This is a genomic window from Arthrobacter ulcerisalmonis (assembly GCF_900609065.1).
Classification (GTDB): domain Bacteria; phylum Actinomycetota; class Actinomycetes; order Actinomycetales; family Micrococcaceae; genus Arthrobacter; species Arthrobacter ulcerisalmonis.
Window position 1 is genome coordinate 1 of record NZ_UXAU01000031.1, and the last position, 53389, is coordinate 53389.

The window sequence follows — 53389 nt, forward strand, 5'->3', positions numbered from 1 at the left end:
CAACCAAACTCAACGGTCTAAGCCCGGTCCAATACCGGGCCCAAGCCACCGCAGCCTAGAATCCCAATAAACCAGTCCAACAAACGGGGACCAGTTCAAGATCTCCGGGAGGGTTGTTAAACAAAACAACCTCCGGTCTGCGTTACCGCAAACCGGAGGTTGTTTTCCCATTGGTGCACCCCCCGGGACTTGAACCCGGAACCCATTGATTAAGAGTCAATTGCTCTGCCAATTGAGCTAGAGGTGCATCTTTTTGCTGTGATCTTCGGTGGATTTTTCTTCCCCGTTGATCTCCGCAACGACATGAAACTCTACACGAACTTTTGATTCATGTGAAATCGGCTGGTCAGTCTCGGATGGTGCCGTCGAGCTGACCGCAGAACTCCCAGAAAGTCAGCGTTTTTGGGGGAATCGGCCAGCCTGTTTCAGGGCGGAAACCTCGAAAAGCCTGCACTGCAGCGCCCAGGCCCCTGTGAAATGAACCACAGTGACACCGGGCGGCAACCCAAGGGGCCTGTCGAAAGACTAGAGGCGCTGACGACGCGGTGCTCGGAAACCGGCGGCTTCGGCATGGGCTGCAGACTCGAACCAAACGCCGGCAACAGTTGACTCGTAGTCGGCGTGATCATCCTCGAAATAGACCATGGTGGTGGCGTCACCCTTGACGGTGAAGTCAGCTGGGCCGCTGCCGTCGGCCCGCGCGGCGGCTGACCCGGAACCGTACGGCTCATCAGCAGCAAGGTGTCCAGGCGCAGCCAGGGCGGAGGCGGGTGCGCTGGTCTCGGCACCGTGAGACTCAGTCGGTGCGATGCTGGCGGAGTTCGACTCCACAGCGGAGTCGCCCTCTTCCCCAGCGGCCGACTCCGCGCCCGGCAACGTGGCGGCGTGGGTGTCCGTGTACTCCGAGTGGTGCGCAGGCGCTGCCGACTCCGTCACGTGGCTGGGCTCGGACCACTGGGTTTCCCATTCTCCCGCGCCGCCTGCAACTGGCGCCTCGGTTGCAGGGATCACGACGCCGGCCGGGGTGGTCTCGGCCGTTTCCGGGGTATCGGCCGGAGCGACTATCGGAGTGGAGGCGGTGGTGCCTTCGGTCTCCTGGCCGGCTCCACTGTTCGGAAGTGGTTCGACGTCGGCGGGGCCAGCAGGTGGCTCGGAACCGATGGCGGAATCCGCAGCGGAATCGGCCGGCAGTGCCGCGGGCACGGTCACCCCAGAAGCAACGGAATCAGCGGCGATGGGCGACTCAGCCGTCTCGGCAGTCTCGGCAGTCTCCACGGGAGTGGCGGGAGCGTTTGTCGTCAGTCCGTCGGCTGACGCGGACTCCGGTTCGGCACTTGGCTGAGCGTCGGCGTCGGTCGCGGTGGCGGCAGCGGAAACGGTCTGCGGTTCAGCAGCAGGCGCCGGTTCGGCACTTGGCTGAACGTCGGCGTCGGACGCGGCAGCAGTCTCGCCGGAGGCGGCGGCCGAGGCGGTCGTGGCAATCGGATCTTCGGCGGTGGTGGGGCCAGCCGGCTCAGAAGCCTTGCCAAAACCAGCTGCGGTGGCGATGCCGGTGGTCCCCGCGGCAACGGCCGAGGCGGCGGCGCTCCCACCGGACAGGGCCCCATCGGCGCGGGTGGGCATAGTTCCGGCGGAACTGGCCCCACTGGACTTTCTACGGTTGAGAAGCCACCACACCAGGCCCGCCACAACAACTATCACTATGATCCAGATAAGAATGTCCATGATGATTCCTTTACTCCGTGCGGGTGCTGCTTTCTCCTGACGCTACGTGGGGGGCTTGCCGCTGTCCACATTGTTCACGCGGTGTTTCCCGGCCTCACCACCGGGATGCTGCATCCAGAACCAGGCTGAGGTCTAGGCTGAAGCCCAAGCGGTACAACGGTCGGATGGATCGGCGCCGCACCCACAGACCTGCGATGACGATGAAGAAGGGCTGTCCCTATGAGCAACCTGGAGACTGTCCCGGACGAGGTCGTTTGCACGGGAAGCTCCTGCGGAGAATCGATCGAGTTCCTGGCTCCCAGGGACGTGCCTCTGGGCGGGCCACGGTCCTTGTCGGTCCGGCGAACCTTGCCGCAGAAGCAGCGCAGCCTTATTGGGGCCTGGTGCTTCCTGGACCATTACGGCCCAGATCCCGTCCCCGACACCGGCGGCATGAGGGTGGCCCGTCATCCGCACACGGGGCTGGCGACGGTGAGTTGGCTCTTCACCGGCGAGATCGCTCACCGAGACTCCGCTGGTTTCGAGGCGATCGTCCGGCCCGGGGAAGTCAATCTTATGGTGGCCGGGCGCGGGATCTCGCACCAGGAATTTTCGACGCCGGACACCACAGTCCTGCACGGCGCGCAACTTTGGTACGCGTTGCCCGCGGAGACCCGCCACATGGCGCCCACCTTCCAGCACTTCGCGCCTCAACCCAGCCATGGCGACGGCAGCGAACTGCGAGTCTTCATTGGTACGTTGGCTGGATCGTCGTCGCCCATCACGACCTATACGCCGCCGCTGCTTGGGGCCGAAGCCGTCTTCCAGGCCGGGGGGAAGCTGGAACTGGACCTCGATCCGAGCTTTGAACACGGGATACTGGTCGACGCCGGTGATGTCCGCCTCGACGGGAGTGACCTGAGCGTGAATCATTTGCATTACCTGCCACCTGGCCGCACTTCCGTGACGCTGACCGCAGGCAGCGCACCCGGGCGGGTACTGATCCTCGGTGGCACACCGCTGGGCGAACAGATCGTCATGTGGTGGAACTTCGTGGGCCGCAGCCATGAGGAAGTGACCGCGTACCGTGCCGCCTGGCAGGCCGAGATCGACGCCGAGCCCGCAGACCCACCTGCGGATGAAACCTATCCAGACGGTGCACCGTATCCGCGGTTCGGCCCGTTTCCCGCAGGCCAACCGGCCCCCTTGCCCGCTCCTGTCCTGCCCAACGTCCGGCTCCGACCCCGCGGCTGAGCACGCTCCGCTGGGGAGTCGATGAACAGCTCACCGGTGACCTTCAAGAAATGATTGACAAGTCAACTAACCAATGCTAAGTTTCATGCATATGCATGAATGTGCGCATCGCGCAGCACATCAACCAAGGAGAACTAAATGAGCACCGAACTTTCCGCTGGCACCTGGACCCTTGACGCCGCCCACTCAGAGGTTGGCTTTGTTGTCCGCCACGCTGGCATCAGCAAGGTCCGAGGCAAGTTCACGCAGGCCGAGGCCACCCTGGTAGTAGGGGAGGGCGTGACCGGGTCCTCCGTTGAGGCCACCGTGCAGACCGCTTCTTTCGATTCCAATGATGCAAACCGCGATGGCCACGTCAAGAGCGCCGACTTCTTCGACGTCGAGCAGTTCCCGGTCATGACCTTCAAGTCCACCGGAGCGGAGGGCGGCGCCGAGGAGTTCAAGCTCACCGGTGACCTCACCATTAAAGAGACCACCCTGCCCGTGACCTTCGATGTTGAGTTCGGCGGCATGGCTGTTGACCCCTTCGGCGCCACCCGCGCCGGCTTCTCCGCCACCACCCAGATCTCGCGCAAGGCCTTCGGCATCACCTGGAATGCAGCGCTGGAAGCTGGTGGCGTGCTGGTTGGCGACAAGGTAACCATCAACGTTGACGCCGCGTTCGTGTTGCCTGCCTAGTCAACCGAAACTTCCCCAAGGTGCCGCGAACAGTAATATTCGCGGCACCTTGTTGTTTAAGCCGGCCAGCATGACGGCACGGCTGCCGGGGCGATCCTCGGTAGCCGTGCCGTAGCCTTCTGGCATGGACTTCAAGCGGCTGCAGATTCTTCGCGAGGTGGCCGATAGGACCACCGTCGGTGCGGCCGCCGACGCCCTGGGCGTCACGCCGTCGGCCGTTTCCCAACAGTTGCGGACCCTGCAGGAAGAGCTGGGCGTGGTGCTGGTGGAGAAATCCGGCAGGGGAGTGCGGCTGACGGAGGCGGGCAGGGCCATGGCCACGGCTGCCGCCGAGGTGTCGACGGCGATGGCCCGGGCCGAGGCAACCGTGGACACGTATCGGCGCGGCTGGCAGGCGCATGTTCGGGTGGCGTTCTTCCCTAGCGCCGCAGAGATGTTCCTGCCAGGACTCCTGCACCGCGTCCGCGCCGTCGAAGGCCTTCGCCTCGAAGCGTGTTTTGAAGATCCTGCCGTTGCCGGATTCGCGGGCCTGGCTGCGGACTACGATCTGGTCCTGGCGCACAGCGTCGATGGCCCTGAGGTATTTGCCCGTGACGGCCTGGTGGTGGTACCGCTCCTGGATGAGCCCCTGGATGTTGCCATTCCGGCGGGCCATCCGTTGGCAGCGAAGACCAAGATCACGGCGCGGGACGTGGTGGGCCAGCCGTGGATTGGCGTGCCGGACGGGTTCCCGTTCGACGCCGTGCTGAAGCAGGTTGAGAAGCGCGCAGGCGTGGCTGCCCTAAGAGTGCAGCTTTTTCCGGATCTGCGTGTTTTGGAAGCGCTTGTCAGCGCCGGGCACGGGCTGACGCTGTTGCCGCGGTACACGGCAGCCGGAAACGAGTGACGCGGATTCGTGCTGCGGCCGCTGGTGGGCGTTCCGGCGAGGCGCAGCATCGTGGCGCTGGTGCGGTCCGACGTTGCCGAGCGGACTACCATCCGGGACGTCCTGGACATGCTCGCCGCCGAGGCGGTGGAGGTCGCTGCCGGCCGCACGGGACGGCAGGAAACCGTACAGCTACCCCGGAATGACCAGTAACATCTCAATATGTAAGACGCCAGTCCACTATTCGGTCGAAATATTCGGGAAATTGCGGTCAAACGCGTGCCGACTGTCGTTGGGCCGCCGCGGGGAGTCATAGACTTTCTCTCATGAGTGAGGACACCCAGATCGAAACACCAGCAACAATTGATATCAAGCCCCGAAGCCGCGTCGTCACTGACGGCATTCATGCCGCCCCCGCGCGTGGCATGTTCCGTGCCGTCGGCATGGGCGACGACGACTTCGCCAAGCCGCAGGTCGGCGTCGCGAGTTCCTGGAACGAAATTACGCCCTGCAACCTTTCCCTGAACCGGCTGGCTCAAGGCGCCAAGGAAGGCGTGCACGCTGGCGGCGGATTCCCCATGCAGTTCGGCACCATCTCCGTCTCCGACGGCATCTCGATGGGCCACGAAGGCATGCACTTCTCCCTGGTGTCCCGTGAAGTGATCGCGGACTCCGTGGAAACCGTGATGCAGGCTGAGCGCATTGACGGCTCCGTCCTCCTGGCCGGCTGCGACAAGTCACTGCCCGGCATGCTGATGGCAGCGGCCCGCCTGGACCTCGCCAGCGTTTTCCTTTACGCCGGCTCGATCATGCCCGGCTGGGTCAAGCTCGAAGACGGCTCGGAGAAGGAAGTCACACTCATTGACGCCTTCGAAGCCGTGGGCGCCTGCGCTGCCGGCAAGATGAGCCTGGAAGACCTCACCCGCATCGAAAAGGCCATCTGTCCCGGCGAAGGTGCCTGTGGCGGCATGTACACCGCAAACACCATGGCCTGCATTGGCGAAGCCCTGGGCATGTCCCTGCCCGGTTCCGCCGCACCGCCTTCGGCCGACCGCCGTCGTGATGAATTTGCCCGCAAGTCCGGCGAAGCAGTGGTCAACCTGCTCCGGAAGGGCATCACGGCCCGCGACATCATGACCAAGAAGGCCTTCGAGAACGCCATCGCCGTGACCATGGCCTTCGGTGGTTCCACCAACGCCGTCCTGCACCTGCTGGCCATCGCCCGCGAGGCTGAGGTTGACCTGACCCTGGCCGACTTCAACCGCATCGGCGACAAGATCCCGCACCTGGGTGACCTCAAGCCGTTCGGCCGCTACGTGATGACCGACGTCGACAAGATCGGCGGCGTGCCGGTCATCATGAAGGCACTGCTCGACGCCGGTCTGCTGCACGGCGATTGCCTCACCGTCACCGGCAAAACCGTTGCCGAGAACCTTGAAGCGATCAACCCGCCGGATGTTGACGGCAAGATCCTCCGGGCGCTCGACAACCCGATCCACAAGACCGGTGGCATCACCATCCTGCACGGCACCATGGCTCCCGAGGGCGCCGTGGTCAAGAGTGCCGGCTTTGATGCTGACATCTTCGAAGGCACCGCCCGCGTGTTTGACCGCGAGCAAGGCGCCCTCAAGGCTCTGGATAACGGCGAAATCCACGCCGGTGACGTTGTCGTGATCCGTTACGAAGGCCCCAAGGGCGGACCGGGTATGCGCGAGATGCTCGCCATCACCGGCGCTATCAAGGGCGCTGGCCTGGGCAAGGACGTGCTCCTGCTGACAGACGGCCGCTTCTCCGGCGGAACCACCGGCCTGTGCATCGGACACGTCGCGCCTGAGGCTGTCGACGGCGGTCCCATCGCGTTCGTCAAGGACGGCGACCGGATCCGCGTGGACATCGCAGCCCGCAGCTTCGACCTGCTGGTCGAGGACGCAGAGCTTGAAGCCCGCAAGGTTGGTTGGGAGCCGCTCCCGGCCCGTTACACCAAGGGTGTTTTGTCCAAGTACGCCAAGCTGGTGCACAGCGCATCAACCGGCGCGTACTGCGGGTAACTCCCGTTTCGGCGCCGCTCTCCCAACTAGGTAGCGCTAACTGCAGTTTTGACCCCTCATAACCGCAGTTAGCGCTACCTAGTTGGGGAAGGTAGCCACTCCGTGGACAGGCAAGTCCACATGGTGAGACAAGGGGGGTCCTCGTTGACACTCTGTTCACCAGAGGGAACACTAAACGCATGACTTTCGTTACTGTCGGCATTGTCGTCGTCCTTACCAAGCGCGTGGCACCTTAGCCCTGGTAACGAACCGTCACGCGCAAACCCCTCGAAGAGCCACCAGGCTGAGGGGTTTTTTTATTTCCCGCAGTTTATTTTCCAGCAGTATCCATGCACCACAAAAGATCCACAAGGAAGAGTCCGATGAGCAAAGGATCGCCGATCAGCCCCTCGCTGATGGCTAACAAGTCCGCTGGAGCCGCCAAGGCTCCGGAACGCGCCGACCGGACGGCAGAAACCGCCGCCGTCGTCGCAGACCTTGCTGCTATCTCTCCTGTCCTTGGGCCGAACAACGTTGTACCCCCAACGGTGATGACCGGCTCGCAAGCTATTGTCCGCTCGCTCGAAGAACTCGGCGTCGACGATATTTTCGGTTTGCCCGGTGGCGCGATCCTGCCCACCTACGACCCCTTGATGGCTTCCAACATGAACCACGTGCTGGTCCGTCACGAACAGGGAGCCGGCCACGCCGCGCAAGGCTACGCCATGGTTACCGGACGGGTGGGTGTCTGCATTGCCACCTCCGGCCCCGGTGCCACCAACCTCGTTACCGCCATCATGGACGCCCACATGGATTCCGTGCCGCTGGTGGCCATCACCGGCCAGGTGTCCAGTTCGGTGATTGGCACCGACGCCTTCCAGGAAGCTGACATTGTGGGCATCACCATGCCCATCACCAAGCACTCCTTCCTGGTGACCGACCCCAACGACATCCCGCACGTCATGGCCGAGGCCTTCCACCTCGCGTCCACCGGCCGGCCGGGCCCCGTTCTGGTGGACGTGGCAAAAGACGCCCAAGTTGGCCAGATGACCTTCTCCTGGCCACCCAAGATCGACCTCCCCGGCTACCGTCCCGTGACCCGCGGACACAACAAGCAGGTCCGCGAAGCAGCAAAGTTGATCGCTGCCTCGTTGAAGCCGGTGCTCTATGTCGGCGGCGGTGTGATCAAGGCGCACGCCTCAGCTGAGTTGCTGGCCCTCGCGGAAGCCACTGGCGCCCCCGTGGTGACCACGCTGATGGCCAAGGGTGCCTTCCCGGATTCACACCCGCAGCACATGGGTATGCCCGGCATGCACGGAACGGTGTCGGCCGTCACGGCGCTGCAGCAATCCGACCTGTTGATCACCCTCGGTGCCCGCTTCGATGACCGCGTCACCGGCGTGCTGAAGACCTTTGCGCCCAACGCCAAGATCATCCACGCCGATATTGATCCGGCGGAAATCTCCAAAAACCGGACCGCTGACGTGCCGATCGTGGGTTCCGTCAAGGAGATCATCCCTGAACTGACCGACGCCGTCCGCACCCAGTTCGACACAGTTGGCGCTCCGGACCTCACCACCTGGTGGGCGTTCTTAAACAACCTCAAGGACACCTACCAGCTGGGTTGGACCGAGCCGGAGGACGGGCTGGTCGCCCCGCAGCGGGTCATCGAACGCATCGGCGCGCTCACCGGACCGGAGGGTGTCTACGTTGCAGGTGTTGGCCAGCACCAGATGTGGGCTGCCCAGTTCATCAAGTACGAGCGCCCGCACGCCTGGCTGAACTCCGGCGGCGCCGGCACCATGGGGTACGCCGTGCCGGCAGCCATGGGCGCCAAGGTGGGCAACCCGGACCGGGTGGTCTGGGCCATCGACGGTGACGGCTGCTTCCAGATGACCAACCAGGAGTTGGCCACCTGCGCGTTGAACAAAATCCCCATCAAGGTTGCTGTCATCAACAACTCCTCGCTGGGTATGGTCCGCCAATGGCAGACCCTGTTCTACGAAGGCCGTTACTCCAACACCGACCTCAACACCGGTCACGACACCGTCCGCATCCCGGACTTCGTTAAGCTGGGGGAGGCCTACGGTTGCGCGTCGTTCCGCTGCGAACGTGCCGAAGATATCGACGCCACTATCCAGAAGGCCCTGGAAATCAACGACCGCCCCGTGGTGATCGACTTCGTGGTGAGCCCCAACGCGATGGTGTGGCCCATGGTCCCCGCCGGCGTGAGCAACGACCAGATCCAGATCGCCCGCAACATGACCCCGGACTGGGAAGAGGAAGACTGACATGACCCGCCACACACTGTCCGTGCTGGTCGAAGACAAGCCCGGCGTTCTGACCCGCGTGGCCAGCCTCTTCGCCCGCCGCGCCTTCAATATCAACTCCCTGGCCGTTGGCCCCACCGAAGTTTCGGGCATCTCCCGGATGACGGTAGTGGTCGACGCCGACGGTGAGCTCATCGAACAGGTCACCAAGCAGCTCAACAAGCTGATCAACGTGATCAAGATCGTCGAACTCACCGCTGAATCTTCCGTACAGCGCGACCACATCCTGGTCAAGGTACGTGCGGATGCCGCGACACGCCTGCAGGTCACCCAAGCTGCAGACCTGTTCCGCGCCTCAGTGGTGGACGTTTCCACCGACTCCGTCGTCATTGAGGCCACCGGTCACCCCGAAAAGCTCTCCGCACTGCTCTCCGTGCTGGAGCCCTTTGGCATTCGCGAAATTGTGCAGTCCGGCACCCTGGCCGTTGGACGGGGATCCCGCTCCATGAGTGACCGGGCGTTGCGTTCAGCCTAGGCACCTGCCTGAGGTTGGGCCCGCCCGCAACCGCAGCACCACTTACCACCACCGATTTACCACACCACTCAAGAGGAGTTACGCAAGTGACTGAAATGTTCTACGACGACGATGCAGACCTGTCAATCATCCAGGGCCGCAAGGTTGCCATTGTTGGCTACGGCTCGCAGGGTCACGCCCACGCACTTAACCTGCGGGATTCCGGCGTCGAGGTTGTCATTGCCCTCAAGGAGGGCTCCAAGTCGATCGCCAAGGCCGAAGAAGCCGGCTTCACCGTCAAGAACGTTGCCGACGCCGCCGAATGGGCCGACGTCATCATGATCCTGGCACCGGACCAGCACCAGCGCGCCATCTACAACGACTTCGTCAAGGACAAGCTGACCGCGGGCAAGGCCCTGGCGTTCGCCCACGGCTTCAACATCCGCTTCGGCTACATCCAGGCACCTGAGGGTGTTGACGTCATCCTGATCGCCCCGAAGGCGCCGGGTCACACTGTGCGCCGCGAATTCGAAGCCGGCCGTGGCATCCCGGACATCATTGCTGTGGAGCAGGACGCCTCGGGCGCTGCCTGGGACCTCGCCAAGAGCTACGCCAAGGCGATCGGTGGTACCCGCGCCGGTGTCATCAAGACCACCTTCACCGAAGAGACCGAAACCGACCTGTTCGGCGAGCAGTCAGTCCTGTGCGGCGGCGTCTCCCAGCTGGTCCAGTACGGTTTCGAAACCTTGACCGAAGCTGGCTACCAGCCGCAGATCGCCTACTTCGAGGTACTCCACGAGCTCAAGCTCATCGTTGACCTCATGTGGGAAGGCGGCATCGCCAAGCAGCGTTGGAGCGTCTCCGACACCGCAGAATACGGCGACTACGTCTCCGGCCCGCGCGTCATCACCCCCGAGGTGAAGGAGAACATGAAGGCAGTTCTCGCCGACATTCAGTCCGGCGCGTTTGCTACCCGGTTCATCGAAGACCAGGACAACGGCGGTGTGGAGTTCAAGGCACTGCGCGCAAAGGGCGAACAGCACCCCATCGAAGGCGTGGGCCGCGAACTGCGCGCCCTCTTCGCCTGGCAGCAGCAGGACGAGGACTACGTGGACGGCTCCGTAGCCCGCTAGCACCCACCCGCGTCCCAGCTACGCGAAGTACCACCGAAGCATCATCGGCGAGGCCGGGCCCACACTTAACAATGTGAGTCCGGCCTTTCCGTCGGCCTAGACTTGTCCCATTCCAAGGACTGCAACGCAGAGGATTCCCCCGTGTCAAAACCCGTAGTACTGCTCGCCGAAGAACTTTCCCCCGCCACCGTTGACGCACTCGGCCCGGATTTCGAGATCCGCCAGACGGACGGCGCTGACCGTGCGCAGCTGCTCGAGGCAATTGTCGACGTCGATGCCATCCTGGTGCGCTCGGCCACCCAAGTGGATGCCGAGGCCATCGCGGCAGCGAAGAACCTGAAGGTCATCGCCCGCGCAGGCGTGGGCCTGGACAACGTGGACATCAAGGCCGCGACCCAGGCCGGTGTCATGGTGGTCAACGCCCCCACGTCGAACATCGTTTCCGCAGCTGAACTCACTGTGGGGCACATCCTCAGCCTGGCCCGCCACATTCCGCAGGCCAGCTCGGCCCTCAAGGACGGCGAGTGGAAGCGCTCCAAGTACACGGGCATCGAACTGTTTGAAAAGAAGGTCGGCATCATCGGGCTGGGCCGCATTGGCGCCCTGGTTGCTGCCCGACTGAAGGGTTTCGAGACCAAGATCCTGGCCTACGACCCCTACATCACCTCGGCCCGGGCCGCACAGCTCGGCGTCCAGCTGGTGACCCTTGATGAACTGCTGGCCCAGTCTGACTTCATCACCATCCACATGCCCAAGACGCCGGAGACGGTGGGCATGCTCGGTGCCGAAGCCTTCAAGAAGATGAAGACCTCCGCGTACGTGATCAACGTGGCCCGCGGCGGTCTGGTGGACGAGGAAGCCCTGTACACCGCACTGCAGGATGGCGAGATTGCCGGTGCCGGCGTCGACGTTTTCTCCAAAGAGCCCAGCACGGACCTGCCGTTCTTCAAACTCGACAACGTGGTGGTCACCCCGCACCTGGGCGCCTCCACCGACGAAGCCCAGGAAAAGGCCGGCGTCTCCGTCGCCAAGTCCGTCCGCCTGGCCCTGGCCGGCGAACTGGTACCCGACGCCGTCAACGTTGCTGGCGGCGTCATTGCCCCTGACGTTCGCCCCGGTATCCCGCTGATCGAGAACCTGGGCCGGATCTTCACGGCTCTGACCCACGGGTCCCTGACCCAGTTCGACGTCGAAGTTGCCGGCGAAATTTCCAGCCTGGACGTCAAGGTCCTGGAACTTGCAGCACTGAAGGGCATCTTCGCCGACGTGGTCACCGAGCAGGTCTCCTACGTCAACGCTCCCGTCATCGCCGAGCAGCGCGGCATCAACGTCCGCCTGATCACCACCACCGAGACGGAGTCCTACCGGAACCTGCTGACCCTGCGTGGCGCCCTGAGCGACGGCACCCAGATCTCTGTTGCCGGGACGCTGACCGGCCCCAAGCAGATCCCCAAGCTGGTGGGCGTCAACGGCTTCGAGGTGGAGATCCCCATCAGCGAGCACTTGGTGGTGGTGGCGTACGCCGACCGTCCAGGCGTGATCGGCACCATCGGCCACATCCTGGGCATGAATAACATCAACATCGCCGGCATGCAGGTGGCTCGTCAGGATGAGGATGGCCAGGTTATGGCGTTGCTCACCATTGACAGCTCCGTCCCGCAGCAGGTCCTGGACGCCATCAAGTCCGGAATCGGCGCTGACATGGTGCGGGAAGTAAACCTGGAGGACTAGGAAACGCCGACGGCGTTCGCGTCGCTTGGGCGCGCCCCGCATGGGGCACGTATGATTGGTCGGTCTGCTGAAAAATGGCGCTGTCGTAGTTCTGGACGGTGCCGGCAGGCCGGCCAATACTTTTGCACATCTGTCCCAGCTGCGCCATGTCTTGCTGGGGCTTGTCCCGCCGGGGTGGATATGAGTGTGCGTACGCAAACCAGGTTTCAGGGAGTTCAATGAACGCTGTCCAGAGGTTCATCAGGAGCAAAGTGCTGCTGCTGACCGCTGCCATCCTCATTGCAGCGATGTGCTTGTCGGTTCTTGTCCAAAGCCAGTCGCAAGCTGCGCTGAACCGGACCGTGGATGAGAATTCCCGCGGGCTCTACGACATCCTGGTCCAGGCGAAAGCGCCGGCCGGAACGTTGATGCAGCCGGAAATTGCCACCGGCACCGGCGGGATCGGCTTCGATCAGCTGGATAAAATCCGCAAGCTGCCGGGCACCGATGTTGCGGCGCCCATCAGCCTGGTCTCGAGGGTCACCCAGAACCTGGAAACGCCACGCCTGGACGCCATGGACTACCTGGGCTACAACTCCGGGCTGGCGGGAACGGCCAGCACTGATCAGGCCGCGGGCGCCACTGCGCCCGCTGACTGGCCCGCTGCGGAGTCCGTCCTCAGTGATGGCACCAAGAAGTACCGGCTCACGGCCAGCGCTGTGAGTTCCGACGGCGTCTCCGAGCAGACCCTGTTCAAAACCTCCGCGGAGGGGACGTTGGGCAAGGCCAAGCTGATGGAGGAGAAAGCGGGCGGGGGCAGCAGCATCCGCATCGCCGCCCCGGAGAAGGAAACCGGGATCAAATTCCCGTCCCCTGCCGGTGGCTCTGAGCACAACCTCTTCAACCTGTCGGTAGCGCTCCCACTGGCGCCTGAAGTCACCGAGTCCGTGGTCGCCGTCGACCCCGCCTCCGAGCGTGCGCTGCTGGGTGACGCCGGCGATTTCCTGGCCCCGTTGGAGAAGGCGCCGCCCGCTGACGCCCGCAACGCCGGCGCGGTCGGCCGCTACTTCGAAGGCCTGTTCACCACCGGGATTGATCTTTCGAAGCTTGAAGAGGGCCCCGATTTCCTGGGCGTCAAGCTCAAATACTGGGCGCCCTTGATGACCCAGTACCAGCAGGCCAAGCGCACCGGCCAGCTCACGGACGCCTCGCAGGCCATTCCACTGGTGGTCCGCTCGGGCACGTCACTGGACCTGACCTACAACGTCAAGATCGAAGAAATCGACGACGCCGGCAAGGTCGTCAAGGACGTCGGCACCGCTTCCCGCTCGTTGGGTAAGGATTACCTGCCGTTCGTGTCCAAGGATCCGTTCGCGCTGTCCTGGCCTGGCTCCACCGATCACAGTTCACTGCTGGGGAGCAACGGAAACTTCAACCAGGGTCTGTACACCCCCGCCACATGGAGCACCGTCTTCACCGCGGCTCCGCAGTACCTGAACGGCGAAACCGCAGCCAACGGCGCTGAGGGTAAGACAGCCGAGCCCGGCGAATGGGTTACCGTCAACCGCCTGCCGGAGAAGAGCGCCACCGGAGCTCCAGTGGACCAGACCCAGCGCGCGCCCGTGGACGAACGCTCTTATCGGGAAAGCGTCGCCACCGGCAAGACATCTGCTGCGCCGCTGGCCATGGTTTACGGCACGTTCGACCCGGCCACCGTAGCCCAAGCTGCCGGTGACGTGAACAAGTTGCCGCTGGGCGGCTATGACCCCACACCGTTCTCGCTGGTCAAGGATGCGGCAGGAAAGGACGCCAACGCCGAGCTCAAGCCTTCGCTGAGCGCCACCGGCCTTGCGGGCCAGTCCGCCGGTGCCATCACCGACTACTACGGCCTGGCTGCAGCCCGCGGCTACACCGAAAACGCGGCGGTCATTGACGCCATCCGCGTCCGGGCCACCGCGCCCGGCACCTGGAAGGAAGCACAGCCGGACGTCGAGAAATTAGCGACCGATATCCGCAGCATGGGCCTGGAAGCCATCGTGGTGGCCGGTTCCGCGCGCGAAGACGCCAGCATTTTCGTCCCCGGATACTCCAAGGACGACGCCGGCAAGGAAGCCGCGTTGGGCACTGTCCAGCAGTCGTGGGTACGCCAGAACGCCGCTGAAGCCGTGACCGGTTCGCTGACCGGCACCAATGTCACCCTGCTCTTCCTCACCCTGTGCGGGGCTGCGCTGCTCACCGGCGCGTCCACTATCAGCTACATCCGGAAGCGCCGCACCGAGGCCGGGACACTGCGGGCCATGGGCTGGACGCAACGCCGCATCCGCACCTGGGTGCTGGAGGAGTTCGGCGTTGGTGCCATCCTGCTTACCATCGCCGGGCTGGTGTTGAGCTTGATCAGCTGGAGCTTCACTACGGCGCTGGTGACGGGTGCCGTCCTGGTGCTCTACGTTGGTGCTGCTCTCTTTGCGGCCCGCCAACTGCGGCATCGCGATGAGATAGATCAGGAGCCGCAGCATGATGAGCGGCTGATCGCCGTGGATTCGCCCTTGACCTTTGCCAACAGGCAGCTGGCCACCAACAAGTTCAACACGTTGTCCCTGGCCGTGGCGGTGGGCGTGTTTGGCGCGTCGGTGGGTGGCTTGATATCCCTGCTGATCGACATCCCCCGGGCTGCCGGTGCCAGCGCGTTGAGTGGTCTGGCGGCCACGAGCGTGGCGCTGCCCAGCATCGTGTTGGCAGTGGCGGGCGTCGCAGTTGGCCTCATCCTCACGCTGGTCACCGGCCGATTTGAGCTCAACGCCAAGCGCCAATACCTGGGTATCCTTTCGGCCATGGGCTGGAACCCGGACATGCTCCGCCAGGTGCGATTCTTCGAAAACGCCCTGGTGGGAACCGTGGCACTACCTCTCGGCGTGCTGGGTGCGCTGGGAATCGGCCTGCTGCTGGCCCCCTACGCCGCCCTCTGGGCCGGGGTAGCTGGCCTGGTAGCCGTCCTTTGCTGGATTCCAATTGCAACGAAAGTAGTCCGATGACAGACTCCACGAACGTCCAGCGCAGCCGGAGGGCCAGCGGGGGAGACGTGTCGCTGCAGACGCGCGCCAACACCATCGTCAAGGCCGCCGACCACGCCACGCCGCTGGAACTCAAGGACATCACCATCCGCTACGGCGGTGGCAAGAGCGGCGCCGAGGCCGTCAGCGTGGTCGAGAACTTTGACTTGACCCTGCACGCCGGTGAGATGCATTGCGTTGCGGGCCGCAGCGGATCCGGCAAGACGAGCATCCTGACTGTCGGCGCGGGGCTGACGCTGCCGACGTCGGGCCGGGTTTTCTGGGAAGGCGATTCGCTCGAAAGCATGGGCGACGACGAGATTGCCGACCGCCGTCGTGCGCTCATTGGCTACGTGGACCAGGGCGGTGCGTTGATCGACGGCATGAGCGCGCTGGAGAACGTGCTGCTGCCGGCTGTGCCCGACGGCGAGGTGGAACAGCGCCGCGACATGGCCAAGGACCTCCTGGACCTGGTGGGCCTGGGCCGGCGCATGCGGCACCGCCCGGCGCAGCTGTCCGGCGGTGAGCGCCAGCGCGTTGCCATTGCGCGGGCGCTGATCCTGGGCACCCGCGTGCTGGTGGTGGACGAGCCCACGGCCAGCCTGGACCGGGCCTCCGCGAACCGCATCATCAGCATCCTCAAGGACACCACCTCCGATGGCATCGCCGTGCTGGTGGCCTCGCATGACCACGAACTGGTCCGGCTCAGCGATACCCTGACTGAACTGATTTAGCCTGTCCCTCCGCACCGAAGGTAACGCCCCGTGACTGCTTCCGAGAAACCGCCGTTCTACCTCACCACGGCTATCACCTACCCCAACGGGGTGCCGCACATCGGCCACGCCTACGAGTACATCGCCACGGACGCGATGGCCCGGTTCAAGCGGTTGGACGGCCACGACGTGATGTTCCTGACCGGCACGGATGAGCACGGCATGAAGATCGCCCAGGCCGCGGAGAAGGAAGGCATCAGCCCCAAGGAACTGGTGGACCGGAACGCAGAGGTCTACAAGGCAGCTCACGCCGCTTTGGGCATCACCTACGACAGGTTCATCCGGACCACTGACGCTGACCACTACGCGGCGTCGCAGGCCATCTGGCAGAAGATGGAAGCCAACGGAGACATCTACCTCGACAAGTACGAGGGCTGGTATTCCGTCCGCGACGAGGCGTTCTATGTGGAGGACGAGACAGTCCTGAAGGACGACGGCGTGCGGTACTCGAAAGAGACTGACACCGAACTGACGTGGACGGCGGAGGAGAGCTACTTCTTCAGGCTGTCCTCCTACCAGGACAAGCTGTTGGCCCTGTACGAGGCCGAACCGGAGTTCGGTGCGCCGCAGTCCCGTTTCAACGAGGTCATCAGCTTCGTCAAGCGCGGCCTGGAGGACCTGTCCATCAGCCGCACCACCTTCGACTGGGGCGTCCCCGTGCCAGGGAACGACAAGCACGTCATGTACGTGTGGGTGGACGCGCTCACCAACTACCTCACCGGCGTGGGCTACCCGGACGTTGAGTCTGCGAGCTTCCAGAAGTTCTGGCCCGCTGATGTGCACGTGATCGGCAAGGACATTTCCCGGTTCCACGCTATCTACTGGCCCGCGTTCCTGATGAGCGCCGGCATCGAACTGCCCAAGCGCGTGATGATCCACGGCTTCCTGCACAACAACGGCGTGAAAATGTCCAAGTCGCTTGGCAACGTGGTGGCGCCGGCTGATTTTGTGGCGCAGTATGGCCTGGACCAGGTGCGGTTCTTTTTCCTCCGCGAGGTACCCTTCGGTGCCGATGGCAGCTACAACCACGAGGCCATTGTTGGCCGGATGAACTCGGACCTGGCCAACAACTTCGGCAACCTGGCGCAGCGGTCACTGTCCATGGTGGCGAAGAACTGTGAGGGCAAGGTTCCAACCCCTGGAGCGTTCTCTGCCGCCGATTCGGCGTTGCTGGCGCAGGCCAATGGTCTGTTGGCGGCATCCCGGGCTGCCTTCGAGAAGCAGGAATTCAGCCGTGCGCTCGAGGCGATCTGGACGGTTCTGGGTGACACCAACGCGTACTTCGCCGAGCAGGCCCCTTGGGTGCTGCGGAAGACCGACGTCGAACGCATGAACACCGTGCTGTACGTGACGTTGGAGGTGCTGCGGATCGTGTCCATCTTGGCGCAGCCCGTCATGCCCGGTTCCACCGGCGCGATCCTGGACACCCTGGGCCAGCACGACGGCGATGCTCGCAAGTTCGCGGCCCTGGACACCCCGATCGTGGCGGGGACGCCGCTCCCGGCCCCGATTCCGGTGTTCCCCAAGTACGAAGAGCCGGCCGTCTGACCCTTGGGAGAGGGGGCTACGTGGTGGCCAGCCCCGCCACCGGTGACAGCCTCGCCGCGCGCCTGCCGGGAACCACCGAGGCGAGCAGGCCGGCGATAATTGCCACAGCCAACACCCCCAACAGTTGCAGCCAAGGCACCGAGGGCTGTACATCCGTGACGCCACCCAGCGCCGCCATCGCCCCCAGCCAGCCGTAGGCCACGCCCAGCACGGTCCCCAGGATTGCCGCGACGGCCGCCACGAGGACCGCTTCCAGTGCCAGCATTCCGCGCAGCTGCCCCCGGGTCAGGCCAAGGGCTCGCAGCAGTGAGTTCTCCCGTGTCCGTTCCAGGACCGAGAGGGACAACGTGTTGGCGACGCCGATCAAAGCAATCAGCACGGCCACACCCAGCAGCGCCGTCACCACCAGCAGCAGCACGTCGATGATCTGGTTGAACGTCAGGCGTTCGATGGCCGCGCCGCTGACCGCGCTCTCTGGCACGTCAAGCGCTTCAGACACGGCCTGCTGGATCCCGCGGACGTCGTCACTGGACAGCGTCGCACCGTTGGCGCCCGCCAGCCGCAGCCACATGGCGCGCACCTCCTGCGGCGCGCCCAACCCCTGCGCCGTCTCCGTACTGACCAGCGGCGGCATGTTCCGGGTTTCGAGGACGACGGCGGCAAGCACCTCGGTTCCGCCGCTCCCCGTCACCGTCACAGGCCCAGCCGGGGACCCCTCGGGCAGGTAAATTTTCCCAGGTTCCAGCTGGAGGGAGGTGTCCCGCAGGATGGTGCCGGCCTGGTCGGCCGGGAGTGCGAGGACGCTTTGTTCGAAGCCACCAAGTGAGGCCGTCCCCACGTCAGGCAGCAGCGCCGCCGACTCGACCCCGTCCAGCCCCTCCACCGTGGCACGCTGCGCCTCGGTGAAGCCAGCGTCTGACACCGCCATGTCCACCGGATAGTTCTGCGCCAGGGCTTTGTCGAACGCCACCCGGGAGGTGGCGGCGCCCGTCATCATCAGCGTTACCAGGGTGACACCGATCAGCAGGGCTGCGGCAGTGATGGACGTGCGGCCAGGGTTGCGGACCGCATTGAGCGACGCCAGTTTCCCCGGCACACCCGTTGGCTTCGCCAGTTTGCCCAGCAATTGCACCAGGGCCGGGATGAACAGCGAGGAGCACATCAGCACACCGATGAAGCTGATGAGTCCGCCGCCAAACGCCACCACCAGCTGAACCTTGAGCGCACCCCAGATCAGCAGCGGGACGCCGGCCACCAGTGCCAGCAGGCCGAGGACCAGCCGGATGCGGCCCCTGGAATTGCGGAGCGAAGCATCGTCCGCTGGCCGCAAGGCCGCGAGCGGGGCAACGGCGGTGGCGGCCCGGGCAGGAACAAGGGCTGCCAGCACCGTCAGCAGAACGCCCACCGCCAACCCACCAATGATGGCCGACGGCGGCACCGCCAACGTGGCGAACGTCGAGTCGGGTTGCGTCCTGGCCCAGCCGATCAGTCCAGCCATGAGCCCGGTCCCGGCCAGAACACCCAGAATCGAGGCAACCAAACCCACCACCAGGGCCTCCAGGAGCACCGAATTGCGGACCTGGGTCCTACCCGCGCCGAGGCAGCGCAGCAAGGCCAATTCGCGGGTTCGTTGGGCCACCAAGACCGCAAAGGTATTCGACACCACTAGGGCTGCCACCACGAGCGCCACGGCCGCAAACACCAGTAGCACCATGGTGAGCTGGTCCTGGCCACCTGTCATGGACGCGACCTGTTGGGTCACCTCGTCCTGGGCTGTGCGGACCGTGGGCGCAGAAGCGCCGGCCGCCACGAGTACCGTGGTCAGTGCGGCGGGCGCGGCAGCTTTGTCGGTCCGGGGTTTGAGCACCATCTGCATGGAATCGTACCCGGCCGGAGTTTCGGCGGCGGTTGCGCCTGCGCCTGTGCCATCGTCGGCGGGGCTGGTGCTGTTGGCCGCCAAAGTGGACACCGTCGATGACAGTGCCACCATCTGCGCTGTGGAGCTGGCGAAGGGATCGTTGCTGGCCGTGAGTATCCCCGTGATGGTGAGGGACAGGTTGGTTCCAGCGGCACCCGTGGCCAACACCAAGGGTTGTCCTGCTGCCAGGTTGTACCTGTCAGCGGTGGTCTGGTCCACGGCAATTTGGTTGGCCTCCGTGGGGAGGGTACCGCTTGCCAAGGTGCTCGGTTCCAAGGCTGCTGGAGCCAGGTTGCGCACCTTGCCAAATACGTCCCTTCCGTTGACCACAAAGGATGCATAGGCAGACTGTTGGCCATACACCTCGGCCACCGCTGGGTCCTTGGCCAGGGCGTCAACCGCCGCCTGGCTGAAATCGGCGCGTTGGCCGGCGTCGTTCATTCCGGGGGTGGCGATCAGGTCCGCCCGTTTGTATGACTCGCCAAGGCTGGCACCTAGGGAAGCCTGCGTGCTGGCGCCCACCATCAGTGTGGTGGACAGGAAGGCCACGGCCAGCAGGACTGCCAGGCCTACGGCGATGAAGCGGCGGCTGTGGCTGCGGAACTGGGAGATTGCTACCTGCAGCACGGCCTAGCCGCCCAACTTGCCGAGCGCTGCCAGTGCGGCAAGCACCGATTCGGCGGTGGGCTCTTGGATTTCGCCCACCAGGTTGCCGTCGCTCATCAGGACCACCCGGTCCGCGTAGCTGGCGGCGACGGGATCGTGCGTGACCATGATGATGGTCTGGCCCATTTCCTGGCTGCTGCGGCGCAGGAGCGCGAGGACTTCGCCGCCTGCCGTCGAGTCGAGGTTGCCGGTGGGCTCGTCACCAAAGATCACATCGGGCCTGGTCAGCAGGGCGCGGGCCACGGCAACACGCTGCTGTTGCCCGCCGGACAATTCATGCGGGCGGTGCTTGAGGCGATCTTTGAGGCCCAGCGTTTCCACCACATAGTCGAACCATTCGGTGTCCGCTGTGGCGTTTGCCAGCGCCAACGGCAAGGTGATGTTCTGCTCGGCCGTCAGCGTGGGAACCAGGTTGAAGGCCTGGAACACGAAGCCAATCCGGTCCCGGCGCAGGGTGGTCAGCTGCTTATCGTTGAGGGCCGTGATGTCGGTGCCGCCCACCAGGATCTGGCCGGTGTCGGCGGTATCAAGACCGGCCAGGCAATGCATCAGGGTGGATTTTCCCGAGCCTGACGGCCCCATGATGGCGGTGAACCGCCTGGTTTCGAAGCTGACGCTGACGTCGCGGAGCGCACTCACGCGGGTGTCGCCAACGCCGTAGGTCTTGGCTACGGCGATGGCCTGGACGGCGGCCGTCGGCGTGGTACTCCCGCCGTCGGGGGAGTGATGGGCATGCACGGAAGTTGTCATGCTTCCACGCTATGTGCCCGCCACGCACAGCGGATCGACCCGCGGAATGGTCCTGGACTGGCATTCCGTCATCCCTGGGGTTGAGGTGGCGGCGTGGACGACGGCGGGTCTCACCCCGCCGTCGTCTGGCTGCCCTTCCGCGCCGCTGCTCGAGTGGGTGGCGGAACAGCGGTGCGGGCAGGGTGCGGCGTCCTAGGCGCTGGGAGTTGGGAGTTGGAGGCCTGCGGGGTGTTTTTCGTCGGAACTTTGATGAACGGTGCGCAGGCGAGGGCTGCGGTGGCCAGGATGCCGCCCACGATGAAGGCGAGGTGGGCGCCGTCGAACAAGCCGTCCACCGGGGCCGACCCTGCGCCGGTCTGGGTTGCCGCAACAGCACTCAGCACAGTGACGAAGATGGTGGTGCCGATGGCGCCGCCAAGTTGCTGGCCGGTGTTGAAGATTGCCGAGCCGTGGCCGTAGAGCTTGTGCGGGACCCCGCTCAGGGCTGCGGCCAGCAAACCGGTCATCAGCATGGCCAGGCCGATGCAGAAGATCGTATGGAAGGTGACGATCAGCCACAGTGCGGTGCCGGAGTTGACGGTGGTGAACAGCCACTGGCCCACGGCGAGCAGCAAGGCGCCGGGGATGAGGACGGGGCGGGGACCGTGACGGTCGAAGACGCGGCCAAAGATGGGGCCAACGGCGATCTGTGCCAGGCCGCCGGGCAGCAGCATCAGGCCGATGGTCATGGTGGTCAGGCCGCTGCCATTCTGCAGCAGGATGGGCAGGATGACTACCGTGCCAAGCAACGTGCCCATGGCGATCATGATCATGACGACGCTGAGGGTGAAAGTTCGGTTCCTGAACGGCTCCAGGTTCAGGAGTTCGCGGCCGTCGCGGGTCAACCGGATCTGGCGACGGATGAACAGGATCAAAGCCGCTACGCCAACGATGCCGCTGACCAGTGGTGCAGCCGGGCTTTCCGTGGCTTCGGCCGCGGTGGAGATGGCGTAGACCAGACCGCCGAAGGCAAGGGCGGAGAGAATCACGGAGGTGATGTCGAGGGGCAGCTTGCGGGTGGCTGACGGTACCTTCAGGAACACCATGCCCAAGGCCAGGATGATGATGCCCAGGGGTGCCATCACACCGAAGATCCAATGCCACGACAGCGCGTTGACAATCAGGCCGGAGACGGTGGGACCGATCGCGGGCGCCACCGAGATGACGATCGAGTTCAGACCCATGACCGTGCCGCGGTGCTGGACGGGAACCATGGTGAGGGTGGTGGTCATGAGCAGTGGCATGACAATGGCGGTGCCCACAGCTTGGATGACCCGTGCTGCGAGCAGGACTTCAAACGTAGGCGCCACCAGGGCAAGGATGGTGCCCAACAGGAAGCTCGACAGCGCAAAGATGAACAGCCTGCGGAGGGTGAAACGCTGCAACAGGTAGCCGGTGAGGGGGATGACCACGGCCATGGTCAGCAGGAACCCCGTGGTCAGCCACTGGCCAGCGGCCGCGGAGACGCCATAGTCGGCCATGATGGAGGGCAGCGCAACGGTTAGCACTGTCTCGTTGAGGATCATCAGGAACGCGGCCAGCGCCAGGGATGCGATGACTCCGGTGAGCTGCTTTTTCGAGAGCGATGCTGCCCCCGTGGCGATCCTTGATCCGGGTGGGCTATTGGTTTCGGAAGTTGCTGTGGTCATGGGTACTTACCTCGTCTGTCAGAATTGAACTATCTAGATCATGTCAGGGTCTGACATGTTTCGTAAGCTAAAGGCGTCAGAGTGTGACGCAAAATATAGTGGGCTGGTTTGTGGCCACCTGCGGCGGGCGCCGTCGATACGGGCACCGCCGCTGACAGAGGAGAAGCGCATGGGGATTCGAGCCGAACACCGAGCTCAGATGTTGGGTGATATTCAGTCCGCCACGCTGGACCTGGTCGAAGAGAACGGCCTCGACGCCACGACGATTGGCCACATTGCGGCGCGCGTAGGTGTCACGGAGCGTACGTTCTTCCGCTACTACCCGTCCAAGGAGCATGCCCTCCTGCCAGGCCTGCAGGATCTGATCGACGTCCTTGTCGTCTTGGAGGCTCGCCGGACAGATCCAGCAGGGATCCTGGCAGATTTGTTGGCCGAATGTCGCCAGCTTTTTGCCGCCGAGGTGGAGCGGAACTACTTTCGAAGGATTTCGAGGTTGTTCGCCAAGGATCCGGACATGACGCGTGTTGTGGCGCGGTATGAGCGCGACCTGGCCCAGGCGCTCAGCTCGGCGTTGATTCAACAAGGCGCCCTGGGGGCCATTCAGGCGCTGTTGGTGGCCGAGGTGGTCACTGCGACATGGCGGATTGCCTGGCAGGCGCTGGCCTTGAGGGAGGGGGCTGGGGTCGACGCCGACCCAGTCTCGCTTTTCGATGACACGGTCCGCGAACTGGGCACCCTGTTTCCGGTGCGGGGGTGAAATGCCTGTCAGTCTAGATTGACATGTGGACGCCCGTCAATCTAGACTGACACGCATGGAGATCCAAGACCTAGCCAGCCAGCTCCGCTCCACAGACCCCGCGGTGGGACTGCGGGCGGTTGGCGCCCTCCGTCGACTGGCCGAACAGGTTGAAGCGGCCAGCGTCCACGCGGCCCGCCAGGACGGCTGGACGTGGGAGCAGATCGGGGATGCGCTTGGCGTCTCCCGACAATCGGTGCACGTCAAGTATCGGGAGTGATGGATCATGTTTGAACGATTTGCCAGCGACACCCGCAGGATCGTCGGCTATGCCATGGATGAAGCACGGGACAGCGGCGACAGGCGCTTGGGAACCGAGCACCTCCTGTTGGGCGCGTTGCACGAGCCCACCGCGACCGGCGTTCTGGGGGTAACCCTGCAGCAGGCGCATGCCGCCGCTGCGTGCCTGGACGCTGCAGCGTTGCAGGCGGTGGGACTGAGCGTTGCCGGCTTCGAGCCAACCAGCAAGCCCGCGCCAGGCCGCAAGCCGCCCTTCAGCTCGGGGGCCAAGGCAGTGATGGCCACCATGGTGCACCGGGCCACCCGTCAGCACGCCAAGGAAATCACCACGGCAGACCTGCTTCTCAGCCTGCTGGAGCGTGAAGAGCAGGATCCGGTGACGGCCTTGTTGGCGGCCATGAACGTGGACCGCGATGCGGTCAGGCAGCGGCTGGCGGCTCCGCTCTAGCCGACCGCTCGACGGCGGCGCTGAAGCCTCGGCGCGTGAGGTCACCAACGGCTCGACGCCGCCGCTGGCGTCGCGCAAAGTCAGGTCGCCAGCGGCAGCACAATCCGCATGCACGTGCCCAGCGGTCCAGTGGAGGCCACGTCGGCCGAGCCGCCGGCGGCAGTGGCAATGTCACGGACCAGGGCCAAACCAATCCCGAAGTTGCGCTGTTCCTGCCCCATTGCAGGACGAGTGGTCCGGGCAAAGCGGTCAAAGATGCGGTGTTTGTCGATGCCTGTGATGCCGGGGCCGGTGTCGGTCACGGTGATGACGACCTGGCCGCTGGTGGCGGTGGCGGTGATGCTGATCAAGCCGCCGGTGGGTGTGTGGGTGAGGGCGTTTTCGGCCAGGCCGAGGATGGCGCGGTGCAGCCGCTGGGGTGCGATCCGCGCGCGGGGGTGTCCGGCAGAAGTGCACTCCACCGAGATCTCCCGGGCGCTGGCCAGCAGCTGAAGGTTGTTCGCGACACCTCCGGCCACGGTGGCGACGTCGGTGGGGTCCGTGGGTGCGGTGTCAGGGGTAGCTGCCGATCCGGCAGCCGCCTCGAGGAGTTCGTTGACGATCAGCGTCAGCTCGGAGGTGTCGCTTCGGATCCTGGCCAACGCCTGGCCTGTTGACGAGTCTGGCGCAGCAAAGCGTTGGGCTAGTTGAATCCGGGCGTCGAGGATTGCCAGCGGCGTGCGCATTTCGTGGCTGGCGTCCTGGACGAAGCGTCGCTGCAGGGCAAGGGCCGCACCGAGGGGCCGAATGGCGCTGCGGGCACTGACCCAGCCAACGCCTCCGGCCAGCAGGATCCCCACCGCACCGGCCACGATCATGGCTTTGATGAGGTCGTCGGTGTCGAGGTAGGCGTAACGGGTGTCGGTTCCGCCAGCCGGTGCCTTCCCCGCCTGGTGAAGCAGGTAGAAGGTAGCCGCGGCCAACAGGCACAGGACGAGGACTGCGCAGGCGGCACTGATCCGGAGCGCAATGCGGAGGGATGCCCGGCGCAGGATCGCCTGGTCACCGGCCGTTGGTTCTGGTGAGTCAGTCACGGGCCGCGCCGATCTGATATCCAACACCGTGCACGGTACGGATGGCGGACTTGGAGATCTTCCGGCGGAGGTGATGGACGTAGGTGTCAATCACGCCAGCCAGTTCACCGTGGCTGTGCGTTGCCCGGAGGAGCTCTTCCCGTGTGTAAACGCGTTCGGGAGCTGCGGCCAGCGTGGCCAACAGCTCACACTCCTTGGCGGTCAAGTCAGCAACGAGGCCGTACAGGGACCGCGCCGTCCTGGTGCCGGGGTTGAGTTCCCAATCCCCAAAGCTGACCGTCCGCGCTTCCTGCTGGTAGCTGCGCGTGAGCGCCCTGAGCCGGGCGGCCAGCTCCAGGGCATCGAACGGCTTGACCATATAGTCGTTGGCGCCCGCGTCCAGTCCGCTGACTTTCGCGTCGATGGCACCCAGCGCGGTGAGGATCAAGATGGGCGTGGCAACGCCTTTGGCTCGCAGCGCGGCAATCAGCGCCACGCCATCCAGCCCCGGCAGGCCGCGATCCACCACCATCACGTCCCAGGTCCGCGACAGGCCGGCATGCAGTCCCGCCCGGCCGTCGACGGCGAGGTGGACGTCATAGTCGGGGGCCAGGAGTTCCTGGATCAGCGGGCCCAGCATCGGATCATCTTCGACCAGGAGAACGGTGGGCCTCTCTGCAGTAGTCACGACTCAATTCTTGCGCGCCGGGGCGCGTTCCGTGCGCTGCGCCGCAGGCGAGGAAGGAGGTCGACGCCGGAAGCGTGGCGGTTCCACAGGCCAGCCATGAGGACGACGGCGGCAATCGTAGCCGGGAAGGCCGCCACGACGTCGAGGGGATAGTGCGCCCCGATGTAGACGCGGGACCACGCAACGATCCCGGCACCCACCAGCCCCGCCCAGAGAAGGGGCTTCGCGGCCCGGGTTCCCTCGGCGATGAAGAAGGCGGCCAGGACCACGGCAACGGCAAGGGAGGTGTGTCCACTGGGAAAGCTGTTGGAGACGGGCTCCGGTACCAAGGGATCAAACAGGAGAGAGGGGTCCGGCCGGACCCTGCCGATGATGAGTTTGAAGAGCTGGCTGGACAGCCAGCCCGTGCAGACCGTGAGGACGAAGACCACTGCTTTGTCGGCGGATCGTCGGACCAGGAGGAGGTAGAGGCCAACGGCAGCCACTATCGCCACTCCTCCCACCGGTCCGAACAACAGGTTGAGGGCGAGCGCCAGCGTGGTCAAGACCGGGTCATGGTGACGGCTGAATCCTTGGTCGACGGCCATTTCGTCGGCGGTCAGGTCCGGCACCGTCCGCGTCAGGAACCCCACGGCAATCACCAGGACAGCGAGTGTCAGGCCAATGCCCAGCCAGTGCCTGGGTGCAGGCAGTCGCGGCAGCCGGAGCGGTCGTTTGGGGCCGGATGTTATTTCGGCAGACACGGGGGAGCCTCTCAGCAGCAGGAATCGTTCTCTTGATTCTTGGCGAGGGGACTTAAGAACCCGTTAAGAAGTGCTTCCCGGTGTGACAATCCCGGTCTCGTAGGCGATCACCACTGCTTGGACCCTGTCCCGCGCGCCAAGCTTGGCCAGAATGTGCCCCACGTGGGTTTTGACCGTGGCTTCGGAGACAAAGAGGCCCGCGGCGATCTCCGGGTTGGACTGGCCTTGGGCGATGAGCTCAAACACCTCGCGCTCGCGGGCCGTGAGGCGCGCGACGGCGGCATCGTGCTCCTGCGCGGCCGGCGCCTGGGCGCGGAGCAGGGGAGCTACGTGGTCCAGGAGCCGACGCGTGGTGGAGGGCGCAATGACTGCGTCGCCACGGTAGACGGTGCGGATGGCCTCGAGCAGCTCCTCTGGGGGTGCGTCCTTGAGGAGGAAACCGCTGGCGCCGGCCTGGATGGCGGCAAGGGCATATTCGTCCAGGTCAAACGTGGTGAGCACCACGATCCGGATGTTGGCGCGCCGGGATCCTGCCGGCGCCGCCAGCGCTCGCTGCATGAGCTGACGGGTGGCTTCGATGCCGTCCATGCCGGGCATCCGGACGTCCATCAGGACCACGTCCGCGCTGACCGCGGCCAGGGCGGCGAGAGCCTCAACGCCGTTACCGGCTTCGGCTACTACTTCGAGGTCCGGCTGGGAGTTGATCAGCATGCCAAAACCGGAGCGGACCAGCCGTTGGTCATCCACCAGGGCAACCTTGATCCGGTTGGTGGAAGCCGAAGCGATTGTGGCATCCGGAACGCCGGCAGAACCCAGGGGCGAAGACTCAGAAGGGGAGGAGGTCATGGTCAGGCTTCCGTGTAGGGGAGGAATGCGGCGACGTGGAAGCCACCGCCGGTGGCCGGTCCTGCGCTCAAGGATCCATCGTAGAGGCTGATGCGTTCCTGCATTCCGCGCAGGCCGTTGCCGAGGCCGTCGGTGGGGTCGGCTGCGGCGCCCCTACCGTCGTCGTGCACGTCGATCTGCAGGCCGCGAGGCTGCCACGCTAGGGATACATGGGCTGTGGCCTGCGGACCGGCGTGTTTAAGGACGTTGGTCAATGATTCCTGCAGTGCCCGGTACGCGGTGAGCTCCGCGCCAGCGGGAAGGTCGCGGCGGGGCGTGCCGTGGTGCTCGGCGGCAAGCTGCAGGCCAGCTGCCCGGAACCCGAGGTACAGGTCGTCCAGGTCTGCCAGCCCCGGCAAGGGCCTGGTGGACGCGCCGTCCTCCTGTCGCAGGACGCCCAGCAGACGGCGCATCTCGGCCAGCGAGCCGCGTGCGGTGGAGGCGACGGTGGCCAGGGTGTCCGTGGCAATGGCGGGGTTGGCGGCGGCAGCGTACCGGGCGCCGTCGGCCTGGGTGATGATGACGGACAGTGAATGGGCCACGATGTCGTGCATTTCGCGGGCAATGTGGGCGCGCTCGTCGGCAGCCGCGAGTGAGCGTTCCTGCTGCTGTTCGGTTTCCAGCCGGCGGGCTCGGTCCGAGAGGGTCTGCAGTTGCAGCCGCCGGACTCGGGTGAGGTCGCCAAGGGTCCAGCTGAACAGAACGAGCATCCAGATCAGCACGGTGTAGACGGCACCGATGGTCAGGCCCAGGACGCCGGTTTCCGCAGTGCCGCTGAAGGATCGGCTGGTCAGCATGACGCCACCCAGCAAGCCCAGGATCAGGACGCTACGGCTGGCCCAGGTGGGTCCGTATGCGGCCGCGGCGTAGATCACCAGTGGCACGGCCACCAGTCCGGCGTTGGGTTCCAGTGCCAACGCCCAGTGCACCAAGCAGGCCAGCACAATGAAAGCCGCGGCATAGACCGGCCGGACCCGCCGCCACGCCAGGGGAATCACCAAGGCCGCAGCAAGGAAAAAGTACCCGGGCCGGTCAGCAAGCAGGTAGACAGGAGCGCACAGCACCAGGATCGGCAGCATCAGGCCCAGGTCCATTTTGAAGGTGTTGTCGCGCATCCAGTTGTATATCTTGTGCCGTCTGTCCACCATGAAACCCTATGCGCCCAGTCACCGCTGCGCCTCATGCCACGGGCTGAGATTGAAGTGTTCAAATAGTGAGACGCCTTGACCACATGCTGGATGACTTGGCTACCCTTAAAGCATGAGCGCATCCTCCATTGATCTGGCAGTTATCCCCGGCGACGGCATTGGCCCCGAGGTTATTGCGGAGGCCCTCAAAGTCCTCGAAAAGGCTGTTGCAGCCGAGGGTGTAGAGCTCAAGCAGACCCACTACAAGCTTGGTGCCGAGCACTGGCTGGCCACCGGCGAGACCCTCCCCGACGAGGTGCTGGCGGACCTGCGCACCCGTGACGCCATCCTGTTCGGTGCGGTGGGAGCTGCCCCCGGCGACACGCGGATTCCGTCCGGCATCATCGAGCGCGAAATGCTGCTCAAACTGAGGTTCAGCCTTGACCACTACGTCAACCTGCGCCCGTCCCGCCTTTATGGCACGGTGGGCAGCCCGCTGGCCAACCCCGGTGTCATCGACTTCATTGTGGTCCGCGAAGGTACCGAAGGTCCTTACGTGGGCAACGGCGGCAGCCTCCGTACCGGCACCATTCACGAGGTGGCCACCGAGGTATCGCTGAACACCGCCCATGGCGTGGAGCGCGTGGTCCGCGATGCGTTCCGTCGCGCCAGCGAGCGGGACCGCAAGCACGTCACCCTGGTGCACAAGCACAACGTCCTGGTCTTTGCCGGCCACCTGTGGCGCCGCACGGTCGAGGCCGTGGCCCAGGAATTCCCGCAGGTCACGCACGACTACCTGCACGTGGACGCCGCCACCATTTTCATGGTCACGGATCCTTCCCGTTTCGACGTGATCGTTACGGACAACCTCTTCGGTGACATCCTCACCGACCTCGCCGCTGCCATCACCGGCGGTATTGGGCTGGCCGCTTCCGGCAACATCAACATGGACCGCACCGCGCCCTCCATGTTCGAACCGGTCCACGGCTCGGCACCGGATATTGCGGGTCAGGGCATAGCAGATCCGACGGCGGCAATCCTGTCCGCGTCGCTCCTGCTCGATCACCTCGGCTTCACCGCCGCGGCCCGCAAGATCGAAGCAGCAGTGGTTGCCGACGTCGAAACCCGCGACGGAAGTGCCCGCTCCACCAGTGCCGTGGGCGACGCCGTGGCCGCCGGCCTGTAGCCTCGCGCCAGAGCTCCAATGTTCGGGCGTAAACTTTCATACGAATCACCAAATGCCGCCCGAGGTTCACTGCTGAACGCTCTGCGGCCGATCGTGGAGGAACCATGACTCAGACTGCCCATGGCGTCGAATTCAGCCAGCAGCTTTCGGCCACCCCGAAGTCCGCTGAGGAACGTACCGCCATCCTGGCAAACCCAGGATTCGGCGACTACTTCACCGACCACACTGCGGTCATCGACTACAGCGTCACCGCTGAAGGCGACGGCGGCTGGCACAACGCCCGGGTGGAGGCCTACGGGCCTATCAGCCTGGACCCGTCTGCCGCTGTCCTGCATTACGGCCAGGAGATTTTCGAAGGCCTCAAGGCCTACCGGCACGCAGACGGCTCGATCTGGACTTTCCGCCCCGATGCCAACGCGAACCGGTTGAACCGCTCGGCCCGTCGGCTGGCTCTCCCGGAACTCCCCGAGGAACTGTTCCTCGAAGCCATCCGGGAACTCGTTGCCGCGGACCAGGAATGGGTTCCCAGCGGTGACGGCGAGGCCCTGTACCTGCGCCCGTTCATGATTGCCACGGAGGCCTTCTTGGGAGTTCGGGCGGCCCGCGAGGTGTCCTTCCGGGTCATCGCGTCCCCGGCCGGTAACTACTTCGGCGGCACGCTTAAGCCCATCTCCATCTGGATCTCCCGCGAATACGCCCGCGCAGGCCGCGGCGGCACGGGAGCTGCGAAGTGCGGTGGCAACTACGCCGCGTCGCTGATCGCCCAGCAGGAGGCAGAGGCCAACGGCTGCAAGCAGGTGCTCTTCCTCGACCAGGCGAACGACAACGCCGTTGAGGAGCTAGGTGGGATGAACCTCTTCTTCGTCATGAAGGACGGTTCCCTGGTCACGCCCGCGCTCAGCGGCACCATCCTGGAAGGCGTCACCCGGATGTCCATCCTGCAGATCGCCAAGGACATGGGCCGCACCGTCACTGAACGCAAGATCACCCTTGACGAGTGGCGCGACGGCGTGGCCTCCGGTGAGATCACCGAAGTCTTCGCGAGCGGCACTGCTGCAGTCATCACGCCCATCGGTGTGCTGCGCGACGCCACCGAATTCATCGGCTCCGAGGACGCCACCCCCGGCGAGACCACCATGGCCATCCGCGAACAGCTCCTGGGCATCCAGACCGGCACCGTGGAAGACCAGCATGGCTGGTTGACCCGGCTGGTCTAACGGCAGGCGCAACACTTCGTGGCGCAACTAAAGGTGCCCACCGGATCCGATCCGGTGGGCACCTTTTGTGTTGTGCTGGGCTCTGCTCTTTGGAGGAGAGTCCCGACGACGGCGGCTGGTCAGCGGCGCGCGGCCTTGCGGGCGGCGTTCTTGAGGGCTTTGCGGGACACTGGCTTGAGTGCCTTCCGTGCGGCTTCTTCGGCCAGTGCGTGGTTGCGGCGGGCATCGATGATGTCGTTCCACAGCGTGGTGGCGAAGACGCCGCCATCCTGCGCGTACACGTCATACGGATAGTCGGCGAAGACGGCCGGCGTGCCGCCGGTGGGCAGCTCGGCACCGTTGGCTTTGGCGACGGCATCGGCCACAGCCCAGGTGCGGGTCAGGTGGCTGACCAGGTTGTCCTGGACAAAGACATTGGCGTCGCTGGACGACGCGGCACGGGCCAACAGATCCGCCAGGTCTTCAGCCACAAACGTTGCCGCGACGCTCTCCGCCGGCTCGGTGCTGGCCGTGAACTCTTCCGTGACGCCGTCAACAGCCACAGCCCAGTCAGAGGTTTCGCGGAAGGTCTTCCAGGTGGGGAACCAGACGATGCTGCCACTGGCGTGGTTGTGGATGTGCAGCAGGCCGCTGTTCTTCTCGGCTGCCGCGTGGTCATGCCCCGCAGTGTCGGCGCTGGCGATGATCTCGGCAAGGGTGGTGATGCTCATGGAGGCGGGGTCCGCTTTCTGCTGGTGTTCGGTAGGTCTTCATGGTGCACAACCTCCGCGGCGGGCGGTTCTATTCCGGTGGGCAGTTCTCATCCAGTGGTAGGGCGTGCGGGTCAGGTGTAAGGATGGGAAGGTGACTTCACCGTTGATCGCCGTGCCCCAGTCGAGCTCCGCCCTGACCCGGTTTATCGTGGCGCCCAACCCCGGGCCCATGACCTTGGACGGAACCAACTCGTATTTGGTGGGGGCGCCCGGCTCGGGCCAGGTGGTGGTAGTGGATCCGGGCCCGCTGGATGAAAACCACCTCCGGGCCTTGGCCACAGCAGGCAAAGTGGCGCTGATCCTAGTGACCCACCGCCATGCCGATCACACCGCTGGCTCGGAACGTCTGCGGGAGCTGACCGGAGCGCCCGTGCGCGCGGCGGATCCAGCCCACTGCCACGGTGGTTCGCCACTGACTGATGGTGAGGTCATCGAGGCCGCGGGCGTTCTGATTAACGTGCTGTCCACCCCTGGCCACACGTCCGATTCGGTCTGCTTCCATCTCCCTGCTGACAATGGCGACAATGCGGGAGCCGGCTCCGTCCTCACGGGCGACACCATTTTGGGCCGCGGCACCACCGTGCTGGATTTCCCGGACGGCACCGTGGGCGACTACCTGGCCAGCCTCGACAGACTGTCGGCACTCGGCCCGGCCAAGGTTCTGCCCGCCCACGGGCCCGCACTGCCCGCACTGACGGACATCGCCGCGGAGTATCGCAAGCATCGGCTGGCCCGGCTGGATCAGGTCCGCGCAGCGCTGCAGCAGCTTGGCCGGGACGCCACCGCAGGTGAGGTGGCTGCAGACGTCTATGCCGACGTCGACCCTTCCGTGCGAGGGGCCGCGGAACTGTCCGTCGCAGCCCAGCTCCAGTACCCCCGCGCTGAGGACCCCCGCAACGGCGGTGCGTAGCGGCACGTCCCGCCGGTGAGCTGACGGTAGGCTTGGATTCATGCGTATTGCAAGGTTTGTTGTCGATTCTGATCCCCTCTATGGCGTTGTCGAAGGCGAGGCGGGGAGCGAGGAAATCACTGTCATCCACGGTGACCCGTTCTTCAATGGCGTGGAGCGCACGTCGGTGCGCCACAAGCTGGAAGACGTGCGGCTGCTCGCGCCCATCATTCCGCGCTCCAAGGTGATTGGCGTAGGCCGAAACTACGCCGATCATGCTGCGGAGTTGGGCAACGAGGTACCGCCCCAGCCGCTGTTGTTCCTCAAGCCGAACACCTCCGTGGTGGGCCCCAACGATCCTGTGGTGCTGCCGGAGTTCTCCGCGGAAGTGTCGTTTGAAGCTGAGCTGTGCGTGGTGATCGGCCGGATCTGCAAGGACGTCCCCGAAGATCGAGTGGATGACGTCATCTTCGGCTACACCTGCGGCAACGACCTCACGGCCCGGGATGTACAGAAGACTGATCTGCAGTGGGCACGCGCCAAAGGTTTCGATACCTCCGCGCCGCTGGGTCCCTGGATCGAAACTGAGTTGGACACCGAAGACCTGCAGATCCAGGGCCGCCTCAACGGCGAACTGCGCCAGGACGGCAACAGCAACCAGATGATCCGCGGCGTCCGGGAATTGGTGTCCATCGTCTCGCAGGCGTTCACGCTCCTGCCCGGCGATGTCATCATGACCGGTACGCCCGCCGGGGTTGGCCTGGTCCAGGCCGGCGACCGGTTCGAAGTGGAGATTGAAGGCATCGGGCGGCTGTCCAACCCGATCGTCAGGCGCTAATCGCAGGCGAAGCATCTGAAGGGCAGCGGGCGGCAGTCACGCAAGCGGTAAAGTTGGAACCACTATGACTACCGCTTTCGTGTCGCCTGCTGCCCCCATCCCGTCTGTCACCGCCGAAACGCCCGTCCGGGTCCGGTTCTGCCCCTCGCCCACCGGCACCCCGCACGTTGGTTTGATCCGTACCGCCCTGTTCAACTGGGCCTACGCGCGCCACACCAAGGGCACGCTGGTGTTCCGGATCGAGGACACGGACGCCGCGCGCGATAGCGAAGAAAGCTACCACCAGCTGCTGGATGCGCTGAAATGGCTGGGCATCACCTGGGATGAGGGCGTTGAAGTGGGCGGGCCGCACGAGCCTTACCGCCAGTCGCAGCGCAGTGAGATTTACCAGGATGTGATTGCGCGGCTCCGTGAGGGTGGCTTCGTCTACGAGTCCTACTCCACGCCGGATGAAATCGAAGCGCGGCACCGCGCGGCCGGCCGGGACCCCAAGCTGGGCTACGACGGCTTTGACCGGGAGCTCAGCGACGAGCAGGTGGCAGCGTTCAAGGCCGAAGGACGCGAGCCGGTGCTTCGCCTCCGGATGTCCGACGACGACATCACCTTCACGGACCTGGTCCGCGGCGAGATTACCTTCCGCGCCGGTTCGGTGCCCGACTTTGCCGTGGTCAGGGCCAATGGTGCGCCGCTGTACACGCTGGTCAACCCGCTGGATGATGCGCTCATGGGTATCACCCACGTGCTCCGCGGCGAAGACCTACTCAGCTCCACGCCGCGGCAGATCGCGCTCTACCGTGCGCTGTATGCGGTTGGCGTGGCCGAGTACATGCCCGAGTTTGGCCACCTGCCGTACGTCATGGGCCAGGGCAACAAGAAGCTTTCCAAACGGGATCCGGAATCGAGCCTGTTCCTGCACCGTGAGCGTGGCTTCATTCCCGAAGGCCTGCTGAACTACCTGTCATTGCTGGGTTGGTCGCTGAGTGCAGACGAGGACATCTTCACCGTTGAGCAGTTGGTGGCGAACTTCGATATCCACGACGTCCTGGGCAACCCGGCGCGCTTCGACCTGAAGAAGGCTGAGGCCATCAACGGCACCCACGTGCGTCTTCTGGCGCCCGAGGACTTCCGCAACAGGCTGGTGCCATACCTGCGGACCGCCGGCCTGGTGGGGGAGGACCTCACTGCCGCGCAGGAGGAAATCCTGACTGCGGCCGCACCCTTGGTGCAGGAGCGGATCACGCTCCTGGGCGAGGCGCCGGAAATGCTCGCCTTCCTGTTCAAGGCCGACGACGCCATTGACGTTGCTGACGACGCCCGGAAGGGATTGCCGGAGAACTTGGCCGAGGTACTTGATGCGGCGATCGCCGCGCTGGAACCGGTTTCGGACTGGCAGGCAGAAAACATTCAGGCCGCGCTCAAGGAAGCGTTGGTTGAGGGCCTCGGCGTGAAGCCTCGCCTCGCCTTCGGTCCGGTCCGGACTGCTGTTTCCGGGCGCAAGATTTCGCCGCCCCTCTTTGAGTCAATGGTGATCCTGGGCAAGGAGTCCTCGCTGGCCCGGATCCGGGCGTTCCGCGGCTGATGACTGACGCGTCAGCGACCGCCGTCCCGGGCCTACATCCCCGGTTCGGGGACATCCAGGGTGTCCTCTTCGATATCGACGACACCTTGGTGGACCTTGAGTACGCTATGACCACCGCTTTGCGTGAGGTCAGCGAGCACCTGATTCCGGGCCTCGACGCAGCTGGGTGGCACGCCGTGGGGAGGGTGTTCACCCACGAGACCTCCCACTACTACGACCGTTACCTTGCCGGTGAGCTCACCTTCAACGATCAGCGGATCCTGCGGGGGCGGGCAGCACTGGGCCGCGTAGGCGTTGAGCTCCCAGAGGGTGAGGAGTTGCAGCGCTGGGTCCAGGCGTATGCGGAGGTCCAGCACGGGCACGTCACGGCGTTTGCCGACGTGGCGCCGCTCTTGGACGCCCTGGACGCTGCCGGGCTTCCTTACGGCGCCGTGAGCAACAATGTCCACGATTATCAGCGGGCCAAGTTGAACAAGGCAGACCTGCAAAGGATCACCCATCTGGTGGGCACAGACACGGTGGGTGCGGCCAAGCCGGAGCCAGCCATTTACCTGGAGGGCGTGCGGTTGTTGGGCACCTCCCCCGAGCGGACGCTCTACGTTGGGGATAATCGGCTCCTCGACGCCGAGGGAGCCACCGACGCTGGCTTGGTCGGGGTCTGGCTGGACAGGGGCGCCGCCCTGGACGGTGATTTTACGGGGCTTCGGATCGCCGGTCTTGGCGAGTTGCTTCGTCCTTTGGCGACGGCGAACAAAGGGTCTCAAGGGCGGGGCTGATGGCATGGCGGGGCGGCGGCGGTGGCGGATTCGCAACCAAAACTTGCCCCGCCAGCGCCGATTTGTGAACCGGCCATTCCTCCGGTAAAGTAATTTCTCGTGCTGAGGCGCCGGGGACGTGGAACTTGTTCCACAGAACGGCCGCAGAAAGCGCTTTGGGATATGGTGTAATTGGCAACACATCGGTTTCTGGTACCGACATTCTAGGTTCGAGTCCTGGTATCCCAGCTCTGAATGACAGCAAATTCTTGCCTGATTTCGGGTGTTTCACGTTGATATTCTCAGCTTGAAACAAAAGCTTGGCCTGTGTAATACTGACTGAGCTTGTTTGGCGGAAACGCCGAAAAAGTACTGGCCCCATCGTATAGCGGCCTAGTACGCTGCCCTCTCACGGCGGTAACGCGGGTTCGAATCCCGCTGGGGTCACCATTGAAAAGGTCCTGGACAAATGTCCGGGACCTTTTCGCATACCTGGCACGTCTCTGATGTTCCCGTGCAGGTCCAGGCCTCCGCTCCGTATCCGCCCGATAAGCGCCAGCGGTGACATGATGGGCCCATGATGAGTCCGATCAACCAGGCAGGACAGGGCAACCGTCGCGGCCAAGGCGAGGGAACCGGACAGGGCGCGATTGCCGTGCTGGAAGACGTGCGCTCAGAGCTCTCGACCTTGGTGCTGCCGCTGGACGTTCCCGGTGCCCAGCAGGCCCGCACCAACGCCCGCCAGGTCCTGGCCCAACTGGACGACTACATTCTGCCGCGGTACCGGAGCCTCGACGCTCCGCTGCTTGCTGTGGTGGGTGGATCCACGGGTGCGGGCAAGTCCACGCTGGTCAACGCACTGGTTGGCTTCCCAGTGACGCGGGCCGGCGCCATCCGCCCCACCACCCGGCAACCCATTCTGGTGCACCACCCGGAAGATGCACATTGGTTTTCGGACCAGCGCGTGCTCCCGGGGTTGGGCCGGATCAAGGGAACGGTGTCTGCAACCGCTCTCCCGTCGAATCGAGCGGGGGTTGCTCCAGACGCGGACCGCGTGTCATCTCTGGTGCTGGTGGGACATCCGGAAGTTCCGCAGGGAATTGCCCTCCTGGACGCGCCGGACGTCGATTCAATTTCCGATGACAACAGAGCCCTGGCTGGCCAGCTGCTTGCGGCTGCGGACTTGTGGGTTTTTGTCACCACCGCGAATCGCTACGCAGATGCCGTTCCCTGGCAGCTTTTGTTGGACGCCGCGAGCCGGGACATCACCGTTGCCATCGTGCTGGACAGGGTTCCCGTTGAGGTCCAGGACGAGGTGGCGCAGGATCTCACCGCCCTCTTGCAACGGCAGGGTTTGGGCAGCGCCAGGCTCTTTGTGGTCAACGAAGAACCCCTCGACGCTGTAGGCATGCTCCCGGCGTCAGCTGTGGCGCCCCTCCAGGAGTGGCTGCACGAACTGGCCGCAGACACGGCACGCCGGACTGACATCGCCCGGCGGACGCTGGCAGGTGCCGTCCGGGCCATGTCCGGCACCGTTGAGTCGTTGGCGGCGGCGGCCACCGGGCAGGCCGCCGCCACGAAGACTCTCCAGGCCGCCGCGATCGATGCCCACCAGGCCGCCGTGGACACCATCATCGACTCGACAAAAGATGGTGCGCTGCTGCGCGGTGAAGTGTTGGCCAGGTGGCAGGACTTTGTGGGCACTGGCGAGTTCTTCCGCGCGCTTGAACAAAACGTCGGCCGGCTCCGTGACCGCATCGGCGCCTTCTTCCGCGGCCAGCCACCGCCGGCAGTGCGCGTGGAAACGGCCATCGAGACCGGACTGCAGGCGGTCATTGTGGCGGCGGCAGGTACGGCTGCTGAGACAACCGATCGGCGCTGGCGCACTGACGCCGCTGGGCGGCACCTGCTGGGACTTGACGATCTCTCCGGCGCCAGCCCGGACTTCGCAGACCGGGCAGCAGCCGAAATCCGTGCCTGGCAGGCCAGTCTGATGGAACTCATCCAGACGGAGGGCGCGGGCAAGAGATCGCAGGCCAGGTGGCTGTCTATCGGCATCAACGGCCTGGGCGCCGCCCTGATGATCGTGGTCTTTTCCATGACGGCTGGACTCAGCGGACTTGAGGTGGGCGTCGCAGGAGGGACCGCCGTCGTCGGCCAAAAGCTGTTGGAGGCCGTCTTCGGTGAGGATGCCGTGCGGCGGATGGCGCAACACGCCCGGGAGGACCTGCACCTTCGCTGCCAGCAGCTCCTGGGGGCGGAGCAGCAGCGTTTCCTTCTGCGGCTTCCCGATCAAGCCGCATCGGCCGGTGAGCGGCTGGCGGCCCACGCCCGGGCACTTGGGGCGATGGGCGGTACGGCGTGAGCAGGCACAGCGCCCAACGTGACGCGTCCCGTTTACAAGATCGCTTGGAGGCGCTCAACGAGGCCCGCGAACTCGCAGGCGGAGTGCTGCCTGAGGAGGTCCTTGACGCCGTTGAGGACGTCCTGGAACGTGCCACTGCCCGGCGGTCGCTGTCGGCAGAGCACACGGTGGTCGGATTCTTCGGTGCCACGGGCAGCGGAAAGTCGTCCCTGTTCAACGCGGTCCTGGGGCAAGACACTGCCACGGTGGCCGCGCGTCGGCCCACCACGTCCCAGCCGCTCGCCAGCCTCTGGAAAGGTGAGGGCAGCGGAGAACTTCTGGACTGGCTCGAGGTGGATCAGCGCCATCCATCAGGTCCCGTGCACGGGCTTGCTGATGCCGGCAGCGGACTCATCCTCCTGGACCTGCCGGACGTCGACTCCACAAGCACCGCCAACCGGGAGATCGTTCAACGCCTTGCAGGCATGGTGGACGTGCTGGTCTGGGTCCTCGATCCACAAAAGTACGCTGACAACGCTGTTCACAGTGGATTCCTGGCACCCATGTCTGCCCACGGCGCCGTCACCCTGGTGGTGCTGAACCAGATGGACCGGCTGGCCACGGCAGACGCACCGGCCGTGCTGGAATCCCTGCGCGCCATCCTTGCTGCCGAAGGATTGGGCCGGGTGCCGGTGCTGCCGGCGTCGGCGGTATCGGGTGCTGGCGTGGCTGAGCTCCGGTCGGCGATCAGCGGCGTGGTGGTACGCCGTGAAGCCCTGTCGCAGCGGCTGGCCGCCGATGTGCAGGCGTCGGCACAGGCACTCGCGGCGGCGTCGGGGAGCGGGAGCCCAGCGGGTGTCCAGGCCGGAGCGGCGCAGCGACTCGCCCGCGAACTGTCGACGGCGGCAAACGTTCCCGTGGTGGTGGCGGCAGTGGAGCGGTCGTACCGGCTGGAGGCTGCACGCCGGACGGGCTGGCCGGTCACCAGGTGGTTGGGCAGATTCCGCGTTGACCCGCTTAGGCGGCTCAACCTCCGCCGGGACCCGGCGCAGGCGCACGTAAACCGCACGTCGCTGCCACCCGCCGCCGCACCGCAACGGGCCAGGACCGATTCGGCTGTGCGGGCCTTCGCGGATGATGCCAGTGCTGGTGCACCAGGACCGTGGCGGGCGGCAATCCGCGACGCCGCGCGTGCGGGCCGCGAACAGTTACCCAACGCAGTGGACCAGGCGATCGCCGGCACCGACCTGCAGGCCAACAAGGGCTCCTGGTGGTGGAGCGCCGTCAACGTGGTGCAGTGGCTGGCTCTGGTGGTAGGCCTTGCCGGCGCTGGCTGGTTGGGCGTTCTGGCAGGCCTAGGATATCTCCAATTGCCCGTCCCGGCGGTGCCGCGCGTTGAAGGCTGGCCGCTGCCCACCCTGATGATCCTGGGCGGAGTCTTGCTGGGCGTCCTGCTGGCAATCGCGGGCGGCGTGGTCAGCGCTGCCGCCGCCAGGCTTCGCGGCCGGAACGCACGACGACGGCTGGACCATGCGGTGGACGCCGTGGCCGGGCGGTTGGTGGTTGAGCCAGTCCGGGATGAGGTGCTACGGTGCGAAGCGTTCGCGAAGGCGGTCCGCAAAGCTACGGGTGCGGGGCCGCATCCCTGACCTTGATTAAGGTGCGCAGGTTCCGCGTTGTGGTGGTGGACTTGTAGCGGGCCTTGGCCGTGAGCTTGCTGAACGGGCTGTCCAATGTGCCACCTTTAGGCGCCAACCAGGCGAGGGCGTCGCTGCCCAGTGTGGTGAGCTCGGTGCCGTCCTGCTCAGTTCCGGCCTCAAGGAGTTCCCTCAGCGGTGCTGGATCGGAGGATAGCGTGATGTAGGTATGGGTGGCGGCATCGTCAGAAGGGTACGGGCAGGCCTCGACGAGTTCGGCCACCCGCTGTGCCGTGAGAACCACCACCCAGGCGTCGTAGCCGAAGTTCGACCGCAGGCACTTTTCCACCAGGTCCTTGACCGCTTTGGCACTTTTGTTGCTGGTGAGCACCACGTTGCCGCTGGCCAGGAGGGTCTTGACGGAGCCGAATCCAGTGGCATCCAGGGCAGCGGTCAACTCGGCCATTTTGATGGTTATCCCGCCCACGTTGACGCCTCGGAGGAAGACCGCGTAGCTGCTCATAGCCCCAGCCTACGCCTGGGGTCCAGGTAGAAGGGGAGAGGCGTCAGTCGTTTGTTTTGCGCAGTGCCTCGGTGAGGACGCGTGCTGCATTGCAGACCACCTCGGCGTGCAGGCGTCCGGGCTGGCGGGTGAGGCGTTCGATGGGACCGGAGATCGAGACGGCTGCAATCACGCGACCGGACGGTCCGCGCACCGGTGCCGAGACTGAGGCAACCCCCGGCTCGCGCTCGCCGAGGCTCTGGCCCCAGCCCCGCCGTCGTACGCCTGCCAGTACGGTGGGCGTAAAACGAGCCGATTGCAGGCCTTCCAGGAGGCGATCGTGGTCCTCCCACGCCAGCAGGACCTGGGCCGCGGAGCCTGCCTTCATGGACAGCTGGGTCCCTACGGGAATGGTGTCGCGGAGCCCGATGGGTCGTTCGGCGGAGGCCACACAGACCCGCCAATCACCCTGCCGGCGGAAGATCTGCGCACTTTCGCCAGTGGCGTCCCGCAACTGCATCAGGACGGGGCCGGCAGAGGCGATCAGCCGGTCTTCGCCGGCTGCCGAGGCGAGCTCTACCAGCCGGCTGCCCAGTACGAATCGGCCCTGGATGTCCCGGCTCACCAGGCGGTGGTGTACCAGTGCCAGGGCAAGCCGATGCACGGTGGGGCGAGCCAAGCCGGTTGCTGCTACCAGCTGCGCCAGGGTGGTGGGCCCGGCCTCCAAAGCATCGAGCACATGGGCCGCTTTATCAATGACGCCGACTCCACTAGAATTGTCCATGTAATGATATTGCCGTCTCATTATCTGAGATGCAAATCTTTCGGCTGGCGTTGCACAGAGCCAGCCTGATTCAGTTGAGACCATCAGTCAATCAGCAGTGAAGGGAGTTGGCCATGGCAAAGACATTGGCCGAGAAAGTTTGGGATGCGCACGTGGTGCGCAAGGGCGATGGCGAAGGAGCCAATGCCCAGCCCGACCTTCTCTTCATCGACCTTCACCTGGTCCACGAGGTCACGTCACCGCAGGCCTTCGAGGGCTTGCGGTTGGCTGGCAGGCCGCTGCGCCGCCCGGACCTGACCATCGCCACGGAGGATCACAACACTCCGACGCTGGACATCGACAAGCCTATTGCGGATCTGACCAGTCGGACCCAGATCCAGACGCTGCGGAACAACTGCGCGGAGTTCGGCGTGCGCCTCCACAGCCTGGGCGACGCCGAACAAGGCATCGTGCATGTGGTGGGGCCGCAGCTGGGACTCACCCAGCCGGGCATGACGGTGGTCTGCGGTGACTCGCATACGTCCACGCACGGCGCCTTCGGTGCGCTGGCCATGGGGATTGGCACCTCCGAGGTGGAGCACGTCATGGCTACCCAGACGCTGTCTCTCAAGCCCTTCAAGACCATGGCCATTAACGTCGAAGGGACGCTGCGCCCCGGCGTCACGGCCAAGGACATCATCCTGGCCGTCATCGCCAAGATTGGAACCGGCGGCGGCCAGGGCTATGTCCTGGAGTACCGCGGCTCGGCCATCCGCGCCCTGTCCATGGACGCCCGAATGACCATCTGCAACATGTCCATTGAGGCCGGCGCCCGTGCCGGCATGGTGGCGCCAGACGCAACGACGTACGAGTTCATGCAGGGCCGCCCGCACGCTCCCGAAGGAGCGGACTGGGATGCCGCCGTCGAATACTGGAACACGCTGAACACCGACGACGGTGCCACCTTCGATGCGCAGGTGGACCTCGACGCCGACGCGCTGGAGCCGTTTGTCACCTGGGGTACGAACCCCGGCCAGGGCGTCTCGCTTTCCCAGCCGGTCCCGAACCCGGAGGATTTTGGCGACGAGAACGCCAAGGCCGCCGCAGAGCGCGCCCTGCAGTACATGGGCCTCACCGCGGGCACCCCCATGAAGGAAATCCGGGTGGATACCGTCTTCCTGGGCTCTTGCACCAACTCCCGGATGGAGGATCTCCGGGCTGCCGCGGACATCATCCGGGGCCGAACCAAAGACCCGCAGATCCGCATGCTGGTGGTCCCCGGTTCGGCTCGGGTCCGTCTCGAAGCCGAAGCCGAAGGCCTGGACAAGGTCTTCAAGGACTTCGGTGCAGAGTGGCGGTTTGCCGGCTGCTCCATGTGCCTGGGCATGAACCCGGACCAGCTGGAAGTGGGGGAGCGTTGCGCTTCCACCTCCAACCGCAACTTCGAAGGCCGGCAGGGTAAGGGCGGCAGGACCCACCTGGTCTCGCCCGTCGTCGCTGCAGCCACCGCGATCCGTGGGACGCTCAGCTCGCCATCAGACCTGGAACCCGCAGCCGAGCCCGCCGCTGCCGGCACCGACGCAGCGTAGGAGACATCATGGAAAAGTTCACTAAGCACACAGGCGTCGGCGTCCCACTGCGACAGAGCAACGTCGACACCGACCAGATCATCCCGGCCGTGTACCTGAAACGCATCACCCGGACCGGCTTCGAGGACGCGCTGTTCTCCGGCTGGCGGAAAGACCCTGCGTTCATTTTGAACCAGGAACCGTTTAACGCTGGCTCGGTCCTGGTGGCCGGACCGGACTTTGGGACCGGGTCCTCACGCGAACACGCCGTGTGGGCGCTCAAGGACTACGGCTTCAAGGCAGTGCTTTCTTCCCGCTTCGCAGATATCTTCCGGGGTAACTCTGGCAAGCAGGGATTGGTTGCTGCCGAATTGGAGCAGGACGACATCGAGCTGATCTGGAAGGAATTGGAGAATGCTCCGGGGACCAAGGTCACGGTGGACCTCGAGTCCAAGACCGTGGTCTGCGGGAACATTGTGGCGCCGTTCCAGATCGACGATTACACCCGGTGGCGCCTGATCGAAGGGCTCGACGACATTGGCCTCACCCTGCAGCATGAGGGCGACATTACCGCGTTTGAGGCCACCCGGCCTTCCTTCATGCCAAAGACGCTGCCCGCTCGGCTTTCCTGAGCGGCTACCCGATTGATCCTGCTGTGGCCCCGTCCTGACTCAGGACGGGGCCACAGGTTTCAGGGCCTGAGCCGCAGCGGTTTGCTTGCGACCACGATCTGTTCGGAGCCTGCTTATTTCGGTTCGGTAACGTGACCTCTTATGCTTGGATGAAGCCTTTGGAAGGACTTGGAGGCGCGCAATCGTAAGGAAACCGGTAGATGAGTAGTGTTCTGACAATCCGTGGCGGAGTTCCGTTGACTGGTCGCGTCAGCGTCCGGGGGGCAAAAAACCTCGTCCCCAAGGCTATGGTGGCGGCGTTGCTGGGCAACGAGGCGTCCGTTCTCCGGAATGTTCCCGAGATCAAAGACGTCGAAGTTGTCACCTCGTTGCTGCAGTTGCACGGGGTCACGGTGGACAAGGATCCCGTCACGGGAGACCTGACCCTGGATCCCACCGGAGCGCGGACCGCGCCAAGCACCGCCATTGACGCGCATGCTGGCGATTCCCGGATCCCTATCCTGCTCTGCGGGCCCCTCATCCACGCGATCGGTGAGGCCTTCATTCCCGACCTGGGCGGCTGCAAAATCGGCGACCGGCCCATTGACTACCACCTGGACGTCCTCCGGCAGTTCGGCGCCGTCGTCGAGAAGCGCCCCGGCGGAATCCATATTTCAGCACCCAAGGGCCTCAAAGGCACCAAAATTTCCCTGCCGTACCCCTCCGTGGGCGCCACCGAGCAGGTCTTGCTGAGCGCTACCCGCGCCGACGGAATCACCGAACTGGCCGGCGCCGCCACCGAGCCGGAAATCATTGACCTGATCGCCGTGCTGCAAAAAATGGGTGCCATCATCAGCGTCCAGACAGACCGGACCATCCGGATCGAGGGCGTCCGCGACCTTGGCGGCTACAACCACCGCGCACTTTCGGACCGCAACGAATCGGCGTCGTGGGCGTCTGCTGCCCTGGTAACGCGCGGTGACATCTTCGTCGAAGGCGCGTCACAGCGGGACATGATGACCTTCCTGAACACCTACCGCAAGGTAGGCGGCGGAATGGACATCGGTGAAGACGGCATCCGTTTCTACCACCGCGGCGGAAAACTCAACCCGCTGGTCCTCGAGACAGACGTGCACCCCGGCTTCATGACCGACTGGCAGCAGCCCCTCGTGGTGGCACTCACCCAGGCCGAGGGCGTCTCGATCGTGCACGAAACGGTCTACGAAAACCGCTTTGGCTTTACCGAAGCGTTGATCCGCATGGGGGCAAGCATCCAGGTCCACCGCGAATGCCTGGGGAGTGTGCCCTGCCGCTTTGGCCAACGGAACTTCCTGCACTCGGCCGTCATTTCCGGGCCCACGCAACTCACAGGGACGGACATTGACATCCCGGATCTTCGGGGTGGATTCAGCCACCTGATTGCTGCCCTTGCGGCCAACGGAACGTCCCGCGTGACGGGCATCGACATCATCAACCGCGGGTACGAACGCTTCACTGAAAAGCTTGCCGGCCTGGGCGCAGACTTCGACATCACCAGCACGGACTAGTCCAGATGAAGGAATCGGCCAAGAGCCGAACAACGTTTGTTGTCATTGCGGCAATCGCCCGAACCGCCTTGAACCTGGCCATGAACCGGCAATGGTCAGGCCTGGAAAAACTACCCAGCGGTGGTTTTATCGCGGCGCCCAATCACTGTACGGAAATTGACCCGCTGGTGGTGGGGCACATGTTCTACAACCAGAAGCGGGCGCCGCATTTCCTGGCCAAGGCAGGACTGTTCAAGGTGCCCGTGGTGGGCTGGGTACTCCACGCCACCCAGCAGATCCCGGTGGAACGCTCCACGGCCGGCGCCAACCGGTCCCTCCAGTTGGCCCAGGAGATTGTGGGCAAGGGCGGTGCCATCATCATCTATCCCGAGGGTACGTTGACGCGGGACCCCGACCTGTGGCCCATGAAGGGCCACACGGGTGCAGCCAGGCTGGCACTGGAAGGTGGAATCCCGGTGGTTCCCGTTGCTCACTGGGGAGCCCATGAGGTCTTTCCCCGCTATGGAAAGAGATTCCATCTGTTTCCCCGCAAGACCGCCCGGGTGGTTGTGGGTGAGCCGGTGGACCTCAGCGCCTTCGAGGGGCGCCCGTTGGACAAGGCCACACTGACCGGAGCCACGGAGGCCATCATGGACGCGATCACGCATCTCCTGGCAGAGTTGCGTGCAGAAGTGCCACCCGTTGAACGGTGGGATCCAGCCAAACAGCAGCAAAGTACGCACGGCCGCTTCGTAGAGCGCGGGCAGCAGCCGGAAGGCGGAACGGAAACACCGTGACACACGAACTGACCCGCAGCGGTTCCGCCCGTTCGGTCGCTGTGCTCGGTGCAGGTTCCTGGGGCACCACTTTCGCCAAGATCCTGGCTGACGCTGCCACGGCGGGAGACCAACCACGAGCCATCCGGATCTGGGGCAGGCGCCCCGGTGTGGTCGAAGAGATCAACACCTTGCACCGCAACACCCAGTACCTTAAAGACACGGTGCTGCCCCAGAGTATCTCCGCCTCGACTGACGTGGCGGCGGTGCTGACAGGCGCGGACCTGGTGATCCTGGCCGTCCCCGCGCAGTCCCTGCGCCTGCAGCTGCGCGAGTGGAAGGACCTGGTTGCCCAGGATGCGGTGGTGGTTTCGCTGATGAAGGGCCTTGAGCTCAACACCGATGCCAGGATGAGCCAGGTCATCAGTGAAGAGCTGGGGATTCCTGACGAACGCATTGCCGTGGTCTCTGGGCCAAACCTTGCCATGGAGATCGCCCGCCAGGAGCCGACTGCCTCTGTGGTTGCTTGCGCGGATTCCGCCGTTGCAGGGTGGATTGCCCGCAGCTGCACCGCTCCTTACTTCCGGCCGTACACCACCGCGGACGTGGTGGGAGTTGAAATTGGCGGCATTGTCAAGAACGTCATTGCTTTGGCCGTGGGTATCTGTGAGGGCAAGCAAATGGGGGATAACACCAAGGCCTCCGTGATTACCCGGGGACTCGCCGAAACCTCCCGACTGGCGTTGGCCCTGGGCGGTGAGGCCCAGACCATGGCTGGCCTGGCCGGGCTGGGCGATCTGGTGGCCACCTGTTCCTCACCGCTGTCCCGCAACCACACGGCGGGCCGGCTGCTCGGCGAGGGGTTGACCCTCGAAGAAGTGGGCCAGACCATGACCCAAACTGCCGAGGGCATCAAATCCGGCCAGGCGGTCCATCAACTGGCCAAAAAACTGGACGTTGAGATGCCCATTACTGCCGCCGTCGTTGCGGTGTTGGCGGGCAAGATTTCCGTAGACCAACTGGGTCCGCTGCTGCTGGCCCGGGATCTTAAACCTGAAGGCGATTACTGATATGCCCCACGACCTGACCCCAGCACCTGACTCCGGCTCCGTGCGCAAGCCACGCGTTGCGGTGTTGTTCGGCGGCCGTTCCAGCGAACACGCCGTCAGCTGCGTCACGGCAGCAGGTGTACTTGGGGCGATCGACACCGAGAAATACGATGTCATCCCCATCGGCATTGCAAAAACCGGCCAATGGGTGCTGGCAGCCCAAGACACCACCCAGTGGTCGCTCGCGGCAACAGCTCTCCCGGAAATCCAGCCAGCCGACCAGACGGTCACGTTGGCCGAGATCGGCGGGGAACACCAGCTGATCGTGGCAGCGCCCAACACGGTTCCCCAGGAGCTGGGCGCTGTGGACGTGGTCTTTCCCCTGCTCCACGGACCTTTCGGTGAAGACGGCACCATTCAAGGCCTCCTGGAACTGTCCAACACCCGGTACGTGGGCGCCGGTGTCCTGGCCTCCGCCGTGGGCATGGACAAGCACTACATGAAAGTAGTTTTTGAAGCTGCCGGACTGCAGGTGGGCCCCTACCTTGCGGTCACCGACAGGCAATGGCTGACAGATCCCGAGGCTGTCCGCAAGGCCGTGGACAAGCTGGGTTTCCCTGTCTTCGTCAAGCCGGCCAGGGCGGGTTCCTCGATGGGAATCTCCAAGGTGGATTCGTTGGCGGAGCTGGATGCTGCCATCGATGAAGCACGCCAGCACGACCTTAAGTTGGTCATCGAGGCGGGCATTGTTGGCCGCGAAATCGAATGCGCCGTTCTTGAGGGCCGGGGCACCGCAGGCCCCCGCACCTCCATGCCCGGGGAGATCTCCGTAGCCGGCGGCAGTCATGAATTCTACGACTTCACTGCCAAATATGTTGAGGATAACGCTGCCGTCCTGAGTTGCCCGGCCGACATCCCCGAAGAAGCCATCGCCAGGGTCCGTGAGCTCGCGGCCACTGCCTTCGATGCGGTGGGCGCGGAAGGCCTGAGCCGGGTGGATTTCTTCTACACCGCAGCCGGCGAACTGATCATCAACGAGATCAACACCATGCCTGGCTTCACGCCCAAGAGCATGTACCCACAGATGTGGGCGGCCTCAGGCCTGGGCTACGCCGAGCTGATCGATGAACTCATCTACCTGGCATTGAACCGGAAGACCGGGCTGCGCTAGTCACCTTGGTACGCAGCCGCTCCCGCGTTACTGCTGGGACGTGGGCAGGTTGGGCAGTTCCTCCTGGCCCACACACTTCCGCACCTGCTGAATCTTGGCCGCCGGACCGGAGAGGTCAGCAAGGACGGTGGCAGAACTGATCTTGTCCGGATCCATCAGGATTTCGGTGGCAGGTTCGCGGCCAAAAGTGGTCAGTGTCCAGACCGGGTCGCCTTCCTTGATGACCCAATCCACGCCGTTGACGCTGACGCACCGATCGGTGGTAGGTCCGGGGGCGTTCACTCCGCAGCGAAGCACCACCAGCGACGGGTCGCCCCACGCGGCGGTGGCCTGGCTGTTGGTCTTGCGCAGCGTGGAGTCGCCAATGGCGTCTGGCAGGGCCACCATCATGGATGCGCAGGCCGGGTTCGCTGCGTCGGCGGCAGGCTTCACGTCCACAGCGGGGGAGCAGGCGGACACGCCAAGGAGGGCGGCGGTGACGGCAAGCAAAGCGGCAGCGCGGCGGGTGTGACTTTTCGGGTTTGATCCAAACACCCATCCAGCCTATCTGCCCTTGCAGCGAAGTCTGGCGGCCGTCAGCGCAACTCCCCGCCCGGCCGCCGCCGCTGCCGACTGTCGGACCTAGACGATACGGTAGATCCGTGCCTGAAACCGTCACCGTCGCCACGCTCTCCGAGGGCGCGCTCCTGTCCCGCATCTTCCCCCGCCTCAGCCTCCCGGCGCCCCACACCGACGCCCTGCTGCTGGGCCCGGGGGACGACGCCGCCGTGGTTGCCGCGCCGGATGGGCGCACGGTGATCAGCGTTGACACCCAGGTGCAGGACCAGGACTTCCGGCTCGCCTGGCCTAACGGCTACCGCAGCACCGGGTTCGACGTCGGCTGGAAGGCCGCTGCCCAAAACCTGAGCGACATCAACGCCATGGGCGCCACCGCTACCTCAATGGTGGTCAGTCTCACCTTGCCGGCAGACACGCCGGTGGCTTGGGTGGAGGAGTTGGCGGACGGCTTGGTAGCTGGCATCAGCGAACTCGGCGCCCAGCATTGCTCGGTGGCAGGCGGTGACTTGGGCCGCGGCCGGGAAATCTCCGTCACCGTCGCGGTGTTGGGGAACCTCGACGGCGGCGCGCCGGTCCTGCGCTCCGGCGCCGCACCAGGGGACACCGTGGCCCTCGCGGGAACCGTGGGCTGCGCGGCTGCAGGCCTGGCGCTGCTCGAATCAAGCGTTCCGTTTGACTCACTGACCCCAGCGCAGCGTCACTTCGTGGATTTGCAAAGCCGGCCCCGCCCACCACTGCATGCCGGCCCCGTCGCCCTGGCCGCAGGCGCCACGGCCATGCTGGACATCTCGGACGGGCTGCTGCGGGATGGCCTGCGGCTGGCCACTGCCAGCGGCGTGGCCTTGGACCTGGACCCCGCCGCCCTGGCTCCGCTGGCAGCTGCGCTCCAGCCGGCCGCTGACGTGCTGGCGGTGGACCCCGTCGCCTGGGTGTTGGGCGGCGGGGAAGACCATGGGCTGCTGTCCACATTCCCAGCTGACATTCAGCTACCAGTTGGATTCACTGCGATAGGCTCAGTACGAGCACTGGGATTCAATGAGGGCCCGGGCGTCAACATTGCGGGCCGGGCCGCTGGCACCGGGGGATGGGATCACTTTGCAGACTAAGGTCGCCGCAAACGCGCACGCGATGAAGAGGTGGTTGGGCCAGGCTGAAACTGCCCTGGGCAACCACAGCGACCGCCTCAATGCCATCAATATCTTCCCCGTAGCAGACGGGGACACCGGCACCAACCTCTACCTCACCGTCCGTGCCGCCGCGCAGGCCCTGGCCATTGCGGATGCCCAGCCCGGCCCCACCGATGTGGGCGCTGTTCTGGCCACGGCAGGCCAGGCCGCCATGGAGGACGCCAAGGGCAATTCCGGGACGTTGTTTGCAGTATTCCTGTGCGCCGCCGCCGAACCTTTGGCTGGCCACACTAGGCTTACCTCCAGCCTCTTGGCCGCCGCCTTGCACCGCGCCCAGATCCGCGCGTGGTCGGCCCTGAGCGACCCCGTTCCCGGCACCATGCTCTCCGTCATGGAAGCTGCTGCCCGGGCCGCTGCGGCCGTTGACGCCGCCCAGGACGGCGATGACAGTAACCACGCCCTGGGCCTGACCATCGACGCCGCCGTCAATGGTGCGCTGGCAGCCGTCATCCGGACTGAAGACCAGCTCGATGCCCTCACCACCGCACGCGTGGTGGATGCCGGCGGCGTTGGCATGCTGCTGATCTTCGACTGCCTGCGGTCTGCCGTCACGGGCCTGGAACTGCAGTCGGAACTATTGGACGGCCTGCACGGCTACGATGTTTCGGATCCGCACATCCACACTTCCTTGCCGGACGACGACGGCGTGGAAGTCATGTGCACCATCTCCCTCTCGCCGCTGAACGCGGCCACGCTGCGGCAGCGCCTCGACGAGGTGGGGGAGTCGGTCATCATGAGCCAGGTGGGCGGCGGCGCCGACGCCGAGGGCAACTACCGGTGGCGCGTGCATGTCCACGTTCCAGAGCAGGACATTGCCGTCAATATCATCCAGGCCCTGGGCAACCCGTCCCAGATCAGCGTGAGCGATCTGGCCCTTCCCCGCGACCCCCAGCCGGACACAGTGAACTCCAGCGGGCATGAGCGCTGAATCAACCCTGCCCCTGGAACGACGGATCGGTAAGAGCTCGGCAGCTGTGATCCAAAAGCAGCTGGGTCTGGCCACTGTTGAAGAACTGCTCACCTACTTCCCTCGCCGGTACATGACCCGGGGTGAACTGACGCCGATCAGCGAGATCCCGCGGGACGAAGAAGTCACCCTGCTGGCCCGCGTCCTCAGCAACACCACCCGCACCATGCGCGCCCGTAAAGGCACCATCACCGACATTGTGATTTCGGACGACGACGGCTCCCGCGGCCTTCGCGTGGTGGGCGGACGGGACTTCCACGGCAAGATCCCCGGCACACTGAAGATCAGCTTCTTCAACGGGTTCAAGGCCAAAGCAGAACTCCTCCAAGGCCGGCGGGCGATCTTCTCCGGCAAGGTCACCAGCTTCAACGGCGCCCTGGGCCTCACCAACCCTGACTTCATCCTGGTGGACGACGACCCCGAAACGAACGGTGGCAGGGACCCCGAGGCCATCGCCGCCATGCCCATCCCCGTGTATCCAGCCACGGCCAAACTTCCCAGCTGGAAGATCCAAGCTGTGGTGCGTGCACTGCTGCAGACCGCGGACCTGGACGCGCTCCCAGACCCGATTCCCCAGACCATCGCCAGACGGGAAAAGTTCCTGTCCCTCGCTGAGGCGTACCGGCGCATCCACGAGCCCGAAAACGGTGCCGACTGGAACCGTGCGCGGGCCAGGTTCAGGTATCAAGAGGCCCTGGTATTGCAGACCTCGTTGGCCCGCCGCCGGGCGCAGATTGCCGCTGAAGACGCCACGGCCCGCAACCCGGAGCCAGCAGGCATCCTGGCCGCGTTCGATTCGGCCTTGCCGTTCACGCTCACCAAAGGCCAACTGGACGTCGGTGAGACCCTCGCTGAGGAACTGGCCCGTAACCACCCCATGAACCGGCTGCTGCAAGGCGAGGTGGGGTCAGGCAAAACGGTGGTGGCCCTGCGCGCCATGTTGCAGGTGGTGGACGCGGGCGGCCAGGCAGCGTTGCTTGCCCCCACCGAGGTCCTGGCAGCCCAACACTACGAGTCGATCCGCCGCACCCTGGGCCCGCTGTCCGCCGATGGGCTCCTGGGAGGGCTCAGTGGCGGCGCCGCCGTGCAGGTTTCGCTGCTCACGGGTTCCATGCCAACGGCTGCCCGCAAGCAGGCAATGCTGGACGCCGCCGCCGGCACCGCCGGGATCGTGATCGGCACGCACGCGCTGCTCAGTGACAACGTCTCCTTCTACGACCTCGGACTGATCGTGGTGGATGAACAGCACCGATTTGGCGTTGAACAGCGCGATGTCTTGCGTGCCAAGGCCCGGCGCCCACCCCACGTACTGGTCATGACGGCCACCCCCATTCCGCGCACCGTGGCCATGACGGTCTTTGGCGACCTCGAAATCTCCACCCTGGATGAGCTGCCCAAGGGCCGCGCCCCCATCACCACGCACCTGGTGGGACTCGCCGAAAACCCATCCTGGGTCAGCCGCATCTGGTCCCGCGCCCGGGAAGAGATCGACGCCGGCCACCAGGTCTACGTCGTGTGCCCAAAGATCGGCACGGACGACGACGGTGACTTCAGCCCCGGCGAATCCAGACCGCCGCCGGAGGAAACGGAAGGCGAGGGCAGGGAGCTCGCGTCCGTCACCGCCGTCGTGGACCACCTGCTGGCCGAGCCGGCCCTGGCTGGTGTTCCGCTGGCCCCGCTGCACGGCCGCCAGGACCCGGACACCAAGACCCAGACCATGGCCAGTTTCACGGCCAACGAGACCAAGCTGCTCGTGTCCACCACGGTGATCGAGGTGGGCGTGGATGTCCACAACGCCACCCTCATGGTGATCCTGGACGCCGACAGGTTTGGTATTTCCCAACTCCACCAGCTGCGCGGACGTGTTGGCCGTGGTGGGCTGCCGGGGACCTGCCTGCTGGTGACCACCTTGGAGCCGGACCATCCCAGTCGCCGACGGCTCGAAGCTGTGGCCGCGACCACCGACGGGTTCGTGCTGTCCCAGGAGGACCTGAAACTGCGCCGCGAAGGCGACATCCTGGGCGCCTCGCAGTCTGGGGTCCGCTCCACCCTGAAGCTGCTGCGCGTCCTCGAACACGGCGACATCATCGAACTGGCTCGCGGAGACGCTCAACGCCTGGTTAATATGGACCCCGATCTAGCCCGCCACCCTGAACTGGCCGCGGGTATCGAGAAGTACCTCAATCCCGAGAAGGAGGCGTTCCTTGAACGCGGTTAGCCAGGCCCACCCATGAGCCGCATCATTTCCGGGGCCGCCGGTGGAACAACCCTCAGCAGCGTGCCCGGCTCCTTGACCAGGCCCACCACGGACCGGGTCAAGGAAGCGCTCTTTTCCCGGCTGGACGCGTTTAATGTGATTTCGGAGGCTCGGGTGCTGGACCTGTATGCCGGTTCCGGAGCCCTTGGGCTGGAAAGTGGCAGCCGGGGAGCAACTTCGGTGGAGCTGGTGGAGTTCGACGCCAAAGCCAGTGCCGTCTGCCAGCGCAACGCTGACCTTGTCAACGGTGTGCTCGGCCGCAAAGTGGTCACGGTCCATCGGGCCAAAGTCGAGGCCTTCCTGGACCGCGCTGCGCCGTCCGCCGAATGGGACCTGGTCTTCCTCGACCCGCCCTACCCGCTGGACGAAGAGGCGCTTGCTGCGGTCCTGGGAAAATTGGCCGAACATCTGGCCACAGGCGGAGTGGTGTTGGTGGAGCGCTCATCGCGATCTCCGGAGCCTCGTTGGCCCGGCGGACTCGAGCGGTTTGCCGAGAAAAAGTACGGCGAGACTCGGCTGTGGTTTGCCGAGCCGTTTGTCCCGGACGCCATCGACGCTGACGACGTCCCGGACAGCGCCAGTACCTGACCTTTAGATCGCCAGCCAGGGATCGGCGCGGCCGGCCCCCTCAGCTAGGTGTACTCGGCCAGGACGTTGGTTACATCGTAAAAGGGTGAAGACCTCTTAGGTTGGTGGTTACCACACACACCGAACGACTAAGAGGTCTTCA

At 64.9% G+C, this 53389-nt stretch carries 46 protein-coding genes and 3 tRNA genes; 35 read left to right on the forward strand and 14 right to left on the reverse strand.

Features of this window, described 5'->3' with window-relative positions; genetic code table 11:
- Positions 1–171 precede the first annotated feature (171 nt).
- Positions 172–247 (reverse strand) — tRNA-Lys (locus PSET11_RS10960).
- 278 nt (positions 248–525) lie between these two features.
- Positions 526–1725 carry a sunset domain-containing protein gene (locus tag PSET11_RS10965; RefSeq protein WP_124092236.1) on the reverse strand — a complete coding sequence of 400 codons (1200 nt, stop codon included), beginning with the start codon at positions 1723–1725 and terminating at the stop codon, positions 526–528.
- 219 nt (positions 1726–1944) lie between these two features.
- On the opposite strand from PSET11_RS10965, the gene PSET11_RS10970 reads away from it, so the two are divergent.
- The 12 genes from PSET11_RS10970 to metG all read left to right on the forward strand — a co-directional run bounded on the left by PSET11_RS10970 (position 1945) and on the right by metG (position 17526).
- Entirely contained in the window at positions 1945–2958 is a 1014-nt protein-coding gene (locus PSET11_RS10970; protein WP_124092238.1) for a pirin family protein, read from the forward strand.
- Positions 2959–3096: 138 nt separating this feature from the next.
- Entirely contained in the window at positions 3097–3636 is a 540-nt protein-coding gene (locus tag PSET11_RS10975) for a YceI family protein (protein ID WP_124092240.1), read from the forward strand.
- Between the two features lie 124 nt (positions 3637–3760).
- Complete coding sequence (locus tag PSET11_RS10980; protein WP_345788824.1) at positions 3761–4522, forward strand: LysR family transcriptional regulator; 762 nt, start codon at positions 3761–3763, stop codon at positions 4520–4522.
- A 9-nt stretch (positions 4523–4531) separates the two neighbouring features.
- Positions 4532–4714, forward strand: coding sequence for a hypothetical protein (locus PSET11_RS17090; protein ID WP_345788825.1), 183 nt, complete (start codon positions 4532–4534; stop codon positions 4712–4714).
- A gap of 113 nt (positions 4715–4827) precedes the next feature.
- Positions 4828–6549 (forward strand): dihydroxy-acid dehydratase, encoded by a 1722-nt coding sequence (ilvD, locus tag PSET11_RS10985; RefSeq protein WP_124092242.1) that lies wholly within the window; start codon positions 4828–4830, stop codon positions 6547–6549.
- Between the two features lie 362 nt (positions 6550–6911).
- Complete coding sequence (locus tag PSET11_RS10990; RefSeq protein ID WP_124092244.1) at positions 6912–8819, forward strand: acetolactate synthase large subunit; 1908 nt, start codon at positions 6912–6914, stop codon at positions 8817–8819.
- Between the two features lies 1 nt (position 8820).
- Entirely contained in the window at positions 8821–9333 is a 513-nt protein-coding gene (gene ilvN / locus PSET11_RS10995; protein WP_124092246.1) for an acetolactate synthase small subunit, read from the forward strand.
- Positions 9334–9419: 86 nt separating this feature from the next.
- The gene (gene ilvC / locus PSET11_RS11000) at positions 9420–10445 is read left to right on the forward strand and encodes a ketol-acid reductoisomerase (protein WP_124092248.1); all 1026 of its coding nucleotides are present in this window, start codon (positions 9420–9422) and stop codon (positions 10443–10445) included.
- A gap of 141 nt (positions 10446–10586) precedes the next feature.
- On the forward strand, positions 10587–12176 hold the full coding sequence (gene serA, locus PSET11_RS11005; RefSeq protein ID WP_124092250.1) for a phosphoglycerate dehydrogenase: 1590 nt from the start codon (positions 10587–10589) through the stop codon (positions 12174–12176).
- 218 nt (positions 12177–12394) lie between these two features.
- Positions 12395–15187 carry an ABC transporter permease gene (locus tag PSET11_RS11010; protein ID WP_124092252.1) on the forward strand — a complete coding sequence of 931 codons (2793 nt, stop codon included), beginning with the start codon at positions 12395–12397 and terminating at the stop codon, positions 15185–15187.
- Positions 15184–15939: an ABC transporter ATP-binding protein gene (locus PSET11_RS11015; protein ID WP_124092254.1), complete on the forward strand. Its 756-nt coding sequence runs from the start codon at positions 15184–15186 to the stop codon at positions 15937–15939. The genes PSET11_RS11010 and PSET11_RS11015 overlap by 4 nt, the downstream gene beginning before the upstream one ends.
- 30 nt (positions 15940–15969) lie before the next feature.
- Entirely contained in the window at positions 15970–17526 is a 1557-nt protein-coding gene (metG, locus tag PSET11_RS11020) for a methionine--tRNA ligase (protein ID WP_124092257.1), read from the forward strand.
- 16 nt (positions 17527–17542) lie between these two features.
- Here metG and PSET11_RS11025 read toward each other — a convergent pair whose 3' ends face one another.
- The 3 genes from PSET11_RS11025 to PSET11_RS11035 form a co-directional block, all read right to left on the reverse strand.
- Positions 17543–20071 (reverse strand): FtsX-like permease family protein, encoded by a 2529-nt coding sequence (locus PSET11_RS11025; RefSeq protein WP_124092259.1) that lies wholly within the window; start codon positions 20069–20071, stop codon positions 17543–17545.
- A 3-nt stretch (positions 20072–20074) separates the two neighbouring features.
- On the reverse strand, positions 20075–20860 hold the full coding sequence (locus tag PSET11_RS11030; protein ID WP_124092261.1) for an ABC transporter ATP-binding protein: 786 nt from the start codon (positions 20858–20860) through the stop codon (positions 20075–20077).
- A gap of 110 nt (positions 20861–20970) precedes the next feature.
- Positions 20971–22548 carry an MDR family MFS transporter gene (locus PSET11_RS11035; RefSeq protein ID WP_124092263.1) on the reverse strand — a complete coding sequence of 526 codons (1578 nt, stop codon included), beginning with the start codon at positions 22546–22548 and terminating at the stop codon, positions 20971–20973.
- A 169-nt stretch (positions 22549–22717) separates the two neighbouring features.
- Between PSET11_RS11035 and PSET11_RS11040 the strand changes: the two genes are divergently transcribed.
- The 3 genes from PSET11_RS11040 to PSET11_RS11050 are packed head-to-tail and all read left to right on the forward strand — an operon-like array spanning position 22718 to position 24032.
- Complete coding sequence (locus PSET11_RS11040; RefSeq protein WP_203415959.1) at positions 22718–23305, forward strand: TetR/AcrR family transcriptional regulator; 588 nt, start codon at positions 22718–22720, stop codon at positions 23303–23305.
- 55 nt (positions 23306–23360) lie between these two features.
- Complete coding sequence (locus PSET11_RS11045) at positions 23361–23564, forward strand: helix-turn-helix domain-containing protein (protein WP_124092265.1); 204 nt, start codon at positions 23361–23363, stop codon at positions 23562–23564.
- Between the two features lie 6 nt (positions 23565–23570).
- Entirely contained in the window at positions 23571–24032 is a 462-nt protein-coding gene (locus PSET11_RS11050) for a Clp protease N-terminal domain-containing protein (protein WP_124092267.1), read from the forward strand.
- 80 nt (positions 24033–24112) lie between these two features.
- Here PSET11_RS11050 and PSET11_RS11055 read toward each other — a convergent pair whose 3' ends face one another.
- From PSET11_RS11055 to PSET11_RS11075, 5 genes are all read right to left on the reverse strand, one after another.
- On the reverse strand, positions 24113–25105 hold the full coding sequence (locus tag PSET11_RS11055; RefSeq protein ID WP_124092269.1) for a sensor histidine kinase: 993 nt from the start codon (positions 25103–25105) through the stop codon (positions 24113–24115).
- A complete protein-coding gene (locus tag PSET11_RS11060; RefSeq protein ID WP_124092271.1) occupies positions 25098–25772 on the reverse strand; it encodes a response regulator transcription factor in 675 nt (224 codons plus the stop codon). Before PSET11_RS11060 ends, PSET11_RS11055 begins: the two co-directional genes overlap by 8 nt.
- The gene (locus PSET11_RS11065; RefSeq protein WP_238989125.1) at positions 25769–26515 is read right to left on the reverse strand and encodes a phosphatase PAP2 family protein; all 747 of its coding nucleotides are present in this window, start codon (positions 26513–26515) and stop codon (positions 25769–25771) included. Before PSET11_RS11065 ends, PSET11_RS11060 begins: the two co-directional genes overlap by 4 nt.
- A gap of 63 nt (positions 26516–26578) precedes the next feature.
- The gene (locus PSET11_RS11070) at positions 26579–27361 is read right to left on the reverse strand and encodes a response regulator (RefSeq protein WP_124092273.1); all 783 of its coding nucleotides are present in this window, start codon (positions 27359–27361) and stop codon (positions 26579–26581) included.
- A gap of 2 nt (positions 27362–27363) precedes the next feature.
- Positions 27364–28545: a DUF7134 domain-containing protein gene (locus PSET11_RS11075; protein WP_124092315.1), complete on the reverse strand. Its 1182-nt coding sequence runs from the start codon at positions 28543–28545 to the stop codon at positions 27364–27366.
- Between the two features lie 115 nt (positions 28546–28660).
- Between PSET11_RS11075 and PSET11_RS11080 the strand changes: the two genes are divergently transcribed.
- Both PSET11_RS11080 and PSET11_RS11085 read left to right on the forward strand, forming a co-directional pair.
- Positions 28661–29713, forward strand: coding sequence for a 3-isopropylmalate dehydrogenase (locus tag PSET11_RS11080; protein WP_124092275.1), 1053 nt, complete (start codon positions 28661–28663; stop codon positions 29711–29713).
- Between the two features lie 104 nt (positions 29714–29817).
- Positions 29818–30930: a branched-chain amino acid aminotransferase gene (locus PSET11_RS11085; protein ID WP_124092277.1), complete on the forward strand. Its 1113-nt coding sequence runs from the start codon at positions 29818–29820 to the stop codon at positions 30928–30930.
- 119 nt (positions 30931–31049) lie between these two features.
- Here the strand turns inward: PSET11_RS11085 and PSET11_RS11090 are convergent, their stop codons facing one another.
- Complete coding sequence (locus PSET11_RS11090) at positions 31050–31640, reverse strand: hypothetical protein (RefSeq protein WP_124092279.1); 591 nt, start codon at positions 31638–31640, stop codon at positions 31050–31052.
- Between the two features lie 133 nt (positions 31641–31773).
- On the opposite strand from PSET11_RS11090, the gene PSET11_RS11095 reads away from it, so the two are divergent.
- From PSET11_RS11095 to PSET11_RS11130, 8 genes are all read left to right on the forward strand, one after another.
- Complete coding sequence (locus PSET11_RS11095) at positions 31774–32592, forward strand: MBL fold metallo-hydrolase (RefSeq protein WP_238989127.1); 819 nt, start codon at positions 31774–31776, stop codon at positions 32590–32592.
- Positions 32593–32632: 40 nt separating this feature from the next.
- On the forward strand, positions 32633–33409 hold the full coding sequence (locus PSET11_RS11100; RefSeq protein ID WP_124092281.1) for a fumarylacetoacetate hydrolase family protein: 777 nt from the start codon (positions 32633–32635) through the stop codon (positions 33407–33409).
- 64 nt (positions 33410–33473) lie between these two features.
- A complete protein-coding gene (gene gltX, locus PSET11_RS11105; protein ID WP_124092283.1) occupies positions 33474–34988 on the forward strand; it encodes a glutamate--tRNA ligase in 1515 nt (504 codons plus the stop codon).
- A complete protein-coding gene (locus PSET11_RS11110; RefSeq protein ID WP_124092285.1) occupies positions 34988–35764 on the forward strand; it encodes an HAD family hydrolase in 777 nt (258 codons plus the stop codon). Before gltX ends, PSET11_RS11110 begins: the two co-directional genes overlap by 1 nt.
- A 156-nt stretch (positions 35765–35920) precedes the next feature.
- Positions 35921–35992 (forward strand) — tRNA-Gln (locus tag PSET11_RS11115).
- A gap of 125 nt (positions 35993–36117) precedes the next feature.
- A tRNA-Glu gene (locus PSET11_RS11120) sits at positions 36118–36193 on the forward strand.
- Between the two features lie 127 nt (positions 36194–36320).
- Positions 36321–38108: a dynamin family protein gene (locus tag PSET11_RS11125; protein ID WP_238989128.1), complete on the forward strand. Its 1788-nt coding sequence runs from the start codon at positions 36321–36323 to the stop codon at positions 38106–38108.
- Positions 38105–39736 (forward strand): GTPase, encoded by a 1632-nt coding sequence (locus tag PSET11_RS11130; protein WP_124092287.1) that lies wholly within the window; start codon positions 38105–38107, stop codon positions 39734–39736. Before PSET11_RS11125 ends, PSET11_RS11130 begins: the two co-directional genes overlap by 4 nt.
- Here PSET11_RS11130 and PSET11_RS11135 read toward each other — a convergent pair.
- Both PSET11_RS11135 and PSET11_RS11140 read right to left on the reverse strand, forming a co-directional pair.
- The gene (locus PSET11_RS11135; RefSeq protein WP_124092289.1) at positions 39711–40247 is read right to left on the reverse strand and encodes a DUF1697 domain-containing protein; all 537 of its coding nucleotides are present in this window, start codon (positions 40245–40247) and stop codon (positions 39711–39713) included. The two genes, PSET11_RS11130 and PSET11_RS11135, sit on opposite strands and share 26 nt — an antisense overlap.
- A 43-nt stretch (positions 40248–40290) precedes the next feature.
- Entirely contained in the window at positions 40291–41010 is a 720-nt protein-coding gene (locus tag PSET11_RS11140) for an IclR family transcriptional regulator (protein ID WP_124092291.1), read from the reverse strand.
- Between the two features lie 113 nt (positions 41011–41123).
- Here PSET11_RS11140 and leuC point away from each other — a divergent pair, with 113 nt between their 5' ends.
- From leuC to PSET11_RS11170, 6 genes are all read left to right on the forward strand, one after another.
- On the forward strand, positions 41124–42578 hold the full coding sequence (gene leuC / locus PSET11_RS11145) for a 3-isopropylmalate dehydratase large subunit (protein WP_124092293.1): 1455 nt from the start codon (positions 41124–41126) through the stop codon (positions 42576–42578).
- A gap of 8 nt (positions 42579–42586) precedes the next feature.
- On the forward strand, positions 42587–43189 hold the full coding sequence (gene leuD / locus PSET11_RS11150; RefSeq protein ID WP_124092295.1) for a 3-isopropylmalate dehydratase small subunit: 603 nt from the start codon (positions 42587–42589) through the stop codon (positions 43187–43189).
- 200 nt (positions 43190–43389) lie between these two features.
- The gene (murA, locus tag PSET11_RS11155) at positions 43390–44715 is read left to right on the forward strand and encodes a UDP-N-acetylglucosamine 1-carboxyvinyltransferase (protein ID WP_124092298.1); all 1326 of its coding nucleotides are present in this window, start codon (positions 43390–43392) and stop codon (positions 44713–44715) included.
- 5 nt (positions 44716–44720) lie between these two features.
- Positions 44721–45491 (forward strand): lysophospholipid acyltransferase family protein, encoded by a 771-nt coding sequence (locus PSET11_RS11160; protein ID WP_124092300.1) that lies wholly within the window; start codon positions 44721–44723, stop codon positions 45489–45491.
- Positions 45488–46540 carry an NAD(P)H-dependent glycerol-3-phosphate dehydrogenase gene (locus PSET11_RS11165; protein ID WP_124092302.1) on the forward strand — a complete coding sequence of 351 codons (1053 nt, stop codon included), beginning with the start codon at positions 45488–45490 and terminating at the stop codon, positions 46538–46540. Before PSET11_RS11160 ends, PSET11_RS11165 begins: the two co-directional genes overlap by 4 nt.
- 1 nt (position 46541) lies before the next feature.
- Positions 46542–47690, forward strand: a complete 1149-nt coding sequence (locus PSET11_RS11170; RefSeq protein ID WP_124092304.1) for a D-alanine--D-alanine ligase family protein — start codon at positions 46542–46544, stop codon at positions 47688–47690.
- A 27-nt stretch (positions 47691–47717) separates the two neighbouring features.
- On the opposite strand, the gene PSET11_RS11175 is transcribed toward PSET11_RS11170, so the two are convergent.
- The gene (locus tag PSET11_RS11175; protein WP_124092323.1) at positions 47718–48179 is read right to left on the reverse strand and encodes a DUF3515 family protein; all 462 of its coding nucleotides are present in this window, start codon (positions 48177–48179) and stop codon (positions 47718–47720) included.
- Positions 48180–48331: 152 nt separating this feature from the next.
- Here PSET11_RS11175 and thiL point away from each other — a divergent pair, with 152 nt between their 5' ends.
- The 4 genes from thiL to rsmD are packed head-to-tail and all read left to right on the forward strand — an operon-like array spanning position 48332 to position 53247.
- Positions 48332–49354 (forward strand): thiamine-phosphate kinase, encoded by a 1023-nt coding sequence (gene thiL / locus PSET11_RS11180; RefSeq protein ID WP_124092305.1) that lies wholly within the window; start codon positions 48332–48334, stop codon positions 49352–49354.
- Between the two features lie 22 nt (positions 49355–49376).
- A complete protein-coding gene (locus PSET11_RS11185) occupies positions 49377–50363 on the forward strand; it encodes a DAK2 domain-containing protein (protein WP_124092325.1) in 987 nt (328 codons plus the stop codon).
- Positions 50353–52620, forward strand: a complete 2268-nt coding sequence (locus PSET11_RS11190) for an ATP-dependent DNA helicase RecG (RefSeq protein ID WP_124092307.1) — start codon at positions 50353–50355, stop codon at positions 52618–52620. Before PSET11_RS11185 ends, PSET11_RS11190 begins: the two co-directional genes overlap by 11 nt.
- A gap of 12 nt (positions 52621–52632) precedes the next feature.
- Positions 52633–53247, forward strand: coding sequence for a 16S rRNA (guanine(966)-N(2))-methyltransferase RsmD (gene rsmD / locus PSET11_RS11195; protein ID WP_124092309.1), 615 nt, complete (start codon positions 52633–52635; stop codon positions 53245–53247).
- Positions 53248–53389: the final 142 nt, after the last annotated feature.

What these genes read in the sequence shown, in the direction of transcription:
- PSET11_RS10965 (WP_124092236.1), bottom strand. Translation starts at nt 1,725, where the DNA reads ATGGACATTCTTATCTGGATCATAGTGATAGTTGTTGTGGCGGGCCTG.
- PSET11_RS10970 (WP_124092238.1), top strand. Translation starts at nt 1,945, where the DNA reads ATGAGCAACCTGGAGACTGTCCCGGACGAGGTCGTTTGCACGGGAAGC.
- PSET11_RS10975 (WP_124092240.1), top strand. Translation starts at nt 3,097, where the DNA reads ATGAGCACCGAACTTTCCGCTGGCACCTGGACCCTTGACGCCGCCCAC.
- PSET11_RS10980 (WP_345788824.1), top strand. Translation starts at nt 3,761, where the DNA reads ATGGACTTCAAGCGGCTGCAGATTCTTCGCGAGGTGGCCGATAGGACC.
- ilvD (WP_124092242.1), top strand. Translation starts at nt 4,828, where the DNA reads ATGAGTGAGGACACCCAGATCGAAACACCAGCAACAATTGATATCAAG.
- PSET11_RS10990 (WP_124092244.1), top strand. Translation starts at nt 6,912, where the DNA reads ATGAGCAAAGGATCGCCGATCAGCCCCTCGCTGATGGCTAACAAGTCC.
- ilvN (WP_124092246.1), top strand. Translation starts at nt 8,821, where the DNA reads ATGACCCGCCACACACTGTCCGTGCTGGTCGAAGACAAGCCCGGCGTT.
- PSET11_RS11010 (WP_124092252.1), top strand. Translation starts at nt 12,395, where the DNA reads ATGAACGCTGTCCAGAGGTTCATCAGGAGCAAAGTGCTGCTGCTGACC.
- PSET11_RS11015 (WP_124092254.1), top strand. Translation starts at nt 15,184, where the DNA reads ATGACAGACTCCACGAACGTCCAGCGCAGCCGGAGGGCCAGCGGGGGA.
- PSET11_RS11030 (WP_124092261.1), bottom strand. Translation starts at nt 20,860, where the DNA reads ATGACAACTTCCGTGCATGCCCATCACTCCCCCGACGGCGGGAGTACC.
- PSET11_RS11035 (WP_124092263.1), bottom strand. Translation starts at nt 22,548, where the DNA reads ATGACCACAGCAACTTCCGAAACCAATAGCCCACCCGGATCAAGGATC.
- PSET11_RS11040 (WP_203415959.1), top strand. Translation starts at nt 22,718, where the DNA reads ATGGGGATTCGAGCCGAACACCGAGCTCAGATGTTGGGTGATATTCAG.
- PSET11_RS11045 (WP_124092265.1), top strand. Translation starts at nt 23,361, where the DNA reads ATGGAGATCCAAGACCTAGCCAGCCAGCTCCGCTCCACAGACCCCGCG.
- PSET11_RS11050 (WP_124092267.1), top strand. Translation starts at nt 23,571, where the DNA reads ATGTTTGAACGATTTGCCAGCGACACCCGCAGGATCGTCGGCTATGCC.
- PSET11_RS11070 (WP_124092273.1), bottom strand. Translation starts at nt 27,361, where the DNA reads ATGACCTCCTCCCCTTCTGAGTCTTCGCCCCTGGGTTCTGCCGGCGTT.
- PSET11_RS11080 (WP_124092275.1), top strand. Translation starts at nt 28,661, where the DNA reads ATGAGCGCATCCTCCATTGATCTGGCAGTTATCCCCGGCGACGGCATT.
- PSET11_RS11085 (WP_124092277.1), top strand. Translation starts at nt 29,818, where the DNA reads ATGACTCAGACTGCCCATGGCGTCGAATTCAGCCAGCAGCTTTCGGCC.
- PSET11_RS11090 (WP_124092279.1), bottom strand. Translation starts at nt 31,640, where the DNA reads ATGAGCATCACCACCCTTGCCGAGATCATCGCCAGCGCCGACACTGCG.
- PSET11_RS11100 (WP_124092281.1), top strand. Translation starts at nt 32,633, where the DNA reads ATGCGTATTGCAAGGTTTGTTGTCGATTCTGATCCCCTCTATGGCGTT.
- gltX (WP_124092283.1), top strand. Translation starts at nt 33,474, where the DNA reads ATGACTACCGCTTTCGTGTCGCCTGCTGCCCCCATCCCGTCTGTCACC.
- PSET11_RS11110 (WP_124092285.1), top strand. Translation starts at nt 34,988, where the DNA reads ATGACTGACGCGTCAGCGACCGCCGTCCCGGGCCTACATCCCCGGTTC.
- PSET11_RS11125 (WP_238989128.1), top strand. Translation starts at nt 36,321, where the DNA reads ATGATGAGTCCGATCAACCAGGCAGGACAGGGCAACCGTCGCGGCCAA.
- PSET11_RS11135 (WP_124092289.1), bottom strand. Translation starts at nt 40,247, where the DNA reads ATGAGCAGCTACGCGGTCTTCCTCCGAGGCGTCAACGTGGGCGGGATA.
- PSET11_RS11140 (WP_124092291.1), bottom strand. Translation starts at nt 41,010, where the DNA reads ATGGACAATTCTAGTGGAGTCGGCGTCATTGATAAAGCGGCCCATGTG.
- leuC (WP_124092293.1), top strand. Translation starts at nt 41,124, where the DNA reads ATGGCAAAGACATTGGCCGAGAAAGTTTGGGATGCGCACGTGGTGCGC.
- leuD (WP_124092295.1), top strand. Translation starts at nt 42,587, where the DNA reads ATGGAAAAGTTCACTAAGCACACAGGCGTCGGCGTCCCACTGCGACAG.
- murA (WP_124092298.1), top strand. Translation starts at nt 43,390, where the DNA reads ATGAGTAGTGTTCTGACAATCCGTGGCGGAGTTCCGTTGACTGGTCGC.
- PSET11_RS11160 (WP_124092300.1), top strand. Translation starts at nt 44,721, where the DNA reads ATGAAGGAATCGGCCAAGAGCCGAACAACGTTTGTTGTCATTGCGGCA.
- PSET11_RS11170 (WP_124092304.1), top strand. Translation starts at nt 46,542, where the DNA reads ATGCCCCACGACCTGACCCCAGCACCTGACTCCGGCTCCGTGCGCAAG.
- PSET11_RS11185 (WP_124092325.1), top strand. Translation starts at nt 49,377, where the DNA reads ATGAAGAGGTGGTTGGGCCAGGCTGAAACTGCCCTGGGCAACCACAGC.
- PSET11_RS11190 (WP_124092307.1), top strand. Translation starts at nt 50,353, where the DNA reads ATGAGCGCTGAATCAACCCTGCCCCTGGAACGACGGATCGGTAAGAGC.
- rsmD (WP_124092309.1), top strand. Translation starts at nt 52,633, where the DNA reads ATGAGCCGCATCATTTCCGGGGCCGCCGGTGGAACAACCCTCAGCAGC.